The sequence below is a fragment of the Thalassospira xiamenensis M-5 = DSM 17429 genome, assembly GCF_000300235.2.
In the GTDB taxonomy this organism is placed as follows: domain Bacteria; phylum Pseudomonadota; class Alphaproteobacteria; order Rhodospirillales; family Thalassospiraceae; genus Thalassospira; species Thalassospira xiamenensis.
The window spans coordinates 1-57671 of the sequence record NZ_CP004388.1; the positions used below are offsets into that span (position 1 = coordinate 1).

Genomic DNA, 57671 nt, shown 5'->3' on the forward strand with positions numbered 1-57671 from the left:
TTTTTTGTCTTTCGCGTTTTGTTTGGTAGTGAAGATTGATTAAGCGGGGAAAGGTTCTAACAGTGCAGCACGCCGTTAGGGGAACGCAATCGGCACTCGGGGAGTCCAACGGGGGGATTCCGGGTGACCAGCAGGCGGCACTAGACGATCACGCGAAAGCGACATGGCAGGTTGTCCGCGAAAAGCTTCGTTCGGAGTTTGGCGCGACTGCCTATCGTTATTGGCTTGATCCCGTCGCATTGATCGCCGTCGAAGCGGGGGTCGCACGTCTTGGTGCGCCAACGCGTGCGATGCGTGACTGGGTAACCCAGCACTATCTGGATCGTATTCAGTCCTTCTGGCATTCCGAGGACGAGAATATCCATTTTGTCGAGATTGTTGTTGTCCAACCGGCAAATGGAAACGGCCAAAAAAACGCATCTTCTTCCACAACTTCTAATTCAGCGGCCCAGTCTGCCAATAGCAGTGCACGCGGACGCATCTCTGACGATGTCGCGCGACTGGATAAGGCTGCGAACGAGGTGACTGGTGCCGAAGGTTCCGGCCTGTCCTATGCGGGCAATGCAAAAGGGCTGGTGTCGGGTGGTCGCAAGGCAATTGGCACCATGTCCGACGACGGCATATCGGCGGCTCTTGATCCCCGGTATACTTTCGACAATTTCGTGATCGGAAAGCCGAACGAATTCGCCTATGCGGCAGCACGCCGTTTGGCAGAGGCCGAATCGGTGCCATTCAACCCGCTGTTCCTTTACGGCGGCGTTGGCCTTGGTAAAACCCACCTGATGCACGCGATTGCATGGCATATTCGCCGCACGCAGCCGCACCGCACGGTGATTTACCTGTCTGCTGAAAAATTCATGTACCGCTTCATCCGGGCCCTGCGTGACAAGAACACCGTCGATTTCAAGGATCAGTTCCGGTCCGTCGATGTTCTGATGGTTGATGACGTTCAGTTCATTTCGGGCAAGGACTCGACCCAGGAAGAATTCTTCCACACCTTCAATGCGCTGGTGGATCAGGGGCGTCAGATCATTGTGTCTGCTGACAAGTCGCCATCCGATCTGGAAGATATCGAAGAACGCCTGCGTTCGCGTCTTGGCTCGGGCCTTGTTGCCGATATTCATGCTACGACCTATGAGCTGCGTCTGGGTATTCTCGAATCGAAGGCAGAGCGTCAGAACATAGAGCTGCCACAGCGTGTGATGGAGTTTCTGGCTCACAAGATCACCGCGAACGTGCGCGAGCTTGAAGGTGCGCTTAACCGCGTGATCGCCCATGCGCAGCTTGTCGGTCGTGAAATCAGTCTCGATATGGTTCAGGACGTGCTGCACGATGTCCTGCGCGCATCCGAACGCCGGGTTTCGATTGAAGAAATTCAGAAAAAAGTTGCCGAGCATTTCAACATCAAGGTGTCGGACATGCATTCCGCCCGTCGCGCCCGGGCAGTTGCCCGCCCGCGCCAGGTTGCGATGTATCTGTCCAAACAATTGACGACGCATTCCCTACCGGAAATCGGTCGTAAATTTGGCGGTCGTGACCATACGACCGTCATGCATGCAGTTCGCAAGATCGAAGAGTTGCATGTGAGTGATCCGTCGCTGTCGGAAGACATCGACCTGTTGCGTCGTATGCTTGAAGGCTGATCGCAGTTTGAAAATACGCTACGGGTCACGGTCCAGGGACGGTGACCCGTTCTGATTCCAGTCGGATATTTACGGTAATCGACGGGCTGAAAATCAGGCATCGCGCGGGGTTCCGCCTTTTGCGTGCATTGGGTGGAAAAATATACAACGACTCGTTTTGTTTGCTTGGGTTTAAGCCTTAAAAATCCTTCGATTTCCCAGCATGCATGTTATAATGCGTCTGCCTTGCCCGAAAGGGTGGAGCAAAAGCGACAAAACCGATTATAAATCAATTTGTTAAACCAATACTGACAGACGGATAGGACGGGCATGAAGCTGACCATTGAACGCGCGGCTCTGTTGAAATCTTTGACCCATGTTCAAAGTGTGGTCGAACGGCGCAATACCATTCCGATTCTGTCCAATATTTTGCTGCGGGCGGAGAATGACCAGCTTTCTCTGACGGCAACGGACATGGATCTTGAGGTGATTGAAACCACCACTGCAGAAGTCAGTGAAGCCGGTGCAACCACAACCCCCGCCCATACCCTTTACGAGATTGTCCGCAAGTTGCCGGAAGGCTCGCAGGTGCAAATCGCGCTTGAGCCAGGTGCAGGGCGTCTTACCCTGTCGGCGGGTCGTTCGAAATTCAATCTGGCGGTTCTTCCTGTTGATGACTTTCCGGTCATGTCTGGTGGCGAGCTTCCGGTCAGCTTTGGCCTTGCCGCGGCGGAACTTCGCGGTCTGATCGATCGTGCCGAATTTGCGATTTCGACCGAAGAAACCCGTTATTACCTGAACGGTATCTATTTTCATGCGACAGACGCCGAAGGAACCAAGATCCTGCGTGCGGTTGCAACCGATGGCCATCGTCTGGCGCGCGTCGAAGCACCGCTTCCCGATGGGGCGGAAAACATGCCGGGCGTCATCGTGCCGCGCAAAACCGTTGGCGAATTGCGCAAGCTGATCGAGGAAACCGGGGAAGCGGTCGATATCGCATTGTCCGATACCAAAATTCGCTTTGGTTTCGGAAAGGCGGTTCTGACCTCCAAGCTGATCGATGGTACGTTCCCGGATTACGAGCGTGTCATTCCGTCTGGCAATGACAAGACTCTTGATATCGAATGCAAGGCTTTTGCAGACGCTGTTGACCGTGTTTCCGCCATTTCGATCGAAAAATCGCGTGCGGTCAAAGTCGTCATGTCGGGTAATACCCTGACCCTTTCCGCGTCGAGCCCGGAACACGGAACCGCATCCGAGGAACTCGAAATCAATTATGATGCTGATGACATCGAAATCGGTTTCAACTCGCGTTATTTGCTCGATATCGCCAAGCAGGTGAAGGGTGACACCCTGAACCTTCTGATGTCGGACGGATCATCTCCGACCATTCTGCGCGATACCGATGATCTGTCGGCATTGTATGTTCTGATGCCGATGCGCGTCTGACGGTTAGCGCACTTTTGCTGTGGCTGTTCTTGCCCATAATCTTCCACACCAAGACGGTACGTCGATGACGAACCGTCTTGCCGTTTCCCGTATACAGCTTGGTGACTTTCGGTGTTACGAAAGTCTGCGCCTGTCGCTTGACGGGGCACCGGTGGTTTTGACCGGTCCGAACGGGGCCGGGAAAACCAATCTGCTTGAAGCGTTATCGCTTCTTTCGCCGGGAAGCGGGTTAAGGCGAGCCAAGCTGGGCGAGATATCGCGCAGGGTGCCGGGCGAAGACGAGGGTAGCGTAAGGGCCTGGGCCGTTTCAGCGCACCTGACCACACCGGATGGTGAGTATCAGGTTGGATCAGGCCTTGATCCTGCGGCTCTTGCGCAGGGGCGCGAAAAACGCGCCGTGCGTATTGATGGTGAAAGCCAGCGTGGGCAGGCATCACTGGGTCGGGTTTGTGCCGCGGTCTGGCTGACACCGCAAATGGATCGTCTGTTTCTGGACGGTCCATCGGCGCGTCGCCGTTTTCTGGATCGTCTGGTTTATGGCCTTGATCCCGAACATAGCAGCCGGGTCGCCGCGTATGAACATAGTTTGCGCAGTCGTGCCAAGCTTTTGAAAGAAGGCAAAGGTGACGACAGGTGGCTGGCCTCGATCGAGGATTCGATGGTGCGTCATGGTATTGCCGTTGCGGTTGCGCGCGCTGAATTGCTGGCAAAGCTTGGCCGGGCTGGGACTATGGTTGTTGGGCCTTTTCCGGCGGCAAGACTTGCACTTGCAGGGGATCTTGAAAACTGGCTGGAGCAGTTGCCAGCGATCGAGGTTGAAGACAGGATGCGGGCGGCATTGCGCGATGGACGGTCACGCGATGCTACCTATGGCGGGGCTTCCGTCGGACCACAACGCAGTGATTTGCTGGTGTGGCATGATGCCAAGAACCAGTCGGCAGATCAGTGTTCGACGGGCGAACAAAAGGCCCTGCTGCTATCGATGATTATGGCCAATACCCGCTTGCAGAGCAAAGCACGCGGAGCTGGTCCGTTGCTGTTGCTTGACGAGGTTGTGGCGCATCTGGATGCAGAGCGTCGCCGCTACCTGTTTGATGAAATCGTGGCGCTTGGCGTCCAGGCCTGGATGACAGGCACGGACCGGGCGCTGTTTGAAGGTTTGGACGGACGTGCGCAATTCTTCCGCGTGGAAGATGCCACACTGACCGCTGAAACCACTCCGTGAATGCCGAGGTTGTGACGCTATGACCAACGAAACAGAAGCTCCGAAAACCGCCGAACAGCAGGCGCAGGATTACGGTGCAGAATCGATCAAGGTTCTTAAGGGCCTTGAAGCGGTGCGTAAACGCCCGGGCATGTATATCGGCGATACCGATGACGGCAGTGGCTTGCACCACATGATCTATGAAGTCGTCGATAACGCGATTGACGAGGCACTGGGCGGGTATTGTGATACTGTCTGGGTGCAGTTGAACGGTGATGGGTCGGCAACGATCCGCGATAACGGCCGTGGCATCCCGACCGATCTGCACAAGGAAGAAGGCGTTTCTGCAGCCGAGGTCATCATGACCCAGCTGCATGCCGGCGGTAAGTTTGACCAGAACTCCTATAAGGTTTCTGGCGGTCTGCATGGCGTGGGTGTGTCGGTTGTGAACGCCCTGTCGACTTTGCTGAAACTGCGCATCTGGCGTAATGGCAAGGAGCATTACATGGAATTCTCCGGTGGCGATGCGATCAAGCCGCTGGAAATTGTTGGTGATGCGCCGATGACGGCAGAGGGCAAGCCGCTGACCGGGACCGAAGTTACCTTCTATCCCGATGCCGAAATCTTCACGATGACCGAGTTCAACCTGCCGACGCTTGAACATCGTCTGCGCGAACTGGCTTTCCTGAACTCTGGCGTGATCCTGACGCTGCGTGATGAACGCCATGGCGAGCCGGTTGAAACCAAGCTGCATTACGAAGGTGGCATTCGTGCTTTTGTCGAATATCTCGATCGTAACAAGACACCGCAGATTGAGGAGCCAATCGCCATTGTGGGTGAAAAAGACGGTATTACCGTTGAAGTTTCCCTGCAGTGGAATGACAGCTATCACGAAACCACGCTGTGCTTTACCAACAATATTCCGCAGCGTGATGGCGGAACCCACATGGCCGGTTTCCGTGCGGCTCTGACCCGTCAGATCAACTCCTATGCGCAGGAAAGCGGAATTGTGAAAAAGGAAAAGGTCAGTCTTTCGGGGGATGATGCCCGGGAAGGCCTGACCTGTGTGATTTCGGTCAAGGTACCGGATCCGAAATTCTCATCCCAGACCAAGGATAAACTGGTTTCATCCGAAGTCCGTCCGGTCGTCGAGAACATCGTGAACGACAGGCTTCAGCAATGGCTGGAAGAACATCCGCAGGATGCACGCAAAATCGTCACCAAGGTTGTCGAAGCCGCGTCGGCCCGCGAAGCGGCGCGCAAGGCACGTGAACTGACCCGTCGTAAAGGTGCGCTTGATATTTCATCCCTTCCGGGCAAGCTTGCCGATTGTCAGGAACGCGATGCGTCCAAAGCCGAACTGTTCATCGTGGAGGGTGATTCCGCAGGTGGATCGGCCAAACAGGGCCGTGAACGTGGCTTCCAGGCAATCCTGCCATTGCGTGGTAAAATCCTGAACGTTGAGCGCGCGCGTTTCGATAAAATGCTTTCAAGTCAGGAAATCGGTACGCTGATTACCGCCCTTGGCACCGGGATTGGCCGCGATGATTTCAATATTGAAAAAACGCGCTACCACAAAATCATCATCATGACTGACGCCGACGTCGATGGCGCGCATATCCGAACCCTGCTTCTGACCTTCTTCTATCGTCAGATGCCTGAATTGGTTGAACGGGGATATCTCTATATCGCACAACCACCGCTTTATCGCGCCAAGCGAGGTAACTCGGTCCAGTACCTCAAGGATGACCGCGAGATGGAACAGTACCTGACCGCACAAGGGACCGAAGATGCGTTGCTGACGCTCAATGGCGGCGTGCAGGTTGCTGGTTCGGATCTGGTGCGGATTGTGGAACTGGCGCGCAAGGCCAAGGGACTGCTGGAGCCGCTTTCGCTGAAATTGCCGATTTCGATTCTCGAACAGGCCGTACTGGCGGGTGCCCTGAACCCGGCATTGCTTGACGATGATGCCAAACGTCAGGAAGCGGCGAATACGCTTGCTGGTCGTCTTGATCTTCTGTCCGAAGATTTTGATCGCGGATGGAAGGGCGAAGCATCGCAGGATGAAATCGTCATGTGGCGTATGCTGCGCGGTGTCGAAGAACGTCACGTCATTGATGGCAATATCCTGCGTTCGGCCGAAAGCCGTGCGATTGCCGGGTTGCTCGTTGAACTTCGCGAATTGTTCGAAAATGGTGCTGAATTCGGTGCCAAGGACAAGATCTGGAAAATCAATGGTCCGGTCGATCTGGTCAACGCGGTAATGGAATATGGTCGTCGCGGAATTTCGATCCAGCGCTATAAAGGTCTGGGCGAAATGAACCCCGATCAGCTTTGGGAAACCACCCTTGATCCGAATGTCCGTTCGCTCCTTCAGGTGCGTGTTGATCATGCAGATGAGGCCGAGGAAGTCTTCTCGACCCTGATGGGTGACGTCGTTGAACCGCGTCGTGACTTCATCCAGTCGAATGCTCTCAAGGTTGCTAATCTAGACGTCTGATTATCGGCGTGTTGTGAATTTATGCATAAAATTAGAATGGGCAGAGCAAGTTCATCTGATTGAGATGAGCGTGCTCTGTCCTATCTTCTTTGCTGAGATTTTTGCGACGAACTGTCTGCTTTGCGAATACGGATATTAGCCCCAGCGCATGCATAAACAGATTCTGAGAGGTTTCGGTGATGCTTCTTCTTAATGGGGAGTTGCATCTCATCTTCAAGCACGCTTTGTCGGATCAAGTCTTCCAATGTTGAACCTTGAAAAGATAATCTTATAAATCTTGGTACGTATTGGCCAGATGATTGTCCTTGTGTGCTTTCTATTGCAGAGGGATTATATAGTTTTATTTAATTGCATGTATCCCAAGTTTCTTTCCATAATTTTTCAGTTTCTTCGCTTGTTTTCAGTTTTTTATTATAAATTTTCGGTTTTTTCTTAAATACATCAATGAATAGGTAGTCAATCGATAATTTCGCAATTTGTAAGGTTATTGAATAAATTAATTTTAAGTAATCAAGAAGGGTTCTGCTGCATTTGATTTGCGATATTATTGTAAATTTTCTACTCATAATACGCTTCTGAAAATTGAAGAAATCTTCCCGATATCCAAGAAGGACTTCGGGTAATACGGCGAAACAGCTATGCTTATAAGATCGCAGTAACATATCATAGTCTTGTGATTTAATTTGATTCTCATCATACCGGAAATGTCTAAACCACTCTATTTTTCCCATCCAAGTAGGGTGAGGTAACTCAAACCCGGACAATGGGCTTTGGCAAATAGATTTATGATCTGATGGAAGGTTGCGGACGCCGATTGCTTCTCCATTATCTCTAAAAATAAGCAAGCTAGTTCCGAGTAAATCTATACTCGGGTGTGACTCTAGAAAATCAACTTGCTTATGGATGCGTTCCGGAAAACAAATATCGTCACCATCCATTCTCATAAAATACTTTCCGGCTGAAGTATCTATTGCTTGGTTTAGTCGATAAGCTAGGCCGCGACAATTTTGATGGTGGGAGAACTTTATTCTGCTATCCGAGAAGCTATCGATAATAGATCTCGTGTTATCTGTGGACCCATCGTCAATTATAATTAGTTCCCAAAATGGGTAAGATTGATTCAATATTGAATTAATTGCTGCCGAAATAGTATTGGCGCTATTATGAACAGACATCCCAATGCTGACTAGGGGAGTGTTTTTCATGTAAACATCTCTCTTTATGCTTTTCCTAGATATTTTTCACGATAAGAATGGTTGAATATATTTTTTTATCTTATCGCCCAAAATTCACTAACTCAATCATCATAGGGTTCTTGACGAATAATATTAATACTCTATATATACAAAATTTTGTAATAAAATTACATTTTGATTTTATACGTTTAATTGAATTATTCAGTTGAATAGCATTTCACAATGCTACATTGAATTATTATTAATTTTGATTAGCGCGATTTATCGATATGGAACGAAAAACTTTCATTATAAGTCGGGAAACATTCGTCCTGGAAATCCTTTTGCTGTAAATGTGTGGTGTCCTAGAAATCTCCAAGAAAGCCCAAAAACTAGTCTACGCGCCGCTCTTGGGCCACGTCTTTTTCCAAAAATTACGCAAAGTAATCCGCAAATGATTTTTCTAATAGCAGTTAATAAATATGTCTTTCTATGATATTTAATAGATTTTTCAAGAGAGCTATTGTTATTTTTTTTTCTGTTATACGGCTCTACTGATGAGGAGTAATTTAAAATGGATTCCATTCTATTGACGTATGTGTGTTCTCTGGCAGTTCTGGAAAAGCCGTTCTGGGCTATATCGTCTCTTTCTTCTGGGTTTGCTAGATAATATTTTATTAGGTCTTCCAACTCTTTATCAGTATCAAATATTATGACTTCTTTACCATTTTCGTAAAATTTCTCGATGTTCCGAGCATTTTCCGTAACTAGAAACCCACCGCAACCAGGCACCTCGAACGTTCTTGCTTTAATTTGGTTCTCACCGTACGAGTTGGCAAAGTTAAGGCTTATTTTTGAGTTTCTTATAATGAACGGTATCCGTTCTGCGGGTACAGGTCCTGCAGGCCATCCGTGACCAAAACATGTCACTTCTATACCGTTTTTCTTTAGCTCTTCTACTCTTTTGATCCGCGAGCCGTGAGCTGCCCCTACAAAACTAACTTCATACTGGCAATCTTTTGCGGGTAGCGGCTCAGAAAGCCAATTTTCCGGTGCAGCCCATTGAGTTAGCAAAACGTTTCTAATGCCATCTTTATGATAGCGAGGAACTATATAATCATATGTGGTAGTCATCGCGTGGTAGTGACGGCCAATAAACCTAGAAACTTCTTTATACTTCCACGAATCATCCGCTGCCCAAGAAATGGTTTTAACGCCATCTCTTGCTGAGATAATATCGATTGTTTCTGCCCATATTTCGTAGCTCATATGAACAGTTAAAACTATTTTCGGTTCGAATGTAATAACTGTCTCTAACAGTTTCTTATTCAAATCCGAAAAATCTTTATAATTATCTTTGTCCCATGATTCGAAATGAAGGACTTCATGACCAAGTTTCTTTAGAGCAGGTATAAATGAAATATATTCTATGCCCAATCCTCTGCTTGGATCTCCATATTGATGTTTTCCAAAGACACAAAGAACTCTCATTTAAATCCTTTTTGTGCGACTACGTGATATCCAACCGTAAATTTCTTTTCCGCATCATATTTGTCAAGTATGCGAGAGATAATTGGTATTGCTATGGCAAGAATTGGTGACAGCGCGATCCATATGGGTAACCACAGTAGTCGACTTATAATGTCCATTTTTAACTTCCACGGCTTAGTCGATGCGACAAACCGTATGCTCTCTTGAGAGAAAAACGCATAAGATCCTCGGTTTTCTTCAACCCGGATTTCATTAAATCCATTTCTTTCCAAAATGGATTTATACCAAAAAGGCGTAAAACCACCATAATAGTGGTGTGGTTCTTGATGTATCCCTGATCCGAGTGGCGCAGAAAGTAAAACTTTCCCACCCGGTTTAAGTATTCTGCTGAACTCTTCTATCAGTTTAATTGGTTCAAGGATGTGTTCTAGTACTTCCGTGCATATAATTACATCAAAGCTAGCGTCCTCTACTGGGATAGAAGATGCATCACACACATAGTCTATTTTGCCATAAGAACCATTTCGCAGCTGACTGGAGGTTAGCTGCTGAAAATCTTGGGTTTTGTATTCACAGTGCTGTAACAGATTCCGATATGGACATGATCCCGCGCCGACATCCAAGACTTTGCTTCCTGCCGGAAGCTGGCGACACTGAGAAGATACCCAAAGATCTCGCTCATATAGGTTGTAAGCCCAAACCGAATGTACTGCTTTACGAACTGACTTCATGACTTCCTAACAAATACATACATACCGCATGCGTAAGACTTATCCGCTGCATCTAAAGGTTCGGCTTTGTCGAAATAGTTACCGAGATCGTCTACAAAGCTGAAGCTCTCTAAATCCAGTTCGGGAAACATTTCTATAAACCTTACAGGATCGAATATCCGATGTGCATTAAAACACACTTTCTCTTCGCCTACGGGCACAGAAATATACAGTCTCCCCCCGGGAGAGATAACGCGTTCTAATTCTTTCGCGGCCTGCAAGCTGCCGGTCGGGGTTATGGGGTCTCCATAGCGGCCAAGGCCAACGTGCTCAATCACATGCATGCAAGACAGGGAGCTTATGCTTCTGCTTGTTCTAGACAGATTGAGTAAATCGTCACCAAGGCATCTGAGGCCGGAGATGTTTACGTTTAATGGTCTAAAATCGAGAAATTCGACAGGTACAAAAGCTGATAGAACACTGATGGCTTTAATGTCTGAACCGATATCGACGTGATTGTATGGTTTGCTGCTTGCAAGTTTGCGTGACAACCAAGCCGCTTGATAAAAATAATGGGGATCAAAGCTTGTTTGAGAAGTTTTATCTCCTAGGCAAGGATAGCTATCCAAGAAACTAGCTTTCCCTCCTTGTGCTACAAATCGCCTCCAGTCCAAAAAATAGGACGGAAAATGCAATAAACATATAAAGAAACTGTGTAAATTTAGGGAAGTAATCCAGTTCTTTATTAGGTTTTTGTTTTTTCTAAGCATAATTATCGCACGCACTTACAATTGGAAATATGTGTGCCTTTTTCAGCATACGAATTGATAAATCTTTGGAATATCCTTGCTCTGGCTCTTGCCCAAACAAAGTAAAAATACCTCGATAATTGTTTTTCATATTTTCTGCTGAATTTCTCTAAAATTTCTTTCTTCTCTTCTTTGTATTGGATTGACTTACCAATTGAGATTTGATTGGAGTGTTTTCTATAGGCACTGAAAACTTTTGGAATGTATTCCGATTTTCCAATGCTGGAAAGTTTAAGGAAGAAGTCAAAATCTGCCGCATACTTGATGTCAGAATTTATACCACCAACGCTGTGGTATAAAGAGCTCCTCCAAAAACAAGCATCTTGAAGAGGAGTCCACGCTCCATATAACATCATTTTCTCTATGTTGCTCGTTCCACCACAGCTGCGAAACAAGACGTGGCTGGTTTCGTCGATGTAGTAATCGTCACCAAATATCCAATCAACATCGGATTTTATAAATTTCTGTCGCGCTGTATCAAGCGCACCATCGAGCAACAGATCGCTTGAGTTAATCCAAGCCATAATATCACCGGTTGCAAGTGCAAATCCCTTCGAAATAGCATCAGCGTATCCGTTGTCAGGGCAGCTAACCCAACCGGTTATATGTTTTTCGTATTTTTTGATGATATCGACACTATTATCATGCGACCCACCATCAATTACGAAGTATTCATCTCCTTTCTTCAGGTTAATCAAAACAGATTCGATTGTTTCCGCTAGAAATTGACCGGAATTATAGTTTGGGGTGACAATAGAAAATTTCATTTTTAATTTACCGAAGCCAATTTCTTCTAATTTTGGAAAATTCTTCGATTAGTTCATAGATGCCGGAGCAGAAGTCATGGGGCTTCCAGCTTTCTGCTCGAATTTTTCCCATTTTTTTTAAATCTAACGCTAGAGATTTTTGGGTGTACACAGTGTGAATTGCTTTTGCTATGTCAGAGGGGGCCAATGGATCAAAGAAAATAGCTGCGTCTTTGAGTTGTTCGCGCGCTCCCGGAATGTCGGCCGCAGCAACGGGGCATCCTAAAGCAAATGCTTCAAGAGGAGGGAGATTCTCTGGACCACAAATACTAGGATAGACCAGCATTTGAGCATTTTGATACAAATCGATCAACTCTGATTTTGATACAAATCCACAAAACACAACCTGGCTGGTTAAGCCTAGGTCTTCTGCAAGCTGCCTGATGTAGTTCTCGTTTCCTTTATTGGAGCCCACCAAGACCAACTGCAATTTGGTTTCGTGTCTTTCACCTAATTCTTTCAGAGCTAAAAGCAAATTCGCGTGGTTTTTATGCGGCCAAAATTGGGCCGGGTAAACCACATAGTCGCCGCTGATCCCTTTCTTCTGGCGAATATCTGTTTCCTGTTTTTCTGAGCTTAATGCGAAGCCTGGTGTTGGATGGGGGAGTATTCTTACCCTAGGCGCTGGTATCCCATATAACTGCATCAGCTCTTGTTTACCAACTTCTGTTCCTGTGATGATGAAGGAGGCACGTTGGAGAAAATATTTGTATGACTGTTCTCTTGCATCCCATGTTCCAAGAGAACTCATTTCCGGAAACCAGGGCGTCATGCGATGCTGAAGATCCCACACTGTTGCTATATAAGGTGTGTCGGTAACTTCGTGCGCACCTCCTCCAACATGCCAGAGAAGATCTAGCTCATGCTTTAAAGCTGTGCGTTGGAGAGGACCCGGGCTTCTTAGTAGTCGGCGAATTAAAGGAGAGTAATTCGATAAATTATTCTTAAACTTATCCAGTGAACTTGTATCTATTTTTGAATGTTCTATTTCTTTTGATTTTTCATCGTTATTTTTTAAAATTGTATCATTTTCAGTTAATGCGAAAAAACTGTGATTGCTATCACGTATAAAGGGAAAAATAGCGTTAAACACTTCATTTTGGAATGTGAAAGCGCCACCTGTATCTTGATGGAAATTTCCCAAGCAAATACCAATTTTCACAATTAAGCACCTATTTTACAGCTTTTAAAGTAGGCATATTAACCAAATTTCTAGTCAAAATGCGGTACTATATCGATAATGTTCTTAGAATAATTGAGTTTTGATGTGGGATGTAGGCCATTTTATCCGCCTTGCTTGTATCGTGCGCGTTTCTCTATGGGGCCAGATAATTGCCTCCTTCCGGCGAGCTATGTAATTCGATTTATTAACTGGGATTTTTATGCTGTTCAATAATTTCTCAATTTCCTGCTTAGAGAGCTGCTTTTATTTTAGTGCGGCAATCTTGCTTAGGGTCTGGTTTCGGCTGGCATTTTGCAATGTGGTCCGACCGTTTATAGAGGAGCCGAACCAGTGCGGTTCTGTTTATCGTTTAACTGAAATGAAAATTTAATTCATCTTGTTAGCCTTAGATTTAAGGTTCTGATTTTGATCAATTTATCAGAAGCAGGTGACAATCTAACAAATCAGGTGGTGATGATGCTAAACACTTATGCTATTTCGGTCGCGTAAGCTAAGTTTCTGAGCCAGTATAGATTTTGTGAGCCTAGGAAATATTATGAGTGTAAAAAACTGGTTCTTCAAATGCCTGCAGTCATGTGCAAGGGCTGTAGGTGTCTACGAGATTCGTGAGCAGATTGTAGAAACGAAGATTCTATTGGGGCGACAGATAGCCAATCAAATGAAATCGCACCAAGCTCTGCCAAAGATTTCTGACGCGGAGTTCAAGGTTTTTTCTCAATTCGGTGATGATGGCATTATTCAATATCTACTGCAGCAGGTAGATGTTCCAGAAGGTGCGCGGAGATTTATCGAATTTGGTGTGCAAGATTACCAGGAGTCTAATACTAGGTTTTTGCTCATGAATGATAACTGGAGCGGGTTGATCCTGGATGGTTCGAGCAAAAACATCAGCAAGGTAGTATCAGACACTCATTTTTGGCGATACGATCTCACGGCGATAGCTGCTTTCATCGATAAAGACAACGTGAACGAGCTGTTTTCTAGCAACGGTTTCGAAGGTGAAATCGGAATCTTAAGTGTGGATATCGACGGGAACGACTACTGGGTTTGGGATGCTATTGATGTCGTGGATCCAATCATTGTGATTTGCGAGTATAATAGCGTGTTTGGGGATGAGCTCGCAGTTACTGTTCCTTACGATCCAAAATTCCAGCGAGGTGCGGCGCATTATTCCAATTTGTATTGGGGAGCGTCGTTGGCATCGCTTTGCATGCTAGCGGAGCGTCGTGGATACGCCTTCGTTGGATGCAACAGTGCGGGAAATAATGCCTATTTTGTGCGCAGGGATAAGTTGGGTAATCTGCGGGCCTTGAAATGCTCCGAAGGTTTTGTCGAGGCAAAATTCCGAGAGTCACGTGATCCCAGAGGTGAGTTGACTTACTTGCCAGCCGGCAAAAGGCTTGATGAAATATCTCAGATGCCAGTCTTTAATGTGGAAAAGCAGTCAGCAGGGAATATTTCAGAAATATTTGGGATTTAAAATGGATAATCAGAAAGAAGATGGCTCATTGACGATCTTGAGAAAAAAGGCCTTTTGGCTTTTTGAACGCATTTTTTTCGGCGGTCGGTTGTCCGAAAAAATTCTAGTGAAGCTTTTAAGCTTGCATTATCGCAGTGTATTTCGACGAGAATGGTCTTGGGCTCGTGAACAACCGCATTTCTTTAACCATAGGATCGGTTTTTTTGACTTCATTTATGGAGAGAGCGGAACCAGCATATTCCCATATTACCGTGGTTTTTTTGTCTCTGAGCTTATAAAAGACCATGATCGGTTACTTGATATAGGGTGCGGAGACGGTTTTTTTACGAAACGCTTCTACTCAAAACGCTGCGCGCACATTGATGCAATCGATATTGAACCTACTGCAATCGAGACGGCAAAGTCCTTGAACGCATCTCCAAAAATCGACTACCGATTGAGTGATGCTGTAAATAAGCCATTTCCATCTGTAGATTACAACATAGTGGTTTGGGATGGCGCAATTGGGCATTTTGCAGCCGAGACAACCCACATAGTCCTCGCAAAAATAGTGGAAGTTCTCTCAGAGGACGGGGTCTTTGCGGGTTCTGAATCTTTAGGTTTGGAGGGGCATGATCACCTTTAGTTCTTCGAAACGATTGAAGAGCTGGATGCTCTTTTTAGCAGCCATTTCCCCTATCGAGCATACCGAGTGGTCAAGTACGATACTCCATTCAGTCCTGGGATGTTGCGGCATGAAGTTTTTTGGCGCTGTAGTGCCAATCCAATACGAATAGATCAGTCTGGATGGACGGTTCTTTAGGAGATAGGCTGATGAGTCATGAAATTGTAGAATACCAAGGTACCCGGTACGCTGAGATTATATGGGCTACCGCCTGCGTTGAAAAAACCCGTTTTTTCTCTCCTCCGGAATCGTCATTCCAATTTGGACTGTTGGCGCATGAGGCAGGATACCAGGAACCACCGCATTTCCATCGCGAGTTTGAGAGAACCGTACGTGATCTGCAACAGATGTTCGTGGTTCAAAGAGGGGTTGTTGGCGTTCAGTTGTTTGATGACGACGGCGTGCTAATCCGTGAGGTCATACTTAATGCTGGTGATGCAATCGTGCTTATTCATGGTGCGCATGCCATCCACGTAATCGAAGACATGCAATGCATTAGCGTCAAGCAAGGGCCTTTTATGGGAGACGAGTTTGACAAGGTTGAGATAGAGGTCAAACAACCATGATTCCAGTGTTTGAGCCAATTATTGGCGAAGAAGAAATTTCTTACGTCACAGATGCGTTACGTAAAGGTGAGTTGTCAGGGACTTTTGGTCATTATTTGGAAGCTTTCGAGGCTGAGTTCGCCGCGTTTTGCGGTTGCGAATATGGTGTGGCTGTTTCAAATGGTACCACGGCACTTCATCTTGCCGTTGCCGCTGCGGGTATCCAACCTGGTGAGGAAGTGCTGATAAGCGCCAGCACAAATATTGCAACGGCCTTGGCTGTAGCTCACAACAACGCAATTCCAGTTCCTGTCGACTCTGAAGAGGGAACTTGGAATCTTGATCTAGATTTAATCGAGTCACTTATAACGCCGAAAACAAAAGCAATCATCCCCGTCCATTTGTTTGGGCATCCTGTAGATATGGATGCGCTGATGGCAGTGGCGAGAAAGCACGATTTGATAGTTATCGAAGATTGCGCTGAAGCACACGGGGCGACCTGCCGTGGTCGTAAGACCGGGGGCTTTGGTGATATGGGATGCTTCAGCTTTTATGCGAACAAGGTAATTACCACCGGTGAGGGTGGTATGGTGGTTACTAATGACAAAGCCTTGGCAGAGCGGTTGCGGTTGTTGCGTAACCTTGCTTTTACAACACCCAGATTTCGCCATGAGGAGCTTGGCTACAATTTTCGCATGACGGGCTACCAAGCTGCGATGGGGCTGGCTCAACTGCATCGTATCGAACATATAGTGGATGAAAAGCGTCGTGTTGCGCATACCTACAATTCTCTTCTAGAGGACATTCCTGGTCTTTTGCTGCCTGTTGAAAAAGAATGGGCGCACAACGTCTACTGGATGTACGCCGTAGTCATTGGTGATGAATTTGGGATGTCACGGGATCAGTTAAGTGAGAGCCTCAGGGCGCACGGCATAGATACACGCACGTTCTTCTGCCCAATGAACCAACAGCCATGTTTGCAGGAGATCCCAGGTTTCAAAAACGTATCTTGCCCGGTTGCAGACCGTATATGGGAAAACGGGCTTTACCTTCCCTCAACTCATAACCTTACTGAAGGGCAGCTGGCGCAAATAGCGAAAACTCTGAGCGATCTGCAAGGTGGTTTAGATTGAGTATGCGGAATTGAACAGGCTTATGAGGCGATGAGGAATTGGAAATGGTCGTTTTTAACGCGCCAGATGAGCTAGTAGGTGGCTGCAAATACTGGAGCTGATGACGGGACTGATTTCAATATTAGAGTGCTTTTATGTATCTTGTTGTCGCACTTCAGCCGTCAAAAATAGCTTAAGAGCTGGATAGTCATATATGGCGTGAAAGAAAAGAAACCAGTTGCTGAAAAGTTCTTCGATATTTCGATGATTGTTTTTCGCATTCTGTTGGGAGTATGGCATACGTTGGCAAACCCGGAGAGATCCGCGACGAAAATCGCTGGGTATCAACCGGGTCGTTATCTTGTAAAAGATGATATCGTGCGTTTTGAGGACTACAATGGTAGGAAGTAAAATATTTGTTGCGGGCCATCGTGGTATGGTCGGATCCGCTATTGTCCGCAAACTTCGATCTCTTGGTTATAATAACCTTTTGTTGCGATCAAAGGATGAGATCAATCTTCTTGACCAAGAGGCGGTGTTTAACTTTCTTAAATTAGAGAAGCCGGACTATATATTCATGGCTGCTGCCAGAGTAGGCGGTATTCACGCGAATAATACTTATCGAGCTGACTTTATCTATTCTAACCTCCAAATTCAGAATAATATCATTTGGGGGGCGATGTCAGCCGGTATCAAAGATATGTGCTTTCTGGGTTCTAGTTGTATTTATCCTCGCGACTGCCCGCAACCAATCAAAGAAGATAGCTTGCTTACTGGTGCGCTTGAGAAAACCAATGAACCATACGCGATAGCTAAAATTGCCGGGCTTAAACTCTGTGAAAGCTGCAACTTGCAGTATGGAACACGTTATATTTGCGTGATGCCGACTAATCTTTACGGACCCAATGATAATTATGACTTGAATAATGCGCACGTTTTGCCAGCGCTGATGCGTAAGGCTCACGAGGCAAAAGTGCAAGGCGGAAAGGAAATGATTGTTTGGGGGACTGGGGCTCCTAGACGCGAATTTCTCTACGTTGATGATCTTGCGGATGCCTGTGTGTTTCTGATGCAAAACGGGGTTCGTGAGGGTATGTATAACGTAGGTTGTGGTGAAGATATTACTATAAGAGATTTGGCTCAGAAAGTAATGGACGCTGTTGGGTTTGAGGGCGAGGTGATTTTTGATGCATCAAAACCAGATGGCACACCCCGCAAGTTGTTGGATGTCTCCCGAATGTCTAATCTTGGATGGAAACCGAAATTATCCTTGATCGATGGGCTCGCCAAGACATATGAAAATTACCTTGAAAATACGAAAGTGACGCTGTGAACAAAGAAAATAAAGTCGCCCTTATTACAGGTGTAACCGGCCAGGATGGCGCGTATTTGGCTGAGTTTTTGTTGGAAAAGGGGTATATCGTTCACGGTATTAAGCGCCGTACAAGCTTATTTAATACGGATCGAATAGACCATCTTTACCGGGATCAGCACGAAAAAAGTTTGCGGTTTTTCCTGCATCACGGCGATATGACAGATAGTTCCAGCCTCACGCGGATTATTCAGAAAACGCAGCCCGACGAAATATATAATCTGGCTGCCCAAAGTCATGTTGCGGTTAGCTTTGAGGAGCCGGAGTATACCGCAAACTCTGATGCCTTGGGCGCGCTGAGGATTCTTGAGGCGTTAAGAATACTCGGCATGGAGAAAAAGACCCGTTATTATCAGGCTAGCACCTCCGAGCTGTATGGCCTTGTTCAGGAAATACCCCAAAAAGAAACGACACCTTTTTATCCCCGCAGTCCGTATGCAGTTGCAAAGCTTTATGCATACTGGATCACTGTTAACTACAGAGAAGCGTATGGCATGTACGCGTGTAACGGGATTCTTTTTAACCACGAAAGTCCGATACGTGGTGAAACGTTTGTTACGAGAAAAATTACTCGGGCACTTGCCCGTATTAAGCTTGGGCTTCAAGACTGCCTTTACCTTGGAAACCTTGATGCCAAACGCGATTGGGGGCATGCGAGGGATTACGTCGAAATGCAGTGGTTAATGCTTCAGCAGGAACAGCCGGAGGACTTTGTCATTGCATCTGGTGTGCAGTACAGCGTCCGTGATTTTGTGAATGCAGCGGCATCTGAACTAGGCATGAATATCTCGTGGAGTGGCCAAGGTGTTATGGAGAAAGGATATGATGAAAATGGAAAGCTAATTGTGGAAGTGGATCCACGATATTTTCGACCGACTGAAGTTGAGACATTACTTGGCGACGCTACAAAGGCGAAAACCAAGCTGGCATGGCAGCCGAAAACAAGCTTCCAGGAGCTGGTGTCCGAGATGGTCATCGAGGATTTAAAAGCCGCTGAGAGAGATGAGCTTGTGAAGGCGCATGGCTTTAAATATATGCGCTATAATGAGTAGAAAGTGCTGCGGAGTAATCTAAATTTATACCTTTGGTGCTCGAGTGAATAAATCATAAATGGGTGGTTTCATGAAATCATTTTCGGTTTTGAAAAAAACCGGATTATATTCCTTTATGTCAAATACAAGCTGGATTGTGTTTGAGAGTATTATAAGGGCAATTGTTGGATTAACTGTAGGTGTTTTTATTGCCAGATATTTGGGGCCGGAAAATTTAGGAAAGCTTAGTTATTCAAGTGCAATTGTTGGGATGTTCGGTGTTTTAGCTGGACTAGGAATGGACAGCAATATTGTACGCGATTTAGTCAAAGAAAAAGACAGGGTCGGTGAGAAAATTGGAACAACTTTCTTTTTGAAGTTATCTGGTTCATTGATTGCTGTGGTGTGTTGCATATCATCTGTTTTTATTCTCAGGTCTAATGATGTAACGGTAGTAAGTATTACAATTATTTTAGCGATGAGTATGTTCTTTTTGCCATTTGATGTTGTGAGCTTATATTTTCAATCTATCGTTAAATCAAAGTATACTGTATTGGCCAAATCATTTTCTTGTGTTCTATCTGCTATCCTGCGAATAATTCTTATTTTTAACGATGCTCCTCTAATATCCTTTGCGTGGGTTGGTCTGGCAGAAGCAATGTTGTCTGCGGTAGCGCTTACGTATTTTTTCCTGTTAAAGAGAAATCAAGTCGGTTTCAGCTGGACATACAAGTTTGAAACAGCGAAGAAAATACTGGCAGAGGGGTGGCCGCTGTTACTGTCTACTGCCGGCGCTGCTCTTTATATGAGGGCGGACCTTGTTATGCTCGGGCAATTAAGTTCTAACCACTCTGTAGGTATTTATACTGCAATGCTCCGCATTTCAGAGATTTGGTATTTTCTGCCGGCAGCATTTATTTCCTCCCTACAGCCTTTCTTGGTTCGGGCACGTGAGATAAGTCGAGATCTTTACATTTTTCGATTGCGTGTTTTGTATGAGTTTATGATTTTACTAAGTGTTTCTGTCTCAATTTTCATTTCTCTCTTTTCAGATTATTTAGTCCAGATAGTTTATGGCCATCAATATCAAGAGGCTGCCTTGGTGTTAAGAACCCACACTTGGGCGACAATTGCTGTCTTTTTAGGTGTTGCAAGCAGTCAGTATCTTGTTATTGAGAATTTACAAAAGATATCTTTTTATAGAACAGCTATTGGATTGCTAGCAAATCTTGTTATGAATGCTTTATTTATACCAATATGGGGTGCTTTTGGGGCGGCGTTTGCGACTGTGATATCTTTCTATATTGCTACATTTTCTTTGATACTTTTTGAATCGTCTCGAGGTCAATGTTTCATAATCATTCGATCCATTCTGCCTCTTAATATTATTAATTTCATAAGGGGAGCGAAAAATGATGCAAATTTTTAAAGAAATAATAAATAATTTTTGGGGAAGAACGAAGCTCTACTCTTTGTTTTCTCTTCGGAACAAGGGGTACTTGCTTGAAATGGGCTGGTTCGAAAGTCGCAAGAAAGGTATGCCGATCAATGCGGAGGGAAACCCAATTCCATGGATTACCTACCCTTGTTTGAAATTTCTGGAAGATAGGCTACCTAGCGGTATTTCCGTATTTGAATACGGCACAGGTGGCTCAACATTATGGTGGGCTGATCGCGCTGAGAAAGTTGTGACATGTGAACACGATTCAGTTTGGTATGACAGACTTTCCGCATCTTTACCCGCGAATGTAAAATCCAACCTGGTAGCTTTGGAATATGGAGGAGACTATTGTAAAAAAGTATTGGAATATGTTGATTGTTTTGATGTCATATTCATAGATGGCCGAGATCGTGTGAATTGCGTTAAAAACTCTTTATCTGCTTTGTCAAGAGATGGTGTTCTTATACTGGATAACAGCGATGTTTCCGAATATGAGGAGGCGTTGACTTTTCTTGCGGAAAAAGGATTTAAAAGAATAGACTTTCCTGGCCCTGGGCCAATTAATATTCATCCATGGAGAACAAGTATTTTTTACAATAATGATAATGTTCTTGGGTTGTAGGAGGTCGGCTGTGAGATTTTTTTTGAATTCTTTGAGGTGGCTCCTTGGGAAAAGGCTTTATCTTATTGCGCGTATACTTGATCCGAATGCAAGGATTTTTTATTCTCAAGAGGGTGAAGACGCTATCCTAGCTCGACTTTTTAGTGCGCAAAAGAATGGGTTTTATGTCGATGTTGGAGCCCATCATCCCAGAAGATTTTCGAACACGTTTCATTTTTATCAATCCGGTTGGACGGGCATTAATATAGAACCAAATCCATCAGCAGAAGCTGTTTTTAAGAAGCAAAGACCAAGGGATATAAATCTATGCGTTGGTGTTTCGAACTGTCCTGAAAAACTTGTATATTATGAATTTAATGATCCTGCGCTTAATACATTTGACTCAGATTTGGCTCAGTCTAGAGATGAAACCGTCGCTTACACAATACTGACGACACGAGAAGTAAATGTTGAAAGGATAGATTCGATTCTGGAGAGGTCTTTACCTTTTGGCGTCGATATTGACTTTATGTCAATAGATGTCGAAGGATTGGATCTCAAGGTCTTGATGTCTAATGACTGGGTTAAATATCGACCAAAATGTGTTTTAGTTGAGTGTCTGCTTCACGAATTTAGTTTGGAATATATTCAAAACAGTGACGTCTATTCATTTTTGGTGTCAAAGGGGTATGTTTTTTTCGCTAAGACTTATAACTCTTTTCTTTTTATCGAAAAGAAATTTGCAGAATCAAAGGTGCTAACTAATTGAACTGTCCGGTAGCCTTATTCGCCTATCGTCGCATCCAACATTTGCGGTTGGTTGTGAAAAGCTTGCAGGAGAATACTCTTGCGGGTGAAACAGATTTATTTATTTTCTGTGATGGTGCTAAAAGTGCCGACGATGTTGATGCTGTAACAGAAGTCCGGTCGTTCTGCCGACGGGTTTCAGGCTTTCGCAGAGTTACCGTAATAGAGCGAGATCATAATTTGGGTTTGTCGGCCTCTATTGTAGAAGGCGTAAGTCAATTATGTAACGAGTACGGCTTTGTCGCCGTCGTAGAGGACGATGTAGTAGTTTCGCGACATTTTCTGAGCTGGGTTAACGCAGCACTTAAAAAGTACGAACACGATACGAGAGTCTTCAGTGTTGGATGCTACGTATTTCCAACAGACAGAAATTTGGAAAATAGCTTCTTTCTGTCTCTTCCGGATTGTTGGGGATGGGCTGTTTGGGGTCGAAGCTGGAAATTCTATCAGGCTGACGGTGCTAGTTTGCTTAGAGAATTGAAAGCAAGAAATTTACAAAGAAAATTCGATTTTGACGGCGCCTTTCCCTACACAGATATGCTGAAAAAGCAAATCGAAGGTCAGAATGATTCTTGGGCTATTCGTTGGTCCGCATCAGTTCTTCTGGCGGGGGGGCTGACTGTATATCCCGGAAAATCTATGACCCAAAATATAGGTTTTGATGGCACTGGAACACATTGCGGCGAAAATGATATTTATGATCAGTCGCTGTCCGAAACTTGCCCGGATTTACAGGATATTCCTGTTGTAGAATCTGACGAAGCTCGGGAGGCCTGGCGTGATTTTCTCTTGAAGTTAAAGCGGGAAAACATAAGAGATAAAGTGCTTCGCCGAGTTATAAAAAAAATAAAGAGATTATTGAAATGAGTTTTTTGAAAAAAATTTTGCGAAACTGGATGCCTCCAATATTCGTTAAAGCTTACTCGTACTATTTCAATCGTGGAATAGTATTTCGTGGGAATTTTGAAAATTGGGAAGCTGCACAGGAAGCCACTAAAGGTTACGACGCAACAGAGATACTTGATAGAGTTAGATGGGCTGCTAGGCAGGTTGTTGACGGATGCGCTAAGTCGGAGAGAGATGGCGTCATTTTTGATGCAATACCCTATCCTTTTCCCCTTATCGCGACATTGCTTCGTGCGGCGGTTGAGAATGGCAACCGTTTAAAGGTATTGGATTACGGAGGGGCCCTTGGCAGTTCTTATTACCAGTGTCGAGATTTTCTTGAAGGCTTAAAAGATATTGAATGGGTTGTTGTTGAGCAGAAAAATTTTGTCAAAATCGGTAAAGAAGAATTCGAAAATGACCAACTTAAGTTTGCTCAGAGCTTGGCTGAATTAGGGTCAAATTTTACTCCGAATGTAGCGCTGATATCAGGTACTTTACAGTATCTAAGTAACCCTGGTGATTTATTAAAATCTATGGTTGCTCTTAAGGTTCCATATATTGTCGTTGACCGGACACCAATATTGGCGAATGGTAATACCATTATTTCAAGCCAGATTGTGCCAGAATCAATAAATAAATCTGAATATCCAATCTGGCTTTTTTCAGAGCAGGACATAAAGAAAAATATTGATAATGATTATGAACAAATAGCGTCTTTTGACGCGCTGGATGGTGCTATTGGTTTCGGAAATCTTTTGTCGAATTTTAAAGGGTACATTTTCAAGAAAAAAAATATTTGAATAATGTTCAGAAACTATTTAGTTTTATTTTAAATAGTGAGATTTATTTATTTTTTTATGCGGATGGTGATCATTTTCCGTCTGACATGCTTATCTTAAGATATCCTGCGCCAAGTATTGAAGAATTTAAGCTATGGGGTGCAGGTAGCATCTAGGCTCATATATTTAAACTGGTTCTATTGATCCCCCCAATTTCGGACCTCTCAATTCATATTGAGAGAAGTACTTTCTTAATAGCTTATCGGTTTACTGTACATTGGCATAGTAAACCTGTGGGAAAAGCGGAACCGGGCGTGGCAGAAGAAGAACGGGACGAACCGCAACGCGGTGGTGCAAATGCCGCGCAGGCGGCAATGCAGGAAATTACAGAACGTGAACTGCGTATCATCAGGATACGACGCAGGCGGCGAAGTATGTTTATCGTTGTCCTATCTACGTTCTTAACATTTTCCGCAGCATTGGCGACGATGTTACTAATCCAATCAAATCTCGATTTCAGTCGAAATATGATTAGGAGTCCTGAAGTTCGTGTAATGGGTTTTGACGGGGCCACGCTTGAGATTGTAAGGGGAAGATACAGTCAGGATGTCTCGCTAACGACAATTCCAGAAAGAATACAAAACGTATTTGTCGCTGCGTCTGATCCTGATTTCTACGGCCATCTGGGCGTGACTGTTAGTGATTTCATCCGGATTTTCAAAAGTAATGACGTTCCCGGATCAACCATAACAATGAAGGTGGCCCGAAGCTTCTTCAAAGTTCCGGAAGCCAGTGCCGGCCGCCATTTGCAGGAACTTCTTGTCGCTTTATGGCTTGAGCTGAAATTTAACAAGAAGACCATACTGCGGAGTTACCTTGAACGTACTTATATGGGGCGCGGTATTTTTGGGATTACTGCGGCATCACGCATCTGGTACGGCAGTCCAGCAGAGCGGATAACATTGCATCAGGCTGCAGTTTTGGCTGCAGCGATGAATGACCCTATCAAGTTCGATCCACTATACCATCCCAGTGATGCTGCGAATGCAGCCAATGAAATTCTCCTGAATATGGGGCGTTACAAGTATATCGAGCTTGATCGTGTTTCAGCCCTCACTTTGTTAAAGCCAAATCTGGACGTCCAGTACGAGGATGGAGTGGTATCAAGCTACGTCGTCGATATGGTCATGAACGAAGTCGCTGAGCGTATTGGCTATACCAGTCGTGATATCGAAGTTACTACCAGCATTGATTTGTCAGTTCAAAGACAAGCACAGAAGGTTGTGCGCGAAGTTGCCAATTTGCGATTGAAGCCAAACGGAGTTAATCAGGCGGCATTGATTTCAATAAGTCCAGATGGCCGCGTTCGCGCGATTGTCGGAGGGGTAACATACAGCCCATTCCATCCCAACCGTGCGTGGGATGTAAAACATTTTCCAGGTCGAATGATCAAAATTATCCCTTACTATTACGCCCTGAACGAGAATAGTGATCCGGCGCAGTGGGTGAGGGACAATCGCATGGCGGCAGGAGGGTGGCGCCCGGTCAATCCTGATCATGAATATCGCGGTCAGATTTCTCTACGCGAAGCATTTGTGCGTGATGTGAACACTGTTCCGGTAAATTTGGCGGATCAGTTTGGTCTTTTGAATGTTCGCGACTATGCTCGGGAAATCGGTATCAAGAGCCCATTGTCAAACGACATACGAACAGTTGTCGGGCTCGATCCTGTGACACTCGCCGATATTGCTTCTATCCATGCTTTACCCCAGAATTCTGGTCAACCGGTACAATTAAGCTTGGTGAACAAGGTGATGTTTGCGGCCACAAATGAAGTGGTTTACCAACGTATTCAACAAGCAGCACCGTCACGTTTGACAGACGCTGCCATTCAGGGGGCATATACCCTGTTTTCCAGCGTCACGGATCCCCAGCTTCGTCTAGACCGACCGTTTGCGGGATATGGCACAGCCGAAACCGGTGCATCGGATGCATGGTATACTGGTTTTACGTCCGACCTGATTACGGTTGTCTGGGCGGGGAATGACGATAATAGCCGAATTCCGCAAATCCGCGGCGATGTAGAGCTTGCGTCTCTTTGGCGGTTATTTATGCTGGATGCACATGATGGTTTACCAATTCGTTCGATGATTCGAGCCGCATCACAACGACGCCGTGAAAGTGATGGCGTAGCAGATATGTGGAAAAACGATTTATCGAATGAAAAGCAGTAAGATCGTCGAATGAGCAGGGGATTGGGGTCTCCTGCCGATGTTGGGGCACAACCTGTAAATTTCAGTCGAAATGGCTGAGTGGAGCGGTTTGGCACCTGTCGTCCGCAAATCTGGCAGATATGTTGACAGATCGGGCGTTCACGGGCACAAACCGGCGTCCCTATTTGATATCAAAGGTGCTTCGTGGCCCAAAGACCATTCAAACGACAGCAGACCGTGCGCAAGGGGGCAACGACGCCGCGTAAACGCAACAAGAAGCGTGCTAGTGGCGGCAGCAGCACAAGCAGCAAGAAAAACGGGTCGGGCATTTTAAGCAAAATCGGCGGGATGATCCCGGGGCCCGAGGCGATTGCACGTTTTATTGTTATTATGGGGATTTGGGCGCTGGTTATTGCTGGCGGAGTGGTTGCTTATTACGGTTACGGACTGCCTGAAAAGGTAAGCTTCGAGGTTGCCAGCGAACGTAAGCCTTCCATCCGCGTGGTCAGCGTTGATGGCGTGGTACTCGGTTCTTACGGTGATCGTTATGGTAGCCCGGTAGAGGTCGGAGATCTGCCGGACCATGTCGGACAGGCGTTTGTTTCCATCGAAGATCGCCGGTTTTACGATCACTTTGGTATCGATATTCTGGGGATTCTGCGTGCCAGCTGGGTCAATCTGATGTCAGGGCGTATCGCCGAGGGCGGCAGCACGATCACCCAGCAACTTGCAAAGAATCTGTTCCTGTCACCGGAACGCAATTTCGGGCGTAAAATCGAAGAAGTCCTGCTGGCGCTTTGGCTGGAATTCAAATTTTCCAAGCAACAGATTCTGTCGCTTTATCTGAACCGTATTTATTTCGGATCGGGGATGTATGGCATTGATGCCGCGTCCCGGCACTATTTCGGAACCGACCCTCGGCGCCTTAATCTTTACGAAGCGGCAGTTCTGGCTGGATTGCCAAAGGCACCAAGTCGTTACAACCCGCTGGTTGATCCCGAAGATTCGGCAAAACGTGCCAATATTGTTCTCGATGCTATGGCATCAAACGGCGTGATTACTGGCGCGCGTGCCGAGCGCGCCAAACAGCGGACTGTCCGTACCACTCGACAGGGAAAAAGCGGGCCCGGTGTCCGGTATTTTACCGATTGGGTGCTGGATCGTGTCCGTGATTACATCGGTTACGTTGATCAGGATCTGACGATCAACACCACACTGGATTCCCGTCTTCAGGAAATTGCCGAACTCAATCTTGAACGTGCTTTGGCAAGCCCCGTTGCGCAGCAAAAGCATGTAGGGCAGGCATCCCTTCTGGCGATGACCCCGGATGGGGCCGTTCGCGCAATGGTTGGTGGGCGTAACTATTTCGAAAGCCAGTATAACCGTGTGACACAGGCACGGCGCCAGCCCGGTTCCGTGTTCAAACTGTTTGTGTATCTGGCAGCCTTGGATAAGGGGATCGGGTCGAACGACTGGATGCGCGACATGGCAATATCCGTTAACGGATGGGAACCGCGAAACTTTGATCGCAAACACCATGGCACCATGTCGATCCGCGATGCGGTGGCAACATCGAATAATTCAATCGCGGTTCAGGTCGCCATGGAAGTCGGGTTGGATAATGTGATCAAAAAGGCTCACGATATGGGTGTTTCTGCCGAACTCGGGCGGGAACCCAGTCTGGCACTGGGCACCAGCGAGGTTTCGATGCTTGAGCTGACCGGTGCCTATGCCATCGTCGCCAATGGCGGATTTTCGGTGTTTCCGCATGCGATCCGTAAAATTGTCGGTCAGGGCGGCGAAGTTCTATATGAACGCAATGACGAATTCCCTGTCCGTCTGATGAACCCGCTGCACGCGGGGGAAATGAACAATATGCTGTCATCTGTCGTTGCCAAGGGCACAGGACGCAATGCGATCATTGATCGCCCTGCTGCGGGCAAGACGGGCACAACATCTGATTCCCGTGATGCGTGGTTCATTGGCTATACCGCTGAACTGGTTGCTGGGGTCTGGATGGGGAATGATAACGGCAGTCCGATGGATGATGTGTCCGGCGGGGACCTTCCAGCCAAGCTTTGGCATGATTTCATGCTGCATGCTCATCAGAACCTGCCGGTTCGCTCGCTTGGCAAGGCCGCGCTTGCGCGGTCGCAAAAGGTGGGCGAAGACGGCAGTTGGCGTGACTTTACTTCTGGCTTTACAACCGGCAACAAAAAGCAATAACCGGCTTTGACACAAGTACCGCAAAGGTACTTAAGGTGCGGTGCGGATACATCGGCCCTTTTCGTTTCGGCCAAGAAAAAATGGCCGGTATCCGTTACGGAAAACCGGCCATCAAGTTTGCAGTTTGCATGGCTTCATCGGGGGAGTCCGACGAAGCCGAGGGAGGTCTCACCTGTCGAATATCGCGATGTGATCAAGGGTCAGGGGTGCAATCTTCCCCTTGCATCGCAAGGACATCCGCATGCACCGTTCAGGGCGGTACATCGGCGAGAGCATCAGGCCGCTACAGCCTGATCACTGAGCTTCTCGAGGAATTCGAGACATTCCTCGATCTGCGAAATTTCGATGAATTCATTGGCCTTATGGGCCTGTTTGATACTGCCTGGACCGCAGATGATCGACGGGATATTGCCCTGCTTTTCGAAAATCCCGCCTTCGGAACCATAGGAAACCTTGCCCGAAACTTCCGGGACGATGTTGCGAACCAGCTCGAACGCTTCTGCATCCGTGCAATCACCCATTCCGGGATAGGAAAAGATTTCTTCCCATTCAAATCCGGTTTCGGCTTCTTTGGCTTTCATTTCCGCATCGAGGGTTTCAAGGATTTTCTCTTTGATCCCGTCAAGGACGGCCTTGGCGTCGTGTTCCGGCAGATGGCGAATTTCGAACGTGAATTCACAGAAATCCGGTGTGACATTGGTCGCTGTTCCACCGCCAATGGTGGTGGTCAGCATGGTGCTATGCGGCACCGTGAAGTCATTGTCGAAGGGGCCGTTTTCTTCAAATTCACGTGCCAGATCGGAAATCATCGTAATGGCGCGTGCCGCATATTCGATGGCGTTGACATGGCGGGGGGCAAAGGATGAATGCCCGGCTGTTCCGGTGACGGCAACCCGCATCGAAAATTTGCCCTTCTGACCATTGATGACTTTCATCTCGGTCGGTTCGCCAATCACGGCAAGGCGTGGCGGAGTTTTAAGGTTTGCCAGATGATCGACCATCGAACCCACGCCAAGGCAACCGACTTCCTCGTCATAAGACAGGCAAAGATGGAACGGGATCGCCAGATCGCGTTTGACCAGTTCCGGAACCATTGCCAGCGCACAGGCCGAAAAACCTTTCATGTCGGCAGAACCGCGACCAAACAGTTTGCCGTCGCGTTCGGTCAGTTCAAATGCCGGGCTGATCCAGCTTTTTTCAAGGGCGGGAACCACGTCTGTATGCCCCGAAAGCGCGATGCCAGGGACATCCTTCGGACCGATGGTTGCCAGAAGGTTTGCCTTCTCGCCGGTTTCGTCATGGAACAGTGTGCTTTCGATGCCATATTGCGCAAGATAGTCACGGACAAAATGGATCAGACCGAGATTCGAGTTCTTGCTGGTGGTGTCGAACGCCACAAGTTTGCCAAGCAGATCAATGGCATTATGCAGGCGGGACATGTTTGGTTTGCTCATTTTATTATCGCTTCTCGTTTCTCGGAATATTAGGCCGACTGCGCCGTATTGCTGGACTTCTCGCGCCATTTCTGCCATTCACGGCGAATGGTCAGGGCGATGAACAGGACGGTCAGGGCAAAGAACGCCCATGAAATCCACGAATGGAAGAATACGCCCAGATCGCCGCGCGAAATTGCCAGCGACCGGCGCATATTGTCTTCGAACATCGGCCCCAGAATGAAGGCAATCAGGAACGGTGCTGCCGGAATGTTCAGGATCATCATGACGAAGCCGACAATCCCCATGACCAGAAGGACGCTGACATCAAACGGGCTGGCACCGATCGAATAGATGCCAAACACGCACAGAACCAGAATGCAGGGCAAAAGCAGCGTCTGGGGAATGCGTGAAATTTTCGCAAAGGCACCTGCCGTCAGTTTGCCGGCAACAAACAGGAACACCGAACTGAACAGGATGCCGATAAACAGCGAATAGACTTCACCGATATTGTTCTGGAACAGCAGCGGACCCGGCGTCAGGCCATGGATCATAAATGCGCCCAGCATTACACCCGTAATGACGTCACCCGGAACACCGAGTGCGAGAAGCGGGATCATGGTCGCCCCGCAGCAGCCATTGTTGGCAGACTCGGATGCCGCAACGCCTTCCAGCTCGCCTTCGCCGAATTTATCGCCGTTTTTCGATGTCCGACGGGCTTCGCTATAGGAAAAGAAAGCGGCAGTTGACGGCCCGATGCCCGGAATGGCGCCGAGTATCACACCGATAACACTGCCCCGCAGGATCGATTTCACGCTGCCGCGGAATTCGGCCATGGTCAGGCGGTTATCGCCAAGCTTCATGGCCGCATTGTTGTCCTCGGGCCGGAAGACGATCATCTTGATCAGTTCCGGCAAGGCAAACAGGCCGATCAGCACCGGTACAACACCAAGACCCGATTTCATGTCCTCGGTTACGGCAAAGCGGAACGAACCATAAATATCCTCGCCCACGGTTGCCAGAAGCAAACCGATACAGGCGGAAATGATGCCAAGAACAAGTGACCGACCTGAAATGCTGGCAACGATGGTCAGTGAAAAGGCCATCAGCATGAAATATTCCGGCGGTCCGACCCGAAGTGCAAACATCGCAAGCGGCATCGCCAGGAAGAACAGCGAGATATTCGAAATAAAGTCGCCAATGCAGCTTGAAACCAGCGCCATATTAAGCGCCTTGCCACCTTTTCCCTGCTGGGCAAGGGGATAACCATCAAGAACGGTACAGGCCGCAGACGCGGTACCCGGCGTTTTGATCAGGATCGCCGAAATCGATCCGCCATAGGTCGACCCTTTGTAAAGGGCAACCAGAAGCAGAATGCTGGTGACCGGCGGCAAATAGAAGGTAAACGGCAGGGCAAGGGTCACGGCCATCGTACCGGTCATGCCCGGTATGGCACCGATGATCACACCACCCCAGATCCCGGCCGCCATGGCAATGAAGTTGGGCAGCGTTGCGACGGCTTCAAAGGCGTAAAGCAGTTCATTCCACATGAAGGGGCGCTTTCAAATCAGATCAGGGTCACGAAATCGGCCGCTAATGCCGAAAACAGATGGCCTTCGGGGAAAGGCGTGTGGGTGACTTCGGTGAAAACAAGATAAAGCAGGATCGGAAAAACGATGGTCAGTCCGATCATCCAGATTTTGCGGCTGTAATTGCCGGTCATCAGGAAAAGATAGGCCAGAAGCAGAATGGTCGCGGGGACAAAACCGATTTCCGGCATCGCATAGGCGAATGCGGCAAAGCCGATCAGGACTCCGGCAAAACGCACAATCAGTTTACGATTTCGGTGCATTGTTGCGCCAATTGTCATGACACCGTCGTTCGCGGCCGCCCGCATCTTTGGAATGGCAAAAAGAATGGCAAGGATGCCCATAACCAGCCCGACCACGGTAATAACACGTGGCCACATATCAGGTGGCGGGGCAAATCCGGGAATGAAAGACGGAACCTTCACATAGATCGGGATCAGGACGAACAGGACAAAGGCAAAGAATGCCGTTGCGATCAGTCCGGTATAAAAATCGCGATTGGGAGTCATGGTTCCGTCTCACATTCAGAAAATTAAGGGGTGCGGATTACTGAATGTAACCGAATTTCTTGGCCATGCCGTTATAGAGCTCGTACTGGCTCTTGACGAAGGCAGCCGGGTCCTGGTCACCAACGACGGAGACAGAGCCGCGTTTCTTGGCAAGATCAAGCCACTGGTCGTTGGTTGCAACGTTCGAAAGGATGTCTTTCCATTTTGCAACAACGTCTTCCGGCAGATCTTTCGGGGCGAACAATGCGCTCCAGCCGTCAACCTGTCCGGCAAGATTGTAACCAAGTTCCTTGGCAGTTGGAACGTCAGGAAGGGCATCCATGCGTTTCGGAGCGTAAACCATCAGTGCACGCATTTTGCCAGCTTCGATGTGAGGCATCAGCGAACCGGCCGCAATAGCCAGGAAGTCGACGTGACCGCCAAGAAGAGCTGCGGCAAGGGCGCTGCCGCCTTTGTATGGCACGAGGGTGGAAGCAGACAGCGGATCCAGATCGGCATCGGCCAGAAGGGCCTGAACCGTAAAGCCGTCAATCGCGGTGGGGCCGGATGCAGCATAGGTGGTCGCGCCATTGCTTGATTTGATTTTGGCAAGCAGCTCATCAACGGTTTTGATGTCCGAGTTTGCATTGACTGCAAGGATCATCGGGGTTGATTCAAGAATGCCAAGGAAGGTGTAATCATCCCAGGCAACCGGGCTGTCGGTGTAAACGGCCGGGTAAAGCGCCATGCCAACGCGTGACAGCAGCAGGGTGTAACCATCCGGCTTCTGTTCGGTGACGTAACGGGCACCATTCATGCCACCATTGCCGGTTTTGTTCACAACCACGACCGGCTGTTCGTTGGTGTAATTGCGCGCGGTTTCAGCCAGGGCACGACCGGCAAGATCCGATGCGCCACCTGCGCCATAAGGCACGACAAGGGTGATGGCTTTTTCTGGATAGTCAGCGGCCTGTGCGGTCGAAACCAGTGTTGTGGTTGCAAGAACTGCAGCCGCAAAAGTCGCGGCCTTTTTGAGCTGTCGAAACATTTTTCATGTCTCCCTGTTTGGTGGTGGCAGGATTGCCCGAGCTCGTCGTTTTTTGTTTTGTATACATTCCATCGCAAACTATAACTCGTGACGCAAAAAATTAATTTCAGTATAACTAATTTACATACTGAAATGAGTCGCAGGCCAACCAATGAATTTGCGAGAACTTGAAAGCTTCAACGCCTTTATGACCTACGGTTCCGTCACCAAGGCGGCACAGGCAATGAATATCAGTCAGCCTATGGTCAGTCGGTTGTTAAACAGTTTTGAAAAATCTGTCGGGTTTGCGTTGTTCAACCGCAAACGAAACCAGCTTTCGCCAACGACCGAGGCATTGCAGTTTCACACAACGGTTCTGCGGTCGCTTAATTCTCTGCGTGAAATCGAAACACAGGCCCGCGCGATTGCCAACGAGCAGCTTGGCAGCATCCGGATCGCGGCCCAGCCGATCTATGTTGATACCTATCTTCTTGATGTGGTTGCAAAGTTCAAGTGTGCTCACCCCAATGTTGCCGTCAGTATTACCGATACCGGTCTTGAAGGCATGCTGGATATGGTCACGACCCGGCAATGTGATTTGGGAATCGGCATCACGCTTGATCTTCAGGATCCCAATATGGAAGTCATGCCGCTTGCGCAATGTCGTGCGGTGTGCCTGATGCCGCGCAATCACCGGCTGGCCGGATTTGAAACCATTGATATCGATCTTTTGCGCGGTGAAAGCTTTGTCGAACTTTCGATCGGATCGCCGCTTCGCACCAAGATTGATTACATTTTCCAGATCGCAGGCTGGCCGCGCAAGATCGCGGTCGAAGCCCGCACCATCCGAACCATTTCCCGACTGGTTGAACGCAATGTCGGCATCGCGGTGATTGATCCCTTCGCAACCCTTCTGGTGGACGAGGAAAAGGTCGTCGCCCGCCCCCTGACCCCGGCAATCGAATGGGACGTCGCCCTGTTCCGGTCATCGGGGGAACTCAGCGCGGTTGAACGCCGGTTTTTGTCTTTCCTGCGGGCGGAATTGCCTAATCTGCGCAATGCAGGCTGTGTGCTGTAACCTATGCGCGCCGGTCAAAGGCAAGGCGTGCAGCCAGTGCCAGAAATACGCAACCGGTGAAAATCTGAAACGCGCGTGCCAGGCGGGCCGAACGCGATAGGAACTGACCAAGTTTTCCTGCAAAACCGCCCACCAGACAATTGATGATCGTGCCGCCGATATTCAGGATTACGCCAAGGATCAGAAACTGCGCCAGCACCGATCCGCGTCCCGGATCGACGAATTGGGGAATGAAGGCGAGAACGAACACAATGATCTTGGGATTGAGCAGATTGACGACGATCCCGTCGCCCCAGGCTTTCATCGCGGTAGCCGGTGCGGTTTTCGTTGGTTTCAGAACGTCCCCGCGATCCCGGAAGGACTGAATGGCCAGCCATACCAGATAGCCAATCCCCGCCCATCGCAGAATTTCCAGCGCAACCGGATGGGCGGCCACCATGGCAGCCAGTCCCAAGCCGGCAAGAAGCGTATGGATCATGGCCCCCGTCGCAATCCCGAAGCTGGCGGCTAAACCGGCACGCGGCCCGGATTTGATCCCCTGCCCCAGACAAAACAGCATGTCGTTGCCCGGCGTCATGTTCAGCGCCAGCGCCGTCGGGATGAAAATCAGCAGGGTTTCAACAGGGATCAGCATATCGGGACTCCGGGTGGGGCGTTTAGCTGCCTGCGCCATAACGATGCAGGGCTGAACCGTTCTTCTTTAACCAGTGTTGCTGTTTCTTTGATGGGCCATAAAGATCTTCGACGACAGCCCAGAAACGCGCACTATGGTTCAGTTCCTGAAGATGGGCGACTTCGTGGGCAACCACGTAATCCAGCACATCTTCAGGGGCGAGGACGAGTCGCCAGCTAAAGGACAGATTACCGCCGGAGGAGCAACTGCCCCAGCGCGTTCGCGTATCTTTCAGCGAAATGCGATTGACCTTCTTACCGATCCGTTCGGCATAGGCATGCGCACGGGGCGCGATTTCAAGCTTTGCCTGCTTTTTCAGCCAGTCGGAAACCCGGCGATTGGTATGCTCCGGAAGTCCCGAAACCCAGATGACACCTGCTTCGGCCCAAACACCGCGCTTGGCGTCGGGCATCGTGCGGATCGCATGTTCGTTGCCCATGAACGGCACCCAGGCCCCCGGAACGAACTGCACACGTTCGGGCAGGCGGCTCATATGGGCGGTGACCCAGTCGCCATGCTGATACAGCATCGAGATCGCTGTTTTGCGCGATATGCCGTTCGGAACGACGATTTCAACACCGTCAAAGGCCGGATCGATCCGCAATTTGAGTCGCGTCGCACGCGCGCTTGGCCGCAACCGGACCGGCAAGGGGCCGATTTGCGGCAGATCAATTTCGGTTTCTTCGATATTTCGCAGCATTCAGGGTGAATTTTTCCAAAAGCGGGGTGGAATTTTCGTACTTTTTGCGCCTTTTTGGCCGGAAGGGCATCTTGCCCCTTGCCCGGCAGTAGTGTTTTCCTATACTCCGCGCTCAAGGTCTAGGGGACTTTTGCAATGTATGTGTTGCAACCCCGCAAGGGACGTTGGCCTGAATGTGCCGCGCCCCGGTTTACATCGGAAGAAGAAAGGCGTCACTCCAATGAGCGATCAGGTCAAAAAGGTGGTGCTTGCCTATTCAGGCGGGCTTGATACCTCCATCATCCTGAAATGGCTGCGCGAAGAATATAACTGCGAAGTCGTGACTTTCACCGCCGATCTCGGCCAGGGCGAGGAACTGGAACCCGCCCGCAAGAAAGCCGAGATGTTTGGCGTCAAACAGATTTTCATCGAAGATCTGCGCGAAGAATTCGTTCGCGACTATGTCTTCCCGATGTTCCGCGCGAACGCCCTTTATGAAGGTGTGTATCTGCTCGGTACCTCAATCGCGCGTCCGCTGATTGCCAAACGCCAGATTGAAATCGCCGAAGAAGTCGGTGCAGATGCCGTTTCCCACGGTGCCACCGGCAAGGGCAACGATCAGGTCCGTTTCGAGCTCGGCTATTATGCCCTTAAGCCGAATGTAAAAGTCATTGCGCCGTGGCGTGAATGGAAACTGAATTCGCGTACCGCCCTTCTTAACTTTGCCCGCGAACATCAGATTCCGATCTCGGCTGACAAGCTGGGCGGGGATGAGCCCCCATATTCAACCGATGCCAACCTTCTGCACATTTCCTATGAAGGCAAGGCGCTGGAAGATCCGTGGGTCAAGCCGAACGAACAGATGTTCGAACGGACCGTGTCGCCGCAAAACGCACCCGATGCGATCACCACGATTGAAATCGAGTTTGAACAGGGTAATCCGGTTGCCGTGAACGGTGAACGTATGAGCCCGGCGACCCTTCTGACCAAGCTGAACGACGTTGCGGGCAAAAACGGCATCGGTCGTCTTGATCTGGTCGAAAACCGTTATGTCGGCATGAAATCGCGCGGCGTTTACGAAACCCCGGGTGGCACGATCCTGTCGGTGGCGCACCGCGCAATGGAAAGCATTACGCTTGACCGTAATGCCGGTCACCTCAAGGACGAGCTGATGCCGCGTTACGCCGAGATGATCTATAATGGCTACTGGTGGTCGCCGGAACGTCAGGCCCTGCAGCGCCTGATCGACGAAACCCAGAAAACCGTCAACGGTGTTGTTCGTCTTGACCTTTACAAAGGCAACGTCACGGTTACCGGCCGCAAGTCGCCGAACTCGATCTACTCCGAAGAGCATGTCACCTTCGAAGCTGATACCGTTTACAACCAACGCGACGCAGAAGGCTTCATCAAGCTGAACGCTCTTCGCCTGCGTCTTGGTTTTGACCGCGACGGCGTGAAGTAAGTTTCACCGTTGTGATCCATTACGAAACGAGGGGTGATCATCATCCCTCGTTTTTGTTTTGAAGCTTGGTTATAAGCACCCAATGCAGCGCTATAAATGTACCGTCGAATATAATGGGCGTCCCTATCACGGGTGGCAGTTCCAGGAAGAGGTGATCTCGGTCCAGCAGGTTTTTGAAACCGCGCTGGAAAAGTTCATCGGTCAATTTGTGCGCGTATATGTATCTGGCCGTACCGATGCCGGGGTACATGCCTTTGGCCAAGTCGTGCATTTTGACCTGCCGCGCACCTATCCGGCGGATGCCGTGATGAATGCAATCAATCATCACCTCAAACCTGACCCGGTTGCCGTGATTGACTGCGTTGAAGTCGGTGAAGACTTTCACGCCCGGTTTTCATCCAAGAAACGGTACTACATGTATCGCATCGTCAATCGGCGTGCGCCGCTGACGATTGATGCCGGGCTTGCCTGGGGTATTTTCAAGCCGCTTGATATTGATGCGATGAACGAAGCTGCGGCCTATCTTATCGGCACGCATGACTTCACAACCTTCCGCGCAAGCGAATGCCAGGCCAAAAGCCCGATCAAAACACTGGAAAAGCTTGTCGTGACGCGCAGCGAGCATGACCCGCTTGATATTCGTGTGCATACCGAAAGCCGGTCATTCCTGCATCATCAGGTCCGTAATATGGTCGGTACTCTTGTTCTGGTCGGCAAGGGCAACTGGAAGCCGATTGACGTCAAAACAGCACTGGAAGCTTGCGATCGTAAGGCAGGCGGCCCGACCGCTCCGGCTGACGGGCTTTATTTCGTGAAGGTCGATTACTGAGCATTACGAATCTGCCGAAATTTGGCTTTCTGGTCGTTTTGATCATTTTTTGCACAAATGTTCAGTTGTTTTGATATTCTGTTATTGAACTGACAGTTAAAGAACACCAGATTCCAATAGGATAAATGCGATTTTTAAATCGCTATGTTGTTCAGGTCCGATCCATCCTGACTATCGGTCAGGATTATGGGTTGTGGGAGTTTTTTTGCGTTGGTGTCTTGGGGGCCAGTGCAATGGGGTCAGGGGACGATAGATCATGTCCAGAAGTATTGTTTTCAAAGTTGCGTTGGCCGCTTTGATCATTTTGATCAGCGGTATTTTCCTGCTTGGTGTTGTGATCATGCAGCGCATTGATCAGCAGGTCAGTGATACCAGTCTGCAATCGCAAAAGCTCAACCTGCGTGTTGCCGCTCTTTTGTTGCAGGATGCCTATCCGGATTTGAAAGTTACCATCGGCGCCGATGGTGAAACGACCAAACTGGTTATGCCGGAAATTCCCGATCTTTCATCGCATAGCCTGATCGACCGTATCGGAACCGCCACAGGCCAGACGGCAACCGTGTTTTCCTGGGTGCCTGCCGAAAAGGACTTTGTTCGCGTTTCGACCAATATCATCAAGCCGGATGGCCAGCGGGCCGTTGGTACGATGCTGGGGAATGGCAGTGCTGCCTATGGCCCTACCACCTCGGGAACAACATTCCGTGGCGAGGCGGTCATTCTTGGCACCGCCTATATCACCCAATATACGCCGATCTTTAATCCGGGCGGTGATGTGATCGGCATTCTTTATGTCGGTATTGCCAAGGCCGAAGTTGCCGAAGTTGCAACTGCTATCGAGCTTCGTATCGCGATTGCCGGTATTGTCGTTGCCCTGATCGCCGGGGTGTTGCTGGTGGTTCTGTTGCGCTGGCAGCTTGGGCCGCTTCATGTTCTGGGCAATACCATTGCCCGTTTTGTCGACCGCGATTTTTCCGGCGATGTTGCCTATACGATGCGCAAGGATGAAATCGGCGTGATCGCCGATGGTCTTGTCCGCTGGAAGGAAACAGCAGGCCAGATCAAGGAAGCCGAAGAAGCACGCATCACAGCCGAAAAACGTAACGAGGATGAACGCGTTCAGCAACGCAACCGTCTTGCGAAGCAACTTGAGGAATCGGTCGGTCAGATCGTTTCGTCGGTGCGTCAGGCGACCGAGGGCATGATGCGTTCAACCCGCCAGATGCGTGAATCAGCGGATCATTCGGTCCGTCAAAGCAGCCATGTCAGCGAAGCCGCCAATGAGTCGGCCCGCAGTGTCCAGACGGTTGCCGCCGCGACCGAGGAACTTTCGGCATCAATTACCGGCATCGGAAGCCAGGTTGACGAATCGACATCAATTGCGGAGACCGCCGTTACCGAAGCATCGCGGGCCAACGAAATGGTTAGCGGCCTTGCCGAAGCCGCCGAGCGGATTGGCGAAGTCGTCAGTCTGATTAACGATATCGCGGCACAGACCAACCTTCTGGCACTAAACGCCACCATCGAGGCCGCCCGCGCCGGCGAGGCGGGCAAAGGCTTTGCTGTTGTTGCGCAGGAAGTCAAAAACCTTGCCAATCAGACGGCAAAGGCAACCGACGAAATTGCCCAACAGATTGGCGCGATCCAAAGTGAAACCAAACTGACGGTCGAGGCCATTGAAAAAGTGACCCAGACCATCGCGACCATCAACGATATCACCAATGGCATTTCGTCGTCAGTGTCCGAACAGAATGCTGCTGTTGGTGAAATTGCCAATAGCGCCTCGACCGCATCGCGTGGTTCAAGCGAGGTCGTCAGCAATATCGAGGAAATCCATCAGGCCGCCAGCAGCAGCGGTGCTGCCGCAAACGAGCTTGATACAAATGTCGGTGCCTTGTCAGGGCAGATCGAAACCCTGCACAGAACCGTATCCGACTTCCTCAAACAGCTGCGTGCCGGCTAATCTGCCTTTGGGCTTCGGGTGAGTTTCGGCTCACCCGAAGAACCAATGCCACAGAAACGGCAGGGTGAGCGCGGTGGCCAGCGTATTTAACCCCATTGCAAGACCCGAAAACGCCCCGGCCGTTTCATTGACCTGAAACGCCCGTGCTGTGCCGATCCCGTGTGCGGCAACCCCCATGGCAAATCCGCGCGCCCGCCAGTCTTTCAATCGTGCCAAGTTCATCACCATCGGACCGAGCGTTGCGCCGACAATGCCGGTTGCGATTACGCAAACCGCAGTCAGGGCCGGGACACCGCCAATTTCATCGGCAATACCCATAGCAACAGGTGTCGTAACTGATTTCGGTGCCAGGGACGCCAGTGTTTCCGGGCTGGCCCCAAGGGCCCAGGCCAGCACAACCGTGCTGACACTCGCAACCAGCGATCCGAACAGCACACCGAAAATAATCACCGGCAATGCCCGTTTCAGTGTTTCCATCTGGCGAAATAGCGGCACGGCAAGGGCGACCGTTGCCGGGCCCAAAAGAAAGTGCACGAACTGCGCCCCTTCGAAATAGGTGGCATAAGGCGTACCCGTGCTTTCCAGCAGAAGCGCAATCAACGCAATGGCGATTACCACCGGATTGCAAACCGGATTACGGTTGGTTTTCTGATACAGCCAGAACCCGATGGAATAGGCGACAAGCGTAATGGTAAGGCCGGTCAACGGCTTGGTCGAAAGATAAACCCAAAGCTGCGTGATATCTGTCTCGCCCATTATTTTGCCTCCCCGTCGCTAACGGATGCCTTCGGTTTGGGAAGAAGTTTCGACATCAGAAGGGCGGTCAGAACCATGGCAAGCAGGGTGGAGAAAATAAGGGCTGCCGCAATCGGCAACCAGTCCCCGCGCAGCCGGTCAAGCTGTGTCACCACCCCGACCCCTGCCGGAACGAACAGCAGCGAAAAATGGATCAGAAGGTTATCGGCTGCATCTGTCAAAACCTTGGGCGGGTGGCGTTTGACAATCAGCCCGATAAACAAAAGCCCAAGCCCGATCACCGGGCCGGGGACCGGCAGGTCAAACAGTTCCGATATTACCTCGCCAAACAGCTGGCAGACGAGGATCAGGGCAAACGCGGCAATCATCAGCAACCTCCCGACATCTATGTCTTTGGATTAGACATAATGACTTTGCGTCCGTTCGACTTTTATTAATAACGAAAAACGCCCGTGCGGAAATGGCACAGGCGTTTGAAGTCATTCGATATTTCAGGTGACGCTAAAGAATTTTCAGAACACTTTCCGGCGGTCGCCCAATGGCGGCCTTGTGGCCATTGACCACAATCGGGCGTTCAATCGCGCGCGGATGGGCACAAAGGGCTTCGATCAGCGCGTCACCACGAAGATCGGCAATGCCTTCTTCTTTGGCTTCTTTTTTGCGCAGGATATCTTCTGGGGCCATGCCCAGCCTGCCAAGAATTTCGTTTAATTCCTGCGGGGTGGGCGGCGTATCCAGATACTGGATCACGTCGGGGGTGATCCCCTGCTCCTCAATCAGTGCAAGAGTCTGGCGCGACTTGGAACAGCGCGGATTGTGATAGATACGGACCATCATATTCATGGTTCTCCTTCACGTAAAAGGCAGCCTGTATCGGTTCTTTTTAGGGGCTCGATACCGATTGCACCAGTCTGTTGTTGCCTATTTCACCATCATCCAGATCGCCATCGCGACCATCATGATGTTTTCCGTCAGTGAAATGAAACCAAGCGGAACATTGCTGTCCCCGCCGACACAGGCACATTTAAGATCGCGCTTATCGATATAAACCGCCTTGAAAACCGATATCGCCCCGATTGTCCCGATGAAAAGGGCAACGGGAACGCCAATCCACATAAGCGCGCCAACAATCATAAGCACACCTGCCAGTGCTTCACCAAACGGGTAAAGATAGGCATATCGCACCCACCGTTGTGCCAGCAGGTCATACCCCAGAAACATGTTGGAAAAACTTTCGATATCCCGAAGCTTCAGGATGGCAAGGATGCACATCGACGTTGCGATGAACCATTCAACTGCCCGAACGGTCAGGAAATCGCCAAAAGCAGCCCAGCTAAGGCCCAGCGCCATAAGGGCTGCCATGCCAAAAACGGCAATGACCGGCTGATAGGTAACCGAATTGCCATCATTTACCGGCTTGCCGAAATATTCCCGCAATTCGTCATGGCCACCGATCCGTTCGCCATCAATGAATGTCTGCGGTGTCGTATCGACATTGTGTTCTGCCTGAAAGTCGTCGGTTTCTTTCCGGGTGGTCAGCCAGTGATCATCGACGGCGTATCCTTCGCTTTTCAAAAGATCGCGCGATTTCAGGCCGAACGGGCAGATATGCTCGTCCATCACCATCCGGTAAAGCGTTGCCTTGCGTGTCTGTGCGGTCATGACTTGATCTCTCTCGTCTTGCCTTTGGGTCTACGCTTTTATGGAACTTGTCGGGGCGGCATTTGTTCCACATAACGCAGAAACGCCTTCTTTCGGGGTTTGAAAAACGCCAGGGCAGTAATCAGATGCCGTCAATCATGGAGAGCAGATCGTTCAGGTGATCCAGATCGCCATCAATGATCCGGGTGGCGGTGTCATAGCCAAACCCCTGTCGTGCAAGTGCAGCCAGATCCTTGTCGCGTTTTTCATCGCGCTGTTCCGGGCGGCGAAACGGGCCAAGCCGACGGCGTCGGGCATAGGCCGCGGCGGCGGCAAGGTTGGGATCGGTACCCCGGACATCTTCGTAGGCCGCCTGATCGGCTTCCTGTCTGAGGTCGGTGATGGTGTCATCAATCATGTGCGATGCAATGCCGCGTGCATTCAGATCGGCGGCGATAACCCGCATGGCTTTGCCCTTGCGCAGAAGTGACCTTGCTCGTCCCTTGGCATAGGCGGTGTCATTGATAAATCCGGCATTCTCGCAAGTGTTCAGAACGCTTTTCATCCATTCTTCGGCTTCCTGCGGGTCGGTGCCGTATTCCGCAACCGAAAGCCTGATTTTGCCGCGCATCAGTTTTTCAAGCCGGGCGCGTGACGCGGCAAAGCGTTCCAGATACCAGGTGGCATAATTCATCAGATAGTCGCGCGTGACCCGGCGCGGCTTTTTGGGTTCGCGTGGGTTATGGTCTTTATCTTTAGCCCTGCCTTTGCCGGTAAAACTGGCGTTTCCGCCAAATTTTTCCGCTTGGCTGTCAGGCGCTAAATCACTGCGGTTTTCGTGTGATTCTTTCATTTCACCCAATGCTGATCGATACGCACCCTTGCACTTGATGCCCGATTCTCCCTATTTTACCGGCAATTGTCTGCATTTTTTCGAAGGATATTTCATGCAAGAGCTAGCACCGCGTCAAATGGGCGCGATCAACTGGCTCGGTCTGTGGACGCTTTATGCCAAGGAAGTTCGACGTTTTCTGAACGTTCATCTGCAAACCATCGGGGCCCCGGTGGTTACCAGCCTGTTATTCATGGCGGTCTTCCTTCTGGCACTCGGGCGCGCGGTCGAGACGGTCAATGGCGTTCCCTTCGCCACCTTCCTTGCCCCCGGTCTGGTCATGATGACCATGGCCCAAAACGCATTTGCCAATACCTCAAGCTCGATCATCATATCGAAAGTACAGGGCAATATTGTCGATGTTCTGATGCCGCCGCTTTCGGCCGGTGAAATGGTTGCCGGTTTTGCCTTCGGCGCGGTTACGCGCGGCATCATGGTGGGTGTCGCCACCACCATTGTCATGGCGTTCTTTGTTGATGTCGGCATCCATAATATCTGGGCTATCCTGTATTTCGGAATTTCTGCATCGCTGATGTTGTCGCTTCTGGGGATTGCCGGTGGTGTCTGGTCCGAGAAATTCGATCACATTGCTGTTGTTACCAACTTTGTCATCACCCCGCTTTCCTTCCTGTCGGGCACATTCTATAGCGCCGAAAATCTGCCCGAAGCCGGCAAGGTACTGGTCCATTACAACCCGTTCTTCTACATGATTGACGGGTTCCGCTATGGCTTTACCGGGGTTTCGGACGGCACGGTGATGACCGGAGTTGTGGTGCTGGCCGTGGTCAATGTCCTGCTTTGGATTCTGTGCTACCGCATGATCAAAAGCGGCTACAAGCTCAAGGCCTGATCGCCAAAACAGGGCGGATTTCAGCATTAAATTCCGTTTAAGGGCAGCATTCCGCATTGGATGCTGCCCTTTTTCATATCAGCCCTGTCTATCTAAGGGGTTTTGCGTCGTTGACAGAGGTCAGGAATCTCTTGATACTCCGCGGCTTCCCGGTATTCTGCCGGAGCTGACCTGTTGGTCAGGAATGATTTTTTACCCCTGATTGAGGAATGAAGAAGTGATTACTCCCGTCATGCCGACCTACGCGCGGGCCGATCTGGCCTTTGAGAAAGGTGAAGGACCTTATCTCTATGCGCAGGACGGCCGACGATTCCTCGATTTCGGGTCGGGTATTGCGGTGAATACCCTTGGCCATGCGCATCCGCATCTGGTCGAAGCCTTGACCGAACAGGCCAAAAAGGTTTGGCACACGTCGAACCTGTACCGGATTCCGGGGCAGGAAAAGCTGGCGGCACGTCTGGTTGAAAATACCTTTGCCGACACCGTGTTCTTCTGCAACTCCGGGGCGGAGGCCAACGAAGCCGGCATCAAGATGCTGCGCCGCTACCAGTATGTCAGCGGCCATGCCGAAAAGAACCGGATTCTGGTGGCAACCAATGCCTTCCACGGCCGGACTCTGGGCACCCTGACGGCTGGTTACAGCGATAAATACCGTGAGGGCTTTGGCCCGATGCCAGATGGTTTCGACCGCGTTGCATTTGGCAATCTGAACGAATTGCGCGATGCGATCACGCCCGAGACCGCCGGTATTCTGGTCGAACCGATCCAGGGTGAAGGTGGTATCTGCAAGGCCCCCGAAGGGTATCTTGAAGGGCTGCGCAAGGCTGCCGACGAGTTCGGCCTGCTGGTTATGTTTGACGAAGTTCAGACCGGCGTTGGTCGCACGGGCAAACTTTACGCCTATGAATGGGCGGACATGGTTCCCGATATCATTTCGTCGGCCAAGGGCCTTGGCGGTGGTTTCCCTGTCGGGGCTTTGCTTGCCAATGAAAAGGCGGCGGCGGCCCTGACGGCGGGTATGCATGGCACAACCTTTGGCGGTAACCCGCTTGCCATGGCGGCTGCAAATGCGGTCCTCGACGAAGTTCTTAAACCCGGTTTCATGGACAATGTTCTTGCCATGAGCCAGTTGATCCGTGACGGCCTTGCGGCCATTGCCCGCAAACATCCGGGCTTTATCGCGGAAGTTCGTGGCATGGGCCTGCTTTTGGGCATGAAAACCGTGCCGACCAATGTTGATGTTGTCGCCAAGTTGCGTGAACTGGGTCTTTTGACCGTTCCGGCAGGCGATAATGTGGTGCGCCTGTTGCCGCCGCTTAACATCACCAAAACCCATGTCGACGAGGCGCTGGCAGCAATCGATGCCGCCGCGGCAGCCTTGGCGCAATAAGGAAGACTGAAATGACTGATATCAGGCACTTTCTCGATCTCGACAAAATGTCGGCGGGAACGCTGAACGATATTCTTGAACTTGGAGCGGTGGAAAAGGCAGGCAAGGCACCGTTTGGTGACAAACCGCTGGCGGGCAAAACCCTTGCCCTGATCTTTGAAAAGCCGTCAACACGTACACGTGTGTCTTTCGAAGTCGGCATGCGACAGCTTGGCGGTGACGTTGTAATCCTTGATGCCGCAAGTTCGCAACTTGGCCGTGGTGAAACCATTGCCGATACCGCGCGTGTCCTGTCGCGGTTTGTTGATGCGATCATGATCCGTACCACGGATGAATCGAAACTGCTGGAACTGGCGAAATATGCCACCGTTCCGGTGATCAATGGCCTGACCGATCAAAGCCACCCCTGCCAGATCATGGCCGACCTTATGACCGTCAAGGAACACAAGGGCCGCCTTGAAGGACTTAAATTCGCCTGGGTCGGGGATGGCAACAATGTTTCGGCGTCCTTTATTCATGCGTCGCCGAAATTCGGGTTCTCGCTTGATATGGCCTGTCCGGCGGGTTATCGCCCCAATCAGGGCCTGATCGAAACCGCTAATGCGGAGGGTGGCAAGGTTCGCATGACCGATATGGACAGTGCGCTGGACGGGGCCGACGTCATCGTTACCGACTGCTGGGTTTCGATGGGGGACGAGGACGCCGATGCCCGCATGGAAGCATTGGCCCCCTATCAGGTCAATTCCGCCGCGATGGCCAAGGCAAACAAGGATGCGATCTTCATGCATTGCCTGCCTGCCCACCGTAACGAAGAAGTCACCGACGATGTGATCGACGGGCCGCAATCGGTGGTGTTTGACGAAGCCGAAAACCGTCTGCATGCGCAGAAAGGGGTTCTGCTATACTGCTTTAATGGCTTGCCTTCCTGACGGTGCAGACTAAATAGGCATCAGAATTTTGGGGCGGACAGTGATGTTCGCCCCTTTGCTTTGGCGTGACATGGCTGGACAATGCGGTTCTGCTGTTGTTATACGCCCCGGAACACGTAAAAACGCGGAACCCGAAAATGCAGATCGCTGTCGATTTTTGTCAGCCCTTCACGCTGGATCATTCCAATATTCGCGGCCGTTTCGCACGGCTTGGCCCGACGGTGCAGACCATCATCGGTCAGCACAGCTATCCGTCGCTTGCAAATCATCTGCTGGGCGAAATCATCGGGCTGGCTGTCCTGCTGTCCTCGGCGCTGAAATACGAAGGCCTTTTCACCCTTCAGACCTCGTCTGATGGTCCGATTGGCATGATGGTTGTCGACGTCGATAGCGATGGCAACATTCGCGCCTGTGCGCGTGTTGACGAAGACCGCCTCAGCACCATGATTGCAGCCGAAGACGGCGGTGAAGACGCCCTGCGCGGACAGGTGCACAAGCTGATGGGGCATGGCCATATCGCTTTCACCGTGGATCAGGGCGGTGATCATGAACGCTATCAGGGTATTGTCTCGCTGGAAGGCAATACGCTTGCGGAATGTGCGGAGGCCTATTTCCGTCAGTCCGAACAGATCGAAGCTTCCTTCAAGCTTGAAGTCCATCAGGGTGAACAGGCCAATGACTGGTGGGTTGGCGGTCTGTTCCTGCAGCGTCTCCCGGCCAGTGCTTCGGGCGATGCGGCAACCCCGGAAGAAGCAGAAAAAATCACCGAGGACTGGAACCGCTCCAAGATCCTGATGGCAAGTGCGACCGAAAACGAACTGGTCGATATTTCGCTATCCGCCCATGACCTGATCTGGCGTCTGTTCCATGACGAAGAACCGCGTGTGTTTGATCAGACAGCGTTGCAGTTCAAATGCCGTTGTTCGCGCCAGAAGATCGAAGGCGCGCTTGTATCCTATCCGCTTGAAGAACTTCTGGATATGCGCGAACCCGACAGCGGCGAAGTCGCGGTTTCCTGCCAGTTCTGCAATACGCGATACGGCTTTAACGAGGCCGATCTGCGTGCGCTCAAATCCGGCGAGGATGCATAAGTTTCTGCATCGGGGCGGTTTTTGATCGTCACAGCCTTGCCTTAATCATCAAGCAACGTCACCATGCCCACACAAAGGTATGGTGGCGTTTTTATTTGAGGCAGGAGAAAGACTTGATGAAGGCATTGTCCATCAATGGAATGCGCATGGCCCTGGCGGGTGCGGTTGTCGCTCTTCTGGCGGCCTGTACCAGCGCACCGGTGCAAACCTATCCCGATGTGACCTGGCGCCATCTCGACCCGATTGTATTTGCAGCCGGGCCGATTGAAAAAGTGGCGGCCTATCCGGCCGGGGGTGACAACAACCTTGAGAGCTATCTGCCGTTCAGCCTTGGCAAGATGGCGATGAACTGGCCTGATGACCGCATCCAGACGGCAGGCACCAGTGATGTTTTGCGTTATAGCGTGACGGAGGCATCCATTACCTCAAGCGTGCTTAAGACGAAGAAGGGTTTTTCGGGTGTTTTTACCGATGATCAGTCCGAAAAGGTCGAAATGAAAGTTTCGGCCAAGCTTGAAGTCCTTGATCCGAACGGCACCCAGAAGGGTGAAGTTGCTGCAACCGCAGTTCGCACCCGGACCCTATCGGAATCGATGTCCGTCGCCGAACGTGAAAAGGCGGTCTATGACGAAACCGCAACGCTCCTGATGGACCTAGATCGTGAACTCGAACGTCAGATCAATGCCAATCTCGGACGTTTCCTGTTGCGCTGATTTCCGGCTTTTTCAAATCCCTACACAAAACCCCGATAGCGTTGTGGCTGTCGGGGTTTTTATATGATGATTTGATTTTTCAAAATTTTTTTCCAGCATCTTGGAATAATTGGGCCTGCCAGCTGTCTAACCTTTATGTCGTCATCGAACATAGAGGTCCCCCGATGTCCCACGCTTCGTTTTCGCCCCGTTCCTTTGTTGCGCGCCGCATCATGGCGTTTGGTGTATTTGCCTGCATGTCGGTTGCCGGAATTGTCGGCATGGCTATTGTCGCCAATGCCCATAACGGTGTTGATCATAGCAAACAGGGTTCAATGCCCCGTGATGATCACGAAGCCCATAGCGGGCATACCATGCCCGAAAGCGCATCGGCTGATATTCCCGAACATGAAAAGCCGTTTCTGGCAAAAAATGCGGCCGCCATGGACAAGATGATGGCTGATATGAATGTCGCGCCGACCGGCGATATTGATCGGGATTTTGTGGTCATGATGGTCCCGCATCATCAGGGGGCAATTGATATGTGCGCGGCCTATCTGCCTTATGCCGGCAATACGCAGCTCAAACGCCTGTGTCAGGAAATCATTGTGACCCAGCAACAGGAAATTGTTGCGATGTATCTCGCCATCGGGGCGGAATTGCCGCCTTCGGCCCCGGCATCGACTCGTTAACCACGAATGCCCATGCCTGCGCAGTGGCAACCGTTCACCGTCTAACATTGGCCGCCTGTTACCTGCCTATCGCCTTTCTTCGATATATTTCTACGCCTGCTGCATTTCCGTGCGCCATATCTCCGCCCCGGGTCAGAAGCAACCAAGGGCAGGGTAAGTCGCCTTACGCCAAGGAGTACCCATGAAGAATATTTTTGCCAGAACCCTTATGGCCAGAACCCTTATGGTCTGTACGCTTTTAGCGGGCAGTTCCGCCATCGCTCTTGCCGGACAGGCCCCCTATCCGGCGGCCAGCCCCGACCGGGTGCTGGGCCATCAGGATCGGGTTTATTCCGCCGACCAGTTTTCAAATACAGTGTCGGTGATTGACCCTGCCGATAATAAATTGCTGGGCGTGCGATCCGCAGCCGCGCAACCTCAGCCCGCTGTATCGCGGGCAGTTGCTGGTGCATGGCTTGGGATTTTCGCCCGATGGCAAAACGCTGGCGGTTGTCGCGGTCGGCAGCAACGCCATCAGTTTTATCAACACCCATGACAACACTGTCCTGCACACCACCTATCTGGGCCGGTCCCCGCATGAAACCTTTTTCACACCCGATGGTAGTGAAATCTGGGTGACCATCCGCGGTGAGGATTATGTTCAGGTGCTGGATGCCAAGACATTCGAACCCAAAACCCGTATCCAGACCCCTGCCGGTCCGGGCATGCAGATTTTCTCGCCCGATGGGAAATATGGCTATATCTGTTCGTCTTTCAATCCGGAAACACTCGTGGTTTCGGTGGCCGATCACAAGATCGTCGGCCATGTGAAGCAGGCCAGCCCGTTCTGCCCGAACATTGCCGCCAACCCCGACGGCAGTCAGGTGTGGTTCACCCTTAAAGATATTGGCAAAGTACAGATATTTGATGCCAAACCGCCCTTTGATGTGATCAAGACGATTGATACCGGCCCGATCACCAACCATGTAAACTTTGCCCGCACGGCCAAGGGTAATTTTGCCTATGTCACGATTGGTGGCCTTAATCAGGTCAAGGTGTTTGATACGGAAACCTTTGAACAGGTGGCGACCATTCCGGTCGGGCGGCTGCCCCATGGTCTGTGGCCATCTGGCGATGGATCGCGGGTATATGTTGGGATTGAAAACGATGACCAGCTGATGGCGATTGATACCGCCACCAACAAGGTGATTGCATCCATTCCTGTCGGTCAGGCCCCGCAGGCCATTGCCTATGTCCCCGGTGCGGTAACCGAAGGGGCGGGAACCGACAATCTGGAACCGCTGAAGGCAACGGACAATTCGGTGCAACTGTCATTGCGTGCGGTTGGCGGGGCCAGGGATGGTTCGGCACCCAGCAACGTGTCGCTGTTTGATCAGGGCCTGACACAGGTGGTGCAGGCCTCGGTCACCGGTCTGGAACCAGGCAAGGAATACGTCCTTGCACTGGCGGGCAATCCGGATGGCAGCGGCACATTGCAGGCCCTGTCGAATTTCAAGGCCAACCCGACCGGGGCAAGTATTGTCAATGCGCTTGGTCCGATCCGCCAGTTGGTCAAGGGCGAGGATGAGCAGCCCAAACGTTATCTGGTAGTGGCTCCGAAAACCGCCGATGGTATTGGCGCACCGGTGCAGGTTCAGGCCGACTGACCCGATATGGTATTTCACCCCGGTTCCGATGCGGGCCGGGGTGAAACGGATTATATACGAAACGGATTGCATTATTTGTCCTGCAATCCGTTTGGTGTCCTTCATTGCCAGATGCCCGGCACCGTATTGGCAATGGAGGTGTCTGGCCCCAGCACAAGAATTACCAGTGCCACAACACGCCCCTGTCACAGGACGATAGGAATGCATGACGACATGATCCGGCGGATAGAACCGCTGATCCCGGCCCTTCGGCGATATGCGCGTGCCCTTTGCGGTGATCGCGCGCAGGCCGATGATCTGGTGCAGGATTGTCTGGAACGCGCCATCAGCCGCTGGCACCAGCGCCGCGACGATGGCAACACACGCACATGGATGTTTACCATCCTGCATAATATAGCGGTCAATTACTGGCGCCAAAACCGGTATCGCGGACCGCATATCGCTCTTGATGATACGGTCGAAACCGCATTTGCCCATGACGGCACACAGGAAAACAGCCTGCATTATCAGGATGTGATGGGCGCGATTGCAACCCTTCCCGATGATCAGCGCAGCATTCTGCTGCTGGTATCGATCGAAGATCTGTCCTATGCAGAAACGGCAAAGGTGCTGGATATACCGTTAGGGACGGTTATGTCGCGTCTGTCACGCGGGCGAGAAAGATTGCGCCAGATTCTGGATGGTGACAGGCGGAACAACGGGGATCGTCAAAGCACCCCAAATTTGCGGAGGGTCAAATGAGCCACAGCCCCATTTCAGAAGACGATCTGCATGCTTTTGTTGATGGTGCGCTTGATGGGGCGCGCCACGATGCGGTGGCGGCCTATATCGCGCAGCATCCCGATATTGCCAGACGGGTTGATGCCTATGCCCGGCATCGCGACCTGATGCGCGTGGCTTTTGCCCCGGTGGCTGATGAACCGGTGCCATCGCAATTGAATTTGCATCACCTGATCGAAAACCGCCGTCATGACGGCAAGTCGGTAACCGATCACCGTCAGGATGGATTTCAGGGCGGGAATGCGGTCGGCCGGATTGCGTGGTTTGGCGGTTGGCAGGGAGCGGCAGCCGCGATTGTTTTGCTGTGTGCTGGTGGCGGGGCCGGATGGGGATTGCACGGATTTGTGCAAAATCCCGATGTGCCGGTTTTGACGGCATTGTCGGCGTCTGAAGGGATCGGTGCTTTAGCACGCGAGGCATCGGCCAGCTATGTCGCCTATGCCCGAGATCGCAACCGGCCGGTCGAAATCCGGGCGGATAAAACCGATGATTTGCTGCGCTGGATCAGTGATCGGGTCGGAATGAATTTGCATGTACCCGATCTGACGGCGGATGGATACCGGTTTATGGGCGGGCGGGTTGTCGCTACCGATCACGGCCCGGCGGCAATGCTGATGTATGATGATGATCAGGGGGTGCGTCTGGTGATGCTGGCCCGACCGATGCAGGCTGACCAGAATGCCCCGATGCAGGAACATCATGCCGATGGTGTCACCGGTTTTTCCTGGGCATCGATGGGCACGGGTTACAGTGTGGTCGGACCGCTTTCCGATGACCTCTTGCACCCGGTCGCCGATCAAATGCGCAAACAGCTAACAACCCCGGCATAGGCCGGGACGGGTTGACGAATACCGGATGCCGGACTGTGTAAAACGGTCCGGCATCCGGGCCGGTGATAGAGGCCAGAACAGGGCGCTTAGCAACGACTGCGTTCGCTGCTGCCCGATCAGTCATTTAGCGGAACATCATTACCGGCACATGGCAGGACCGAACCATTTCGGTGGTGGTGCTGCCGATGATCAGGTTGCGGATGCGCGAATGGCCGTATGCGCCCATGATCAGAAGGTCGATGCCATCCGCCTCGATCCGGTTTTTGATCACGTCTTCGGGTTCACCGGCCTCGAAACCGGCGTCAACATCGTATCCTGCCTTGCGCAAAATGGTCGCCGCGTCATCAAGCTTTTCCTGAAGGCTATCTGTTGGTTTGCCAACGCACAGCAAGACGCACGGAAGTCCGGTAAACAGCTTGCCACCCGCAATGTGGCGCACGGCCTTCATCGCACTTTCGCCGCCGTCAAACGCAATCAGGAACTTGTTGATCGGCTTGAATGCGCGCGATGCGACCAGAACCGGTTTGGTCGCAGACCGGACAACCCGTTCAAGATTTGACCCCAGATGCAGTTTGGCAAAATCGGCGGCCTCGCCCCGCTTGCCAATGATGATCAGGTCGGCATCGCCTTCAAACTCGCCAATTGCATCAATCAGATCGCCATGACGAAGCTTGGAGGTAACGGATGAAAGTCCGGCTTCTTCAAGGCCCGATTTGGCTTCTTCAAGCAACAGCCGCCCGCGTTTTAGCTCTAGCTTGGCCTTTTGTTCATCAAGGTCGGCCAGTTCCTGCAAAAGTGCGCTACGTGCACCAAGTTTGAGGTTACCACTAAGGTCGGCGGGTTCGGAGCCCACGCCGCGACGGCCCAGCACATGCATCAGCTCAACCGATGCCTCGGTGCGTTCCGCCACCCAGCAGGTCAGGTCGCGAACGCTTTGCGAATAGCTCGATCCGTCGATCAGTGCGATCAGATGTGTCATTGATCGTCCCCTTCCCTAATGGCCCATCAGGCGTTCAAAAGCGCCGGGCTTGTCATGTATGGCCAGTTTATCGACAATTGTTTCGCTGGCTTCATTGAGACCGATCAATTCGACTTCGGCCCCTTCACGGCGGAATTTCAGCACGACCATATCAAGGGCCGCAACACTTGAAATGTCCCAGATATGCGCATGGCTGACATCAATCGTGACCTTGTCCAGCGCTTCCTTGAAATTGAATGCCGCGGTGAAATCATCGGCAGAGGCAAAGAAAACCTGCCCTTCGACGTTATAGGTCCGATGCGTACCGTCTTGTGAAAGTGTGCTGGACACGCGGAAAATCTGCGAAATCTTCCACGCAAAGAAAATGCCGGACAGCAAAACCCCGATCAAAACGCCAATCGCAAGGTTATGGGTCGCGACGACCGTTACCACGGTTGCCAGCATCACGATGGACGAGCTTCTCGGATGGTCACGAAGGTTTTTGATCGAGGACCAACTGAATGTTCCGATCGAGACCATGATCATGATCGCAACAAGGGCTGCCATCGGAATGATGCTGACGATATCGCTTAACACGACGATCATGAAAAGCAGGAAAACCCCGGCAACAAAGGTCGATAAACGTCCGCGCCCGCCCGATTTCACATTGATCACGGATTGCCCGATCATCGCGCAGCCCGCCATGCCGCCGATAAAGCCGGTGGCGGTATTGGCAATGCCCTGGCCGATGCATTCGCGGTTCTTGTTGGACGGTGTATCGGTCAGATCATCGACGATCTGGGCCGTCATCAGACTTTCGAGCAAACCGACAACCGCAACAGCCGCCGAATAGGGCAGAATGATCATCAGGGTTTCAAGGTTCAGCGGAATGTCGGGGATCAGGAAGACCGGCAGGGTCGAAGGCAGTTCGCCCATATCACCCACGGTTCGCAGATCGGCATTGATAAACAGCGAAATCACCGTCAGTACAACGATACAGACCAAGGGTGACGGGATTGCTTTGGTAATGCGCGGGAACAGATAGATAATGGCAAGTCCGCCCGCAACCATCACATAAGTCACCCAGGTGACATTGGTCAATTCGGGCAACTGTGCCATGAAAATCAGGATGGCCAAGGCGTTGACAAAACCGGTCATCACGGATTTAGAGACAAACCGCATGACATAACCCAGCCGAAGCAATCCGGCCCCGATCTGTAACAACCCGGCCAATACGGTAGCCGCCAGCAGATATTCAAGACCATAATCGCGCACGAGCGTAACCATAAGTACAGCAGTCGCGGCGGTCGCGGCTGAAATCATGCCCGGTCGCCCGCCGACAATTGCGGTAATCACGGCAATCGAGAAGGACGCATAAAGTCCGATCTTCGGGTCGACCCCGGCAATGATCGAAAAGGCGATGGCCTCGGGGATCAGGGCAAGGGCAACGACAATCCCGGCGAGGATATCGCCGCGAATATTGCCAAACCATTCGGTCCGCAATTGCGGAAGGAAATCGGTGTTCACAGGCTTAACTCCAGTCTCGCAGTCCGCCAGCAATCCGGCAGACGGGTTTCTGTTATATGATCAGGGAATAAAAAGTGGGGCGGAAAGCTGTTTCGTCACTGCCACGCGATAACATCGGCGCTGTTGATACAGCCCGGTCGCAAGCAGGAATTATCGAAACAGTTCTTACATCGGCCCCGTGTCCGTCAAAGGATAAACAAGTTTTGCTGCGTCGCAACGCAGCCTATTTAAAGGAATTCCAGAACCGGCACAACCAACAATATTGGAAGGCTGCGGGTAAAGTGCTGTGATCCAACGTAAAAGACCCCGCTTAAATCAAAGCGGGGTCTTTGTGCATCAACAGGTTGGGCCTGAAATTCTATTTACGATTCTGGCGATTTTCGATCAGATCATCAACCACACCCGGATCGGCAAGGGTCGATGTATCGCCAAGCTGGTCATATTCGTTGGCGGCAATCTTGCGCAGGATACGGCGCATGATTTTGCCCGAACGGGTTTTCGGAAGACCCGGCGACCACTGGATATAATCGGGGCTGGCAATCGGGCCGATTTCCTTGCGCACCCACTGAACCAGTTCCTTGCGCAGTTCTTCGGTCGGTTCTTCACCGGCATTCAGCGTGACATAAGCATAGATGCCCTGTCCTTTGATGTCGTGGGGAACACCGACCACGGCGGCCTCGGCCACCTTGGAATGTGCGACCAGTGCACTTTCAACCTCGGCGGTGCCCATCCGGTGGCCTGAAACGTTGATCACGTCATCAACGCGGCCCGTGATCCAGTAATAACCATCTTCGTCCCGCCGTGCACCGTCACCGGTGGTATAGACATTGGCGAATGTGCTGAAATAGGTCTGGATGAACCGTTCATGATCGCCATAAACCGTGCGCATCTGCCCCGGCCAGCTATCCTTGATCACAAGGTTGCCATCGGTTGCGCCGGCAAGTTCCTTGCCTTCATTATCCAGAAGGGCGGGCTGCACACCAAAGAACGGAAGCGTCGCTGACCCCGGTTTAAGGTCGGTCGCACCCGGAAGCGGCGTAATCAGGATGCCGCCGGTTTCGGTCTGCCACCAGGTATCGACAATCGGGCATTTCCGTTTACCGACATGCTCGTGATACCATTCCCATGCCTCGGGGTTGATCGGCTCGCCCACCGAACCAAGGATACGCAGGGACGAAAGATCCGCCTTGTTGACCCAGCTTTCGCCTTCGCGCATCAGGGCACGGATCGCGGTTGGCGCGGTATAGAAGATATTGACCTTGTGCTTCTCGCACACCTGCCAGAAACGCGACGCATCCGGATAGCTCGGCACACCCTCAAACATCAGGGTCGTTGCCCCGTTGGCCAGTGGTCCGTAAACGATATAGCTGTGCCCGGTGACCCAGCCAACATCGGCCGTACACCAGTAAATATCGCCTTCGTGATAATCAAAGACATACTGATGGGTCATTGATGCGTAAACAAGGTAACCGCCCGACGTATGCAAAACGCCCTTTGGCTTGCCGGTCGAACCCGACGTATACAGAACGAAAAGCGGGTCTTCGGCATTGACTTCGGTCGGCGGGCAATCAGGGGATGCTGCCTCGCAGACCTCGTGATACCAGACGTCGCGGGCATCGTTCCACGCAATGTCCTTGCCGGTGTGCTTGACGACAACAAGCTTTTCGACGGATTTGACACCGGGATGCGAAAGCGCTTCGTCCGCATTGCGTTTCAGCGGCACACCGCGCCCGCCACGAAGGCCTTCATCCGATGTGATGACAACCTTCGCACCGCAATCTTCAACGCGGCCGGCCAATGCTTCGGGCGAAAAGCCGCCAAATACGATGGAATGGATCGCACCGATGCGCGCGCAGGCCAGCATCGAAACCGCTGCGGCCGGGATCATCGGCAGATAAATGACAACGCGGTCGCCCTTGCCGACACCCATCGATTTAAGCGCGTTGGCAAACCGGCAGACACGTTCATGCAGGTCTTTATAGGTGATATGTTCGGAAACGGACGGATCGTCGCCTTCGAAAATGATCGCGGTCTGATCACCGCGTTTTGCCAGATGACGATCAAGGCAGTTGGCCGCAACGTTCAGCGTACCGTCTTCATACCATTTGATATAAAGGTCCTTGGTGTCAAAGCTGACATTCTTGACCTTGGTAAACGGCTTGATCCAGTCGATGCGTTTGCCATGTTCGCCCCAGAAGCCTTCGGGGTCTTCGACCGACTGCTTGTACATGGCGTCGTATTTTGCCTTGTCGATCAGCGCGCCCTTCGCGATGTCGTCGGATACGGGATAAACGTTCGCAGACATATGTGGCCTCTTGTTCGTTTCCTGTTGTCTGTACGTTCGCACCGGTTACCTGCCCGCTGAAAGGTCTTTGGGCCGGTGCGATATTCTTGTGCGTTTCAGGTACCGGTTTTCGCAGTCGCAATAACTGGTGCGGGACAACCGAACGGGCGATACAAGATCATCCGGTCGATATGGCGTAAATCGGTTCCTGTCGCTTGCGCCCTATGCTAGTGCGCTGATGGATTTCAGGGAATACAACTTAAGACGGGGGGCAAAATGGCGCGCAACTGCCGCGGCACCGTTCTGATTTCCCTGCCTTGCGTTTGGATGCATTGTTGCAACACAACCAATCCATCCCAGCAATCCTGTCTGGATGCTGACAAACGAGCATTCCCTGAAGTAGGTAATTGAAACATAGTGATATTATTGCGATTTCGCCAGTCACGATCTGACGTTTTGCGACGTTTCACAGCGATATATCAAATCGGTTGCGTTCTGGATTTAATGGAACAAAACAGATACAAAGAAATCAGGCTATAACCAAACGGTGGGAATATGGATCCGATCTCTCTTGCAGCGGGCGCAATTGCGGCACTTGTCGTCGCACTGGTTTTCAGTGTGCTGATGGTCAAACGCACCAAAGAAGCCGTGATGGCAGAGGCAGAGTCGCGAACCGCCCTGCTGGCAGCACAACTCGATCAGGTCGATGCAACCCGGCGTGAACTGGCAAACGAATTGGCAACCACGCGTAACCGGCTTTCCGAAGAATCCGAAAAGCGCGCCATTGCCGAAACCAGACTGGAAAAAGAGCGCGAAGCCACCACCGAAAAGCTCGCGATGCTTGATGATGCGCGCACCAAACTGCTTGATAGCTTCAAGGCATTGTCGTCTGACGCGCTTAAAGTCAACAATGACGAGTTCATGAAGCTGGCGCGTGAGAATTTCTCGCGCATGCAGGAAGGGGCCAAAGGCGATCTGGAAAAACGCCAGCAGGCCATCGACAGCCTCGTCAAACCGATTCAGGAACGTTTGCAGGCGTTTGATACCAAGGTCAATGAACTGGAAAATTCGCGCAAGGAAGCTTATGGCGAATTGCGCAATCAGGTCGGCCAGCTGGTTGAATCGCAAACCCGTCTGTCCAAGGAAACCCAGACGCTAAGCTCTGCCCTGCGGTCTAGTTCGTCGGTATCAGGCAAATGGGGTGAATTGCAGCTGCGCCGGATCGTTGAGCTGGCCGGCATGCTCAAACATTGCGATTTCGAAGAACAGGTGCATTTCAATACCGACGAAGGCGCGCAGAAGCCCGATATGGTCATTCATCTGCCGGGTGGTAAAAACATCGTCGTCGATGCCAAGGCCCCGACATCGGCCTATCTTGAGGCGATCG

At 50.7% G+C, this 57671-nt stretch carries 52 protein-coding genes (1 of these 52 running past the window's edge); 32 read left to right on the forward strand and 20 right to left on the reverse strand.

What is annotated here, in order from left to right; all coding sequences use genetic code 11:
• Positions 1-62: 62 nt before the first annotated feature.
• From dnaA to gyrB, 4 genes are all read left to right on the forward strand, one after another.
• Positions 63-1643 (forward strand): chromosomal replication initiator protein DnaA, encoded by a 1581-nt coding sequence (gene dnaA, locus TH3_RS00005; protein ID WP_007088334.1) that lies wholly within the window; start codon positions 63-65, stop codon positions 1641-1643.
• Positions 1644-1952: 309 nt separating this feature from the next.
• Entirely contained in the window at positions 1953-3071 is a 1119-nt protein-coding gene (gene dnaN, locus TH3_RS00010) for a DNA polymerase III subunit beta (RefSeq protein WP_007088333.1), read from the forward strand.
• 64 nt (positions 3072-3135) lie between these two features.
• On the forward strand, positions 3136-4296 hold the full coding sequence (gene recF / locus TH3_RS00015) for a DNA replication/repair protein RecF (protein ID WP_007088332.1): 1161 nt from the start codon (positions 3136-3138) through the stop codon (positions 4294-4296).
• A 19-nt stretch (positions 4297-4315) separates the two neighbouring features.
• Positions 4316-6775, forward strand: a complete 2460-nt coding sequence (gyrB, locus tag TH3_RS00020) for a DNA topoisomerase (ATP-hydrolyzing) subunit B (RefSeq protein WP_007088331.1) — start codon at positions 4316-4318, stop codon at positions 6773-6775.
• Between the two features lie 344 nt (positions 6776-7119).
• Here gyrB and TH3_RS00025 read toward each other — a convergent pair whose 3' ends face one another.
• The 6 genes from TH3_RS00025 to TH3_RS00050 all read right to left on the reverse strand — a co-directional run bounded on the left by TH3_RS00025 (position 7120) and on the right by TH3_RS00050 (position 12928).
• The gene (locus TH3_RS00025; RefSeq protein WP_052268340.1) at positions 7120-7980 is read right to left on the reverse strand and encodes a glycosyltransferase family 2 protein; all 861 of its coding nucleotides are present in this window, start codon (positions 7978-7980) and stop codon (positions 7120-7122) included.
• Positions 7981-8259: 279 nt separating this feature from the next.
• Positions 8260-9441, reverse strand: a complete 1182-nt coding sequence (locus TH3_RS00030) for a CgeB family protein (protein WP_007088329.1) — start codon at positions 9439-9441, stop codon at positions 8260-8262.
• Positions 9438-10172: a class I SAM-dependent methyltransferase gene (locus TH3_RS00035; RefSeq protein ID WP_040059353.1), complete on the reverse strand. Its 735-nt coding sequence runs from the start codon at positions 10170-10172 to the stop codon at positions 9438-9440. Before TH3_RS00035 ends, TH3_RS00030 begins: the two co-directional genes overlap by 4 nt.
• Positions 10169-10780 (reverse strand): DUF268 domain-containing protein, encoded by a 612-nt coding sequence (locus tag TH3_RS00040; protein ID WP_052268389.1) that lies wholly within the window; start codon positions 10778-10780, stop codon positions 10169-10171. Before TH3_RS00040 ends, TH3_RS00035 begins: the two co-directional genes overlap by 4 nt.
• Positions 10781-10923: 143 nt before the next feature.
• A complete protein-coding gene (locus tag TH3_RS00045; RefSeq protein ID WP_007088326.1) occupies positions 10924-11727 on the reverse strand; it encodes a glycosyltransferase family 2 protein in 804 nt (267 codons plus the stop codon).
• A 7-nt stretch (positions 11728-11734) separates the two neighbouring features.
• A complete protein-coding gene (locus TH3_RS00050; protein WP_040059358.1) occupies positions 11735-12928 on the reverse strand; it encodes a glycosyltransferase family 4 protein in 1194 nt (397 codons plus the stop codon).
• A 556-nt stretch (positions 12929-13484) separates the two neighbouring features.
• On the opposite strand from TH3_RS00050, the gene TH3_RS00055 reads away from it, so the two are divergent.
• The 14 genes from TH3_RS00055 (at position 13485) to TH3_RS00115 (ending at position 28108) form a co-directional block, all read left to right on the forward strand.
• Entirely contained in the window at positions 13485-14429 is a 945-nt protein-coding gene (locus TH3_RS00055; RefSeq protein ID WP_007088324.1) for a hypothetical protein, read from the forward strand.
• Between the two features lies 1 nt (position 14430).
• Entirely contained in the window at positions 14431-15054 is a 624-nt protein-coding gene (locus tag TH3_RS00060; protein WP_007088323.1) for a class I SAM-dependent methyltransferase, read from the forward strand.
• A gap of 188 nt (positions 15055-15242) precedes the next feature.
• Positions 15243-15659 carry a hypothetical protein gene (locus tag TH3_RS22175; RefSeq protein ID WP_007088322.1) on the forward strand — a complete coding sequence of 139 codons (417 nt, stop codon included), beginning with the start codon at positions 15243-15245 and terminating at the stop codon, positions 15657-15659.
• Entirely contained in the window at positions 15656-16771 is a 1116-nt protein-coding gene (locus tag TH3_RS00070) for a DegT/DnrJ/EryC1/StrS family aminotransferase (RefSeq protein WP_007088321.1), read from the forward strand. The genes TH3_RS22175 and TH3_RS00070 overlap by 4 nt, the downstream gene beginning before the upstream one ends.
• Positions 16772-16960: 189 nt before the next feature.
• The gene (locus tag TH3_RS23530; RefSeq protein WP_420855228.1) at positions 16961-17161 is read left to right on the forward strand and encodes a cupin domain-containing protein; all 201 of its coding nucleotides are present in this window, start codon (positions 16961-16963) and stop codon (positions 17159-17161) included.
• On the forward strand, positions 17148-18083 hold the full coding sequence (locus TH3_RS00075; protein ID WP_007088319.1) for a GDP-L-fucose synthase family protein: 936 nt from the start codon (positions 17148-17150) through the stop codon (positions 18081-18083). The genes TH3_RS23530 and TH3_RS00075 overlap by 14 nt, the downstream gene beginning before the upstream one ends.
• Positions 18080-19174, forward strand: a complete 1095-nt coding sequence (gmd, locus tag TH3_RS00080; RefSeq protein WP_007088318.1) for a GDP-mannose 4,6-dehydratase — start codon at positions 18080-18082, stop codon at positions 19172-19174. The genes TH3_RS00075 and gmd overlap by 4 nt, the downstream gene beginning before the upstream one ends.
• Before the next feature lie 70 nt (positions 19175-19244).
• Positions 19245-20582, forward strand: coding sequence for a flippase (locus tag TH3_RS00085; RefSeq protein ID WP_167710542.1), 1338 nt, complete (start codon positions 19245-19247; stop codon positions 20580-20582).
• Entirely contained in the window at positions 20566-21216 is a 651-nt protein-coding gene (locus TH3_RS00090) for an O-methyltransferase (RefSeq protein ID WP_007088316.1), read from the forward strand. Before TH3_RS00085 ends, TH3_RS00090 begins: the two co-directional genes overlap by 17 nt.
• Before the next feature lie 10 nt (positions 21217-21226).
• Complete coding sequence (locus TH3_RS00095; protein WP_202965952.1) at positions 21227-21964, forward strand: FkbM family methyltransferase; 738 nt, start codon at positions 21227-21229, stop codon at positions 21962-21964.
• Entirely contained in the window at positions 21961-22869 is a 909-nt protein-coding gene (locus TH3_RS00100; protein ID WP_007088314.1) for a glycosyltransferase, read from the forward strand. Before TH3_RS00095 ends, TH3_RS00100 begins: the two co-directional genes overlap by 4 nt.
• The gene (locus tag TH3_RS00105; protein ID WP_007088313.1) at positions 22866-23690 is read left to right on the forward strand and encodes a methyltransferase, TIGR04325 family; all 825 of its coding nucleotides are present in this window, start codon (positions 22866-22868) and stop codon (positions 23688-23690) included. The genes TH3_RS00100 and TH3_RS00105 overlap by 4 nt, the downstream gene beginning before the upstream one ends.
• Positions 23691-23983: 293 nt before the next feature.
• A complete protein-coding gene (locus TH3_RS00110) occupies positions 23984-25903 on the forward strand; it encodes a transglycosylase domain-containing protein (protein WP_007088312.1) in 1920 nt (639 codons plus the stop codon).
• Positions 25904-26086: 183 nt separating this feature from the next.
• Positions 26087-28108 carry a transglycosylase domain-containing protein gene (locus TH3_RS00115; RefSeq protein WP_007088311.1) on the forward strand — a complete coding sequence of 674 codons (2022 nt, stop codon included), beginning with the start codon at positions 26087-26089 and terminating at the stop codon, positions 28106-28108.
• Positions 28109-28383: 275 nt separating this feature from the next.
• On the opposite strand, the gene argE is transcribed toward TH3_RS00115, so the two are convergent.
• From argE to TH3_RS00135, 4 genes are read right to left on the reverse strand one after another with little or no spacing between them, the layout of a single operon-like run.
• Positions 28384-29547, reverse strand: a complete 1164-nt coding sequence (gene argE, locus TH3_RS00120) for an acetylornithine deacetylase (RefSeq protein WP_230729507.1) — start codon at positions 29545-29547, stop codon at positions 28384-28386.
• Between the two features lie 44 nt (positions 29548-29591).
• A complete protein-coding gene (locus tag TH3_RS00125) occupies positions 29592-31091 on the reverse strand; it encodes a tripartite tricarboxylate transporter permease (protein ID WP_007088309.1) in 1500 nt (499 codons plus the stop codon).
• Between the two features lie 17 nt (positions 31092-31108).
• Positions 31109-31639, reverse strand: coding sequence for a tripartite tricarboxylate transporter TctB family protein (locus tag TH3_RS00130; RefSeq protein ID WP_007088308.1), 531 nt, complete (start codon positions 31637-31639; stop codon positions 31109-31111).
• Positions 31640-31676: 37 nt separating this feature from the next.
• Complete coding sequence (locus tag TH3_RS00135) at positions 31677-32666, reverse strand: Bug family tripartite tricarboxylate transporter substrate binding protein (RefSeq protein WP_007088307.1); 990 nt, start codon at positions 32664-32666, stop codon at positions 31677-31679.
• 151 nt (positions 32667-32817) lie between these two features.
• Between TH3_RS00135 and TH3_RS00140 the strand changes: the two genes are divergently transcribed.
• On the forward strand, positions 32818-33723 hold the full coding sequence (locus tag TH3_RS00140; protein WP_007088306.1) for a LysR family transcriptional regulator: 906 nt from the start codon (positions 32818-32820) through the stop codon (positions 33721-33723).
• 1 nt (position 33724) lies between these two features.
• Here the strand turns inward: TH3_RS00140 and TH3_RS00145 are convergent, their stop codons facing one another.
• Together TH3_RS00145 and TH3_RS00150 are read right to left on the reverse strand one after the other, a co-directional pair.
• Positions 33725-34357 (reverse strand): LysE family translocator, encoded by a 633-nt coding sequence (locus tag TH3_RS00145; RefSeq protein WP_007088305.1) that lies wholly within the window; start codon positions 34355-34357, stop codon positions 33725-33727.
• A 22-nt stretch (positions 34358-34379) separates the two neighbouring features.
• Complete coding sequence (locus TH3_RS00150) at positions 34380-35096, reverse strand: M48 family metallopeptidase (RefSeq protein ID WP_007088304.1); 717 nt, start codon at positions 35094-35096, stop codon at positions 34380-34382.
• A 220-nt stretch (positions 35097-35316) separates the two neighbouring features.
• On the opposite strand from TH3_RS00150, the gene TH3_RS00155 reads away from it, so the two are divergent.
• The 3 genes from TH3_RS00155 to TH3_RS00165 all read left to right on the forward strand — a co-directional run bounded on the left by TH3_RS00155 (position 35317) and on the right by TH3_RS00165 (position 39326).
• Complete coding sequence (locus TH3_RS00155) at positions 35317-36537, forward strand: argininosuccinate synthase (protein ID WP_007088303.1); 1221 nt, start codon at positions 35317-35319, stop codon at positions 36535-36537.
• Between the two features lie 82 nt (positions 36538-36619).
• On the forward strand, positions 36620-37366 hold the full coding sequence (gene truA / locus TH3_RS00160) for a tRNA pseudouridine(38-40) synthase TruA (RefSeq protein ID WP_007088302.1): 747 nt from the start codon (positions 36620-36622) through the stop codon (positions 37364-37366).
• A 256-nt stretch (positions 37367-37622) separates the two neighbouring features.
• Positions 37623-39326 (forward strand): methyl-accepting chemotaxis protein, encoded by a 1704-nt coding sequence (locus TH3_RS00165; protein WP_007088301.1) that lies wholly within the window; start codon positions 37623-37625, stop codon positions 39324-39326.
• Between the two features lie 30 nt (positions 39327-39356).
• Here TH3_RS00165 and TH3_RS00170 read toward each other — a convergent pair whose 3' ends face one another.
• The 5 genes from TH3_RS00170 to TH3_RS00190 form a co-directional block, all read right to left on the reverse strand.
• Positions 39357-40082, reverse strand: a complete 726-nt coding sequence (locus TH3_RS00170) for an LrgB family protein (RefSeq protein ID WP_007088300.1) — start codon at positions 40080-40082, stop codon at positions 39357-39359.
• The gene (locus TH3_RS00175) at positions 40082-40450 is read right to left on the reverse strand and encodes a CidA/LrgA family protein (protein WP_007088299.1); all 369 of its coding nucleotides are present in this window, start codon (positions 40448-40450) and stop codon (positions 40082-40084) included. Before TH3_RS00175 ends, TH3_RS00170 begins: the two co-directional genes overlap by 1 nt.
• A gap of 133 nt (positions 40451-40583) precedes the next feature.
• Positions 40584-40919 (reverse strand): arsenate reductase (glutaredoxin), encoded by a 336-nt coding sequence (gene arsC, locus TH3_RS00180; protein ID WP_202965962.1) that lies wholly within the window; start codon positions 40917-40919, stop codon positions 40584-40586.
• Between the two features lie 84 nt (positions 40920-41003).
• A complete protein-coding gene (locus tag TH3_RS00185; RefSeq protein ID WP_007088297.1) occupies positions 41004-41744 on the reverse strand; it encodes a MauE/DoxX family redox-associated membrane protein in 741 nt (246 codons plus the stop codon).
• Positions 41745-41865: 121 nt separating this feature from the next.
• Positions 41866-42576: a regulatory protein RecX gene (locus TH3_RS00190; protein ID WP_007088296.1), complete on the reverse strand. Its 711-nt coding sequence runs from the start codon at positions 42574-42576 to the stop codon at positions 41866-41868.
• 94 nt (positions 42577-42670) lie between these two features.
• Here TH3_RS00190 and TH3_RS00195 point away from each other — a divergent pair, with 94 nt between their 5' ends.
• The 9 genes from TH3_RS00195 (at position 42671) to TH3_RS00235 (ending at position 51515) form a co-directional block, all read left to right on the forward strand.
• Positions 42671-43465 (forward strand): ABC transporter permease, encoded by a 795-nt coding sequence (locus tag TH3_RS00195; RefSeq protein WP_037989340.1) that lies wholly within the window; start codon positions 42671-42673, stop codon positions 43463-43465.
• Positions 43466-43697: 232 nt separating this feature from the next.
• Positions 43698-44855, forward strand: a complete 1158-nt coding sequence (locus TH3_RS00200) for an aspartate aminotransferase family protein (RefSeq protein ID WP_007088294.1) — start codon at positions 43698-43700, stop codon at positions 44853-44855.
• 11 nt (positions 44856-44866) lie between these two features.
• Entirely contained in the window at positions 44867-45784 is a 918-nt protein-coding gene (gene argF / locus TH3_RS00205; protein ID WP_007088293.1) for an ornithine carbamoyltransferase, read from the forward strand.
• A gap of 137 nt (positions 45785-45921) precedes the next feature.
• Positions 45922-46875 (forward strand): Hsp33 family molecular chaperone HslO, encoded by a 954-nt coding sequence (gene hslO, locus TH3_RS00210; RefSeq protein WP_007088292.1) that lies wholly within the window; start codon positions 45922-45924, stop codon positions 46873-46875.
• A 116-nt stretch (positions 46876-46991) separates the two neighbouring features.
• On the forward strand, positions 46992-47588 hold the full coding sequence (locus tag TH3_RS00215) for a hypothetical protein (RefSeq protein WP_007088291.1): 597 nt from the start codon (positions 46992-46994) through the stop codon (positions 47586-47588).
• Between the two features lie 164 nt (positions 47589-47752).
• A complete protein-coding gene (locus tag TH3_RS00220) occupies positions 47753-48259 on the forward strand; it encodes a DUF305 domain-containing protein (protein ID WP_007088290.1) in 507 nt (168 codons plus the stop codon).
• 365 nt (positions 48260-48624) lie between these two features.
• Positions 48625-49905: a YncE family protein gene (locus TH3_RS00225; protein WP_007088289.1), complete on the forward strand. Its 1281-nt coding sequence runs from the start codon at positions 48625-48627 to the stop codon at positions 49903-49905.
• A gap of 201 nt (positions 49906-50106) precedes the next feature.
• Positions 50107-50646 (forward strand): RNA polymerase sigma factor, encoded by a 540-nt coding sequence (locus TH3_RS00230; protein ID WP_007088288.1) that lies wholly within the window; start codon positions 50107-50109, stop codon positions 50644-50646.
• Complete coding sequence (locus tag TH3_RS00235; RefSeq protein ID WP_007088287.1) at positions 50643-51515, forward strand: anti-sigma factor family protein; 873 nt, start codon at positions 50643-50645, stop codon at positions 51513-51515. Before TH3_RS00230 ends, TH3_RS00235 begins: the two co-directional genes overlap by 4 nt.
• Before the next feature lie 124 nt (positions 51516-51639).
• On the opposite strand, the gene TH3_RS00240 is transcribed toward TH3_RS00235, so the two are convergent.
• The 3 genes from TH3_RS00240 to acs form a co-directional block, all read right to left on the reverse strand.
• Complete coding sequence (locus tag TH3_RS00240) at positions 51640-52494, reverse strand: universal stress protein (RefSeq protein ID WP_007088286.1); 855 nt, start codon at positions 52492-52494, stop codon at positions 51640-51642.
• Positions 52495-52509: 15 nt separating this feature from the next.
• Positions 52510-54000: a SulP family inorganic anion transporter gene (locus tag TH3_RS00245; protein ID WP_007088285.1), complete on the reverse strand. Its 1491-nt coding sequence runs from the start codon at positions 53998-54000 to the stop codon at positions 52510-52512.
• 358 nt (positions 54001-54358) lie between these two features.
• Entirely contained in the window at positions 54359-56305 is a 1947-nt protein-coding gene (gene acs, locus TH3_RS00250) for an acetate--CoA ligase (RefSeq protein WP_007088284.1), read from the reverse strand.
• A 534-nt stretch (positions 56306-56839) separates the two neighbouring features.
• On the opposite strand from acs, the gene TH3_RS00255 reads away from it, so the two are divergent.
• On the forward strand, positions 56840-57671 hold the 5' portion of the coding sequence (locus TH3_RS00255) for a DNA recombination protein RmuC (protein ID WP_007088283.1). The gene runs 629 nt beyond the window's last position; the window shows 832 of its 1461 coding nt (coding positions 1-832); its start codon is at positions 56840-56842; its stop codon lies beyond the right edge, outside the window.

What these genes read in the sequence shown, in the direction of transcription:
- dnaN (WP_007088333.1), top strand. Translation starts at nt 1,953, where the DNA reads ATGAAGCTGACCATTGAACGCGCGGCTCTGTTGAAATCTTTGACCCAT.
- recF (WP_007088332.1), top strand. Translation starts at nt 3,136, where the DNA reads ATGACGAACCGTCTTGCCGTTTCCCGTATACAGCTTGGTGACTTTCGG.
- gyrB (WP_007088331.1), top strand. Translation starts at nt 4,316, where the DNA reads ATGACCAACGAAACAGAAGCTCCGAAAACCGCCGAACAGCAGGCGCAG.
- TH3_RS00025 (WP_052268340.1), bottom strand. Translation starts at nt 7,980, where the DNA reads ATGAAAAACACTCCCCTAGTCAGCATTGGGATGTCTGTTCATAATAGC.
- TH3_RS00030 (WP_007088329.1), bottom strand. Translation starts at nt 9,441, where the DNA reads ATGAGAGTTCTTTGTGTCTTTGGAAAACATCAATATGGAGATCCAAGC.
- TH3_RS00035 (WP_040059353.1), bottom strand. Translation starts at nt 10,172, where the DNA reads ATGAAGTCAGTTCGTAAAGCAGTACATTCGGTTTGGGCTTACAACCTA.
- TH3_RS00045 (WP_007088326.1), bottom strand. Translation starts at nt 11,727, where the DNA reads ATGAAATTTTCTATTGTCACCCCAAACTATAATTCCGGTCAATTTCTA.
- TH3_RS00055 (WP_007088324.1), top strand. Translation starts at nt 13,485, where the DNA reads ATGAGTGTAAAAAACTGGTTCTTCAAATGCCTGCAGTCATGTGCAAGG.
- TH3_RS00060 (WP_007088323.1), top strand. Translation starts at nt 14,431, where the DNA reads ATGGATAATCAGAAAGAAGATGGCTCATTGACGATCTTGAGAAAAAAG.
- TH3_RS22175 (WP_007088322.1), top strand. Translation starts at nt 15,243, where the DNA reads ATGAGTCATGAAATTGTAGAATACCAAGGTACCCGGTACGCTGAGATT.
- TH3_RS00070 (WP_007088321.1), top strand. Translation starts at nt 15,656, where the DNA reads ATGATTCCAGTGTTTGAGCCAATTATTGGCGAAGAAGAAATTTCTTAC.
- TH3_RS00075 (WP_007088319.1), top strand. Translation starts at nt 17,148, where the DNA reads ATGGTAGGAAGTAAAATATTTGTTGCGGGCCATCGTGGTATGGTCGGA.
- TH3_RS00085 (WP_167710542.1), top strand. Translation starts at nt 19,245, where the DNA reads ATGAAATCATTTTCGGTTTTGAAAAAAACCGGATTATATTCCTTTATG.
- TH3_RS00090 (WP_007088316.1), top strand. Translation starts at nt 20,566, where the DNA reads ATGATGCAAATTTTTAAAGAAATAATAAATAATTTTTGGGGAAGAACG.
- TH3_RS00105 (WP_007088313.1), top strand. Translation starts at nt 22,866, where the DNA reads ATGAGTTTTTTGAAAAAAATTTTGCGAAACTGGATGCCTCCAATATTC.
- argE (WP_230729507.1), bottom strand. Translation starts at nt 29,547, where the DNA reads ATGTCCCGCCTGCATAATGCCATTGATCTGCTTGGCAAACTTGTGGCG.
- TH3_RS00125 (WP_007088309.1), bottom strand. Translation starts at nt 31,091, where the DNA reads ATGTGGAATGAACTGCTTTACGCCTTTGAAGCCGTCGCAACGCTGCCC.
- TH3_RS00130 (WP_007088308.1), bottom strand. Translation starts at nt 31,639, where the DNA reads ATGACTCCCAATCGCGATTTTTATACCGGACTGATCGCAACGGCATTC.
- TH3_RS00135 (WP_007088307.1), bottom strand. Translation starts at nt 32,666, where the DNA reads ATGTTTCGACAGCTCAAAAAGGCCGCGACTTTTGCGGCTGCAGTTCTT.
- TH3_RS00140 (WP_007088306.1), top strand. Translation starts at nt 32,818, where the DNA reads ATGAATTTGCGAGAACTTGAAAGCTTCAACGCCTTTATGACCTACGGT.
- TH3_RS00145 (WP_007088305.1), bottom strand. Translation starts at nt 34,357, where the DNA reads ATGCTGATCCCTGTTGAAACCCTGCTGATTTTCATCCCGACGGCGCTG.
- TH3_RS00150 (WP_007088304.1), bottom strand. Translation starts at nt 35,096, where the DNA reads ATGCTGCGAAATATCGAAGAAACCGAAATTGATCTGCCGCAAATCGGC.
- TH3_RS00155 (WP_007088303.1), top strand. Translation starts at nt 35,317, where the DNA reads ATGAGCGATCAGGTCAAAAAGGTGGTGCTTGCCTATTCAGGCGGGCTT.
- truA (WP_007088302.1), top strand. Translation starts at nt 36,620, where the DNA reads ATGCAGCGCTATAAATGTACCGTCGAATATAATGGGCGTCCCTATCAC.
- TH3_RS00165 (WP_007088301.1), top strand. Translation starts at nt 37,623, where the DNA reads ATGTCCAGAAGTATTGTTTTCAAAGTTGCGTTGGCCGCTTTGATCATT.
- TH3_RS00170 (WP_007088300.1), bottom strand. Translation starts at nt 40,082, where the DNA reads ATGGGCGAGACAGATATCACGCAGCTTTGGGTTTATCTTTCGACCAAG.
- TH3_RS00175 (WP_007088299.1), bottom strand. Translation starts at nt 40,450, where the DNA reads ATGATTGCCGCGTTTGCCCTGATCCTCGTCTGCCAGCTGTTTGGCGAG.
- arsC (WP_202965962.1), bottom strand. Translation starts at nt 40,919, where the DNA reads ATGATGGTCCGTATCTATCACAATCCGCGCTGTTCCAAGTCGCGCCAG.
- TH3_RS00185 (WP_007088297.1), bottom strand. Translation starts at nt 41,744, where the DNA reads ATGACCGCACAGACACGCAAGGCAACGCTTTACCGGATGGTGATGGAC.
- TH3_RS00190 (WP_007088296.1), bottom strand. Translation starts at nt 42,576, where the DNA reads ATGAAAGAATCACACGAAAACCGCAGTGATTTAGCGCCTGACAGCCAA.
- TH3_RS00195 (WP_037989340.1), top strand. Translation starts at nt 42,671, where the DNA reads ATGCAAGAGCTAGCACCGCGTCAAATGGGCGCGATCAACTGGCTCGGT.
- TH3_RS00200 (WP_007088294.1), top strand. Translation starts at nt 43,698, where the DNA reads ATGCCGACCTACGCGCGGGCCGATCTGGCCTTTGAGAAAGGTGAAGGA.
- argF (WP_007088293.1), top strand. Translation starts at nt 44,867, where the DNA reads ATGACTGATATCAGGCACTTTCTCGATCTCGACAAAATGTCGGCGGGA.
- hslO (WP_007088292.1), top strand. Translation starts at nt 45,922, where the DNA reads ATGCAGATCGCTGTCGATTTTTGTCAGCCCTTCACGCTGGATCATTCC.
- TH3_RS00215 (WP_007088291.1), top strand. Translation starts at nt 46,992, where the DNA reads ATGAAGGCATTGTCCATCAATGGAATGCGCATGGCCCTGGCGGGTGCG.
- TH3_RS00220 (WP_007088290.1), top strand. Translation starts at nt 47,753, where the DNA reads ATGTCCCACGCTTCGTTTTCGCCCCGTTCCTTTGTTGCGCGCCGCATC.
- TH3_RS00230 (WP_007088288.1), top strand. Translation starts at nt 50,107, where the DNA reads ATGCATGACGACATGATCCGGCGGATAGAACCGCTGATCCCGGCCCTT.
- TH3_RS00235 (WP_007088287.1), top strand. Translation starts at nt 50,643, where the DNA reads ATGAGCCACAGCCCCATTTCAGAAGACGATCTGCATGCTTTTGTTGAT.
- TH3_RS00240 (WP_007088286.1), bottom strand. Translation starts at nt 52,494, where the DNA reads ATGACACATCTGATCGCACTGATCGACGGATCGAGCTATTCGCAAAGC.
- acs (WP_007088284.1), bottom strand. Translation starts at nt 56,305, where the DNA reads ATGTCTGCGAACGTTTATCCCGTATCCGACGACATCGCGAAGGGCGCG.